Raw genomic sequence first — 55,381 nt, 5'->3', positions numbered from 1 at the left:
ACTTTCACTGGCGTTTTTGCTCGTTTTCAGTGCAGTGGGAGCTGTATTGCATATGGGCGGTCATCAGGCTATGGCAAAAGAGAAACACAAAAAAACACTCGTGATGGGAACATCTGCCGATTATGCGCCTTATGAGTATATTGATACGACCAAAGGCAACAAAATCATCGGTTTTGATGTGGATGTGGCCAAACATATTGCGGACAAGCTCGGCTATAATCTCGTCATAAAGGATATGGATTTTAACGGTCTGGTTCCCGCACTGGATTCTAAGCGGGTCGATTTCGTCATGGCCGGTATGACGCCTAATGCAGAGCGGAAGAAAAAGGTTGATTTCTCAAGCACCTACTACCAGGCGAAGCAGCTGGTCGTTACAGACGATCCTAAAATTAAGACGATTGAGGATTTAAAAGGGAAAACAATTGGTGTCCAGCTTGGATCCATTCAGGAAAAAGAAGCGAAAAAAATTGCAGATAAAGTAGACAAGGTCCATATCGAAAAAAGAAATAAAGTTCCAGACCTTGTACAGGAAATCATGTCCAAACGATTTGATGGTGCGGTTATTGAAGACGGAGTCGCCATTGAATACCTGAATAAAAATTCTGATTTACGTGCTTTTGAAATACCGGATTCCGCTACTGCGGGTTCGGCGGTTGCCCTTCAAAAAGGAAGCGGCCTGACGGCTGATTTTAATCAGCAGATCGCAATGATGAAAAAGAATGGCGAGCTGGATAAAATCGCCGATAAATGGTTTGAACCGAAATCTAAGAAAAAGGCAGAGAAGAAATCCATTGTGGATTTTTCCACCATCATGCCTTCAGTACCGTATATTTTAAAAGGGATATTAACAACACTTAAATTTGTGGTTGTTTCCATACTGTTAGGCTTTGTGCTTGGTACGGTCCTTTCTTTGTTCAAAATCAGCAAAGTGCGGGTACTTCGATGGGGAGCAGACGCGTATACGTCCATCTTCCGGGGAACACCGCTAATTCTTCAGCTGCTGATCATCTATAATGCGACACCTCAGCTGACAGGATATAAAATCGAACCATTTCTTGCAGGTGTACTGACCTTTGGATTAAACTCGGCGGCTTACGTTTCCGAAATCATCAGGGCCGGAATCAATGGAGTTGATAAAGGACAGAGAGAAGCGTCTATGGCGCTTGGGGTCTCCTATGGGTCAATGATGAGACAGATCATCCTTCCGCAAGCCTTGAAGAACATTCTTCCGGCACTAATGAACGAATTTATCACCTTAACGAAGGAATCAGCCATCATTGCGGTGATTGGTACGACGGATATCATGAGGCGCGCACAGATTGTCGGAGCAGATACGTACCGTTATTTTGAGCCGCTGATCACTGCGGGCATCATCTATTATGTGATGGTGATGGCATTAACTGTTCTGGGACGCATGCTTGAAAGGAGAATGAGCCGCGGTGATTAAAATAGAAAACCTTCATAAAACATTTGGAAAAAACGAAGTCTTAAAAGGAATTTCCACGCAGATCGGCCAAGGCGAGGTTGTTGCGATCATCGGGCCTTCGGGCTCAGGGAAGTCCACGTTCCTCCGTTGTATTAACATGCTTGAAGAACCGACGGATGGAAAAATCTTATTCAAGGATCAGGAGGTAACTGCTCAAGCATCTAAGATCCAGCAGGTCCGAAAGAAGATCGGAATGGTGTTTCAGCATTTCCACCTCTTTCCTCATATGACCGTTATGGACAACTTAACGTATGCCCCGGTTACCGTGAATAAAGTGTCCAAACGCGAGGCAGAAGCAGGAGCCCGTGAGCTTCTGAAGAGAGTCGGCCTTGCTGATAAAGAAGCCGAATATCCAGGCAGGCTGTCCGGAGGCCAGAAGCAGCGCGTAGCGATTGCAAGAGCCCTCGCCATGAGTCCGGAAGTCATGCTGTTTGACGAACCTACTTCAGCTCTGGACCCCGAGATGGTAAAGGAAGTGCTGGACGTCATGAAGTCCCTTGCTCAAAGCGGGATGACGATGGCGATCGTCACCCATGAGATGGGCTTCGCTAAAGAGGTGGCAGACCGTGTTCTGTTTTTGGATGACGGTGTGCTTGTTGAGGATGCTGTGCCGGCTGAATTTTTTGCACAGCCCAAAACAGAAAGAGCAAAATCCTTTCTTGAAAAAGTATTGTAAGAGGCCTTTTCGGGTCTCTTTTTTTGCTAGAAGTAATGTCCAGCATAGGTCCTCGGAGGATGAAAAGTAAGATCTTCTTTTCATCCCAGGTCGCTTCCGCTTTTCTATTTGCATGTCAAAATTCTTTCTGCAGCATGATATTCATGAGATAATCGTCTGGAGTAAAGCAGGAAAGGAAGAAAAGTTATGCCAGCATTGAAAATCGGCTACAGGACGATAAAGACGGCCGTTGGAACGGCATTAGCCATCGGTATCGCTCAGTGGCTCGGACTGGAATTCTACAGCTCAGCAGGAATTTTAACGATTCTTTGCGTAAAAGTTACGCAGCAACGCTCATTGATCAGCTCCTGGGAAAGGTTTGCGGCCTGTCTCATCGGGATCGTGTTTGCTGCTGTTTTCTTTCAGGTTCTGGGATACCATCCCTGGAGCATCGGGCTGCTGATCCTGATGTTTATCCCAGTCGTTGTCGCTTTGAACCTTAAAGAAGGCATCATTACGAGCTCGGTCATTATTCTTCATCTGTATACACTGGAATATCTCAGCTGGAAAGCGGTGGGGAATGAAATCGCTCTGATTTGTATTGGGATCGGCATGGCACTCTTGGTTAACTTATATATGCCGAGCATGGAACATACCTTAAAGAAAATTCAGTTAGGCCTCGAGGGACAGTTTAAATCCATCTTTCTGGAGTTTCGCGCCTATCTCTACGACCATAACCACTTGTGGGACGGTAAAGAGATAACCGAGGCCGCCCGGCTGATCGATGAGGGGAAGGATCTGGCTTTCCGTGATGTAGAAAACCATACTGTTCGGTATGAGAATGAGTATTACCATTATTTTAAAATGAGGGAAAAGCAGCTTGAACTGATTGAACAGATGATACCGATCCTTTCTTCTATTGACCAGCGGTATCTGCAGGGTTATATCCTCGGAGACTTTTTTGGTGAATTGAGTGAAGCTGTCCATCCTGGCAATACCGCAGTGATCTATTTAAACAGTATTGAAAGAATGAGAGGAAGGTTTCGTGAAATGGATCTTCCGAAAGACAGGGAAGAATTTGAGACAAGATCAAAGCTTCTACACCTGTTAAATGAGATCGAACGGTATCTTCAGATCAAGAAGAGTTTTAGGAAGAGTGACGTCTGATCCATGCATAAAAAATAAGCCGTACAGGCTTATTTTTTTAGCGTTTTACTAGAACAGCGCGCTGATTCCCGTCAGTAACGTTGTCAGCAGCAACGAGCCCAGCATAATGAAAACGACGGTTTTGATTAATTTTTTAGACATCATTACCCTCCTTATCCATTTATTATTGTACAAGGATTTCAACCGTCTCACAACATTTCCTCCTATCTGTCTATAAATTTAGTGATTATAGCAGGAAAAAGCGTTTTCAAAAAGAAAGTAATGTAAAGAAAGAAAATGTCGAATGATAGGTTATAGGAGGCACCTATATGAACGATCATCAGGAGAGAGTGAAGAACTGGAAGCTCGCCACAGAAAAAAGCATGCAGCGGTTTCCGGAACGAAAAGAAAGATTTGAAACAAGTTCAAAGTTTGAAGTCGCCCGGCTCTATGGAATTGAAGCAGAAGATTATGATATAGAGAAGCTTGGATTGCCGGGCGAATATCCTTATACTAGGGGTATACAGCCCACGATGTACAGGGCCCGCTATTGGACGATGCGGCAATATGCCGGATTCGGTTCGGCTGAAGAGACCAACAAGCGGTTCCGTTATTTGCTAAAGCAGGGACAGACCGGCCTTTCGGTTGCCTTTGATCTCCCCACACAGATCGGATACGATTCTGATCATTCCATGTCCAAGGGAGAGGTAGGAAAAGTAGGAGTTGCCATTGATTCATTGGAAGATATGGAAGCGCTTTTACGGGATATCCCGCTCGATAAGGTAAGTACATCGATGACGATTAATGCACCCGCGTCCATCTTGCTGGCGATGTATATCGCCGTGGCCGAAAAACAGGGTGTCTCTTCAGAGAAAATTTCAGGAACGATCCAGAATGATATTTTAAAAGAATATATTGCGAGAGGAACGTATATTTTCCCTCCTAAGCCGTCCATGCGGCTCATTACGGATATATTTGCTTTTTGTAAGGAACACGTTCCGAAATGGAACACCATCAGTATATCAGGGTATCATATCCGGGAGGCAGGGGCGAATGCCGTCCAAGAGCTGGCATTTACGATCGCCAATGGAAAAGCGTATGTTGACGCTGCACTGGCCGCGGGTTTGAACATCGATGACTTTGCACCGAGGCTTGCGTTTTTCTTTAACGCCCATAATCAGTTTTTTGAAGAAGTCGCTAAGTTCAGGGCAGCCAGAAGAATTTGGGCTAAACTCATGAAGGAACATTATAAGGCTAAGAACCCGAAAAGCTGGCAGCTTCGGTTTCATACCCAAACAGGCGGTTCTACGCTGACCGCTCAGCAGCCTGATAATAATATCGTCCGTGTAACAATTCAGGCTCTTTCCGCCGTAATGGGAGGCACTCAGAGTCTGCATACGAATTCGAGGGATGAAGCTCTCGCCCTTCCTACCGAAGATTCTGCGAGAATCGCGTTGAGGACCCAGCAGATCATAGCCCATGAGAGCGGAGTGGCGGATACGGTGGATCCTCTGGCAGGATCTTATTATGTGGAGCATCTGACCGATGTTATGGAGGAAGAAGTTACTCGTTATCTTGAAAAAATTGAGTCTCTCGGCGGTGCCGTTTCAGCAGTTGAACAGGGATACATGCAGCGGGAAATTCATCATACGGCTTATGAGACGCAGAAGTCCATCGAAAAAGGGGATGAAATCATCGTAGGGATGAATTCATTCACGGTGGAGAACGAAGTACAGCCGGAGCTTTTACGAGTTGATCCGGCACTCGGTGAAAAACAAAAAGAAAAGCTCACCCGGCTGAAGTCTTCAAGAGACCAACACCGAGTGAGCGCTCGGTTGGATGCGCTCCGCCAAGGTGCTCAAGGGTCAGAAAACCTGATGCCGCTCATTTTGGACTGTGTGCGCGATTATTGTACCATTGGAGAGATCTGCGGCATCCTCCGTGAAGAGTTTGGAGAATTTACAGGAATATAGACAGACAGGAGTGGGAAGAACGATGAATAAAAAAATACGTGTGCTGGTGGCAAAACCTGGACTCGACGGTCATGACCGCGGAGCTCTTGTCATCTCACAGGCTCTTCGCGATTATGGGATGGAGGTCATTTATACCGGTCTCCGCCAGACCCCCGAACAGATTGTGGCCGCCGCTGTGCAGGAAGATGTGGATGCGATCGGTTTATCTTGCCTGTCGGGAGCGCATAATGAACTGTTTCCCGAAGTGATGTCTCTTTTAAAACAGCGGGGGGCAGAAGACATAATTGTAATTGGAGGCGGTGTCATCCCTTGGGAAGACATTCCTTTTCTTGAATCAGCAGGCGTAAGAAAAATTTTCACCCCAGGCACACCAACGGTTGAAACGGCTAAATATATTGAGGCAGCTGTGCTTGAACGGGATGGTTACCCGGCGCCTGCAGGGATGGAGCCTCCCAAAAAAATTGATCATATCGGCATTGCTGTCGAATCCCTCGACGAGGTTCTTCCGTTTTATGTGAATACCCTCGGGCTTAAGCTTGAAGCGGTGGAAACAGTGGAAACTCAAAAGGTAAAGGTGGCCTTCCTGAAGGTTGGCCAGTCAAGGCTGGAGCTTCTTGAACCAATCGATGAACAGAGCCCGATCCGGCAGTTTATCAACAAACGGGGCCAGGGTGTCCACCATGTGGCTCTTGGTGTGGAAGATATCTCATCCAGAATTGAGGAATTGAAAAAAGCTGGCGTAAAGATGATCCAGGAACATCCGGTGAAAGGTGCCGGCGGGGCATCCATCGCATTCATCCATCCATCTTCTACTCATAAGGTGCTGTTTGAACTGTGCGAAAAACCCGTGGAGGAAGGAGGAGAGTCCTGATGGACATGTACGATAAAATGGAAGAACTTTATGAAAGGAAACGTGAGATCGAGCTTGGAGGCGGAGACGACAGGATTGATAAACAGCATGAGCGTGGAAAATTGACCGCAAGAGAACGAATTGATCTTTTGCTTGACGAGGGAACGTTTGTGGAGTTAAACCCCTTTATTGAACACCGCTGCACCGATTTTGGTCTTCAGAATATGAAGGCTCCTGGAGAGGGTGTCGTTACAGGGTATGGAAAGATTCATGGCCGGCCGGTTTATTTATTTGCTCAGGATTTTACCGTTTTTGGCGGCGCGTTAGGTGAGATGCACGCCCATAAGATCGCCAGTGTGATGGATCTTGCGGCTAAGAATGGAACACCATTTATCGGGCTGAACGATTCTGGTGGCGCGAGAATTCAAGAAGGGGTTGTTTCTCTGGACGGCTATGGCCAGATCTTTTACAGAAACTCGATCTACTCCGGCGTCATTCCGCAAATTTCCGTTATTCTGGGGCCATGTGCAGGTGGAGCTGTCTATTCCCCGGCCATCACCGATTTCGTTTTTATGGTGGAGCAGACAAGTCAAATGTTTATTACCGGGCCGAAAGTCATCGAAACGGTAACGGGTGAAAAAATTTCATCTGAGGATCTTGGCGGCGCGAAGGTGCATAGCACGAAAAGCGGAAACGCCCATTTTATGGGGGAAACAGAGTCTCAAGTGCTCGAGCAGGTTAGGGCGCTGATAGCCTTGCTTCCTCAGAACAATAAAGAAAAACCGGCTAGAATAGAAGTCCAGGAGCAGGAGAACGATGACCGCCCCGATATCGCCGAGGTGGTACCGGTGGATGCGACGAAACCGTATGATGTTCGCAAGGTCATCGAGCAAGTGGTCGATCGGAACACTTTTCTAGAAGTTCAAGCCTTTTTTGCCAGGAACATAGTCATTGGTTTTGCCAGGATTAAGGGTGAAGTGGTAGGATTAGTATGTAATCAGCCAAAAATCATGGCTGGCGGCCTTGATATTGATTCTTCGGATAAGGCATCGCGCTTTATTCGTTTTTGTGACGCTTTTAATATTCCGATTATCACCTTTGAGGACGTCACCGGATTTTTTCCAGGAATTAAACAGGAGCACGGCGGCATTATAAGACACGGAGCTAAAATCCTGTATGCCTATTCCGAGGCAACCGTTCCAAAAATAACGGTCATCACCCGCAAGGCCTACGGCGGGGCTTATGTCGCATTAAACAGCAAATCGATTGGCGCTGACCTTGTTTTTGCGTGGCCGAATGCAGAGATCGCAGTCATGGGGCCGCAGGGTGCGGCGAACATCATTTTTGCGAGAGAGATCGAACAAAGCGATGATCCTGAGGCGACAAGGCAGACTAAGATCGACGAGTACCGGACGAAGTTTGCCAATCCGTATGTTGCAGCTTCCAGAGGTATGGTCGATGATGTCATCGATCCACGGGATACGAGGATCAAATGTATTCAAGCTCTGGAAATGCTCCGGACGAAGCATGAGGAAAGGCCCTGGAAGAAACACGGCAATATCCCGTTATAATGGAGGAAGACACGATGGTTAATGAGCAACGACTGCTAGGAGAATTTTTGGAATTGGTACAGATCGATTCTGAAACAAAATTTGAAAAGGAAATTTCCAAAGTCCTTACAAAAAAGTTCACCGATCTTGGTGTTGAAGTATTTGAGGATGATGCCGAATCTAAAACTGAACATGGCGCCGGAAACCTGATTTGCACGCTGAAAGGCAATAAAGACGGAGTGGATCCGATTTATTTCACATCACATATGGATACGGTCGTACCTGGCAATGGGGTAAAACCTGCGATTAAAGACGGCTATGTGGTAACCGATGGGACGACCATCCTTGGTGCGGACGACAAGGCAGGCCTCGCTGCGATGCTTGAAGCCGTTAAACTTTTAAAAGAACAAAATATTAAGCATGGAGACATTCAGTTCATCATCACCGTTGGTGAAGAGTCAGGGCTTGTAGGAGCAAAAGAGCTTGATCCTGCCCGGTTAACCGCAAAGATCGGTTTCGCGCTCGACAGTGACGGCAAAGTCGGCGACATCATTGTCGCAGCGCCGACACAAGCCAAGCTGATTGTTGATATCTATGGAAAGACTGCACATGCAGGTGTTGCCCCTGAGAAGGGTGTGTCAGCCATTACCATTGCAGCCAAGGCTATCTCTAAAATGCCGCTCGGAAGGATTGATGAAGAAACAACGGCTAACATTGGAAGATTTGAGGGCGGCACACAGACCAATATCGTTTGTGATCACGTGGCTATTCTGGCAGAAGCCCGTTCTCTTGTCACAGAGAAAATGGAAGCTCAGGTGGCTAAGATGAAAGAAGCGTTTGAAGCAACGGCCTCTCAGTTTGGCGGCCGCGCTGAAGTAAACATAAAAGTGATGTACCCTGGATTTAAGTTTGGCGACGGGGATCATGTCGTTGAAGTGGCGAAGAAAGCTGCTGAACGCATCGGACGTCCTCACCGCTTGCTGCAAAGCGGCGGAGGAAGTGATGCGAACGTAATCGCCGGCCACGGGATCCCAACCGTAAACCTTGCAGTAGGATACGAGGAAATTCACACAAAAAATGAAAAAATGCCGATCGAGGAACTGGTGAAAACAGCCGAGATCGTGGTTGCGGTCATTCAGGAAGTCGCCGGAGAGTAAAGATTAGGAGCCATCCATGAAAAGGTTTGGCTCCTGTTTTTATGGCCCTTCAGGTCAAGGTTGACATATATAGCTCAAATTAGTATATTTGGTGATAGTTTGACCATGGAAAAATATGTCTAAATAGGATGGAAAGCCGGAGGGATTGGATGAGTGAACTTGCGAACATGCATATGATGATGAACTATTTGCGGGGAGTGTACAAGGTACTTGAAGATGAGTGGCAAAAATCAGCGAAGTCATTGGGATTGACTCAAGCTGAGCAGCACATTCTATGGATTGTATCCTTAGAACAGGAAGCCACAATTTCCCGCATTGCACAGCTCGGATTATGGGATGTTTCGACAGTCATGCAGGTTATTAAACGCCTGAAGGAAAAAGGGTTGATACATTTATTGAAAAAAGATCATGACCGGCGAATTTCTTACGTTACCCTTACAGAAGAGGGAGAGAAAAAACAGAAGCTGTCCGGTGAAGGCTCATATTCAGTTTACCGTTATCTTCAAAACTGGAGTAAAGATCACGGCAAACAGGAATTACTGCTGGAGCTTGTAAACTTGCATAGGGACATGAACGAGCATTTCCACGGGAAAGAGTATGTGGAATGGATTGAGAAAACAGGCAGGCAGCTGCGTGAAACAGTGGAGACAAGGTGATTTGGCCTTGTCTTTTCTTATGGTGCGGCAGTCAAACGGCTTTCGCTTTTCTTATGTTCTCTCATTTCTTATAATGGGGAAGGAAAGGATTGAAGGAGATGGAACAACATGGATAGGTCCGCCAACTTAAAACGAAGATTTATCCTGCATGTGGACATGAACAGCTTTTATGCCTCGGTGGAAAGTATGATGGACCCTGCTTTAAAGGGAAAGCCTTTAGCCATCGCCGGCAATCCGGAAGAACGGCGCGGCATCATCGTTACCTGCAGCTATGAAGCACGGGAGTTCGGGATAAAAACGACGATGCCACTGTGGCAGGCAAAAAAACTTTGTCCATCTCTCATCGTCTTACGGCCGGATTTTCAAAAGTACCGTACGATGTCTCAGAAGATGTTTCAGCTGCTCCGGGAATATACGGAGCTCGTGGAGCCTGTTTCAATCGATGAAGGCTATCTTGATATTACAGGATCCGCGATGAGCCCGATTGAAGCGGCCGAGGAGATACAAGACAGGCTGCTCCATGAATTGGGCCTACCTTCAAGCATAGGGATTGCACCGAATAAATTTCTTGCCAAGATGGCATCGGATATGAAAAAACCGATGGGCATTACGGTCTTGCGAAAGCGGGAGATCCAGCAGATCCTCTGGCCCATGACCGTCGGAGAAATGCACGGAATCGGAAAAGCCACAGAGGAGAAACTAAAAAAATATAACATTTATACCATCGGTGACCTCGCAAAAGAAGATGCGTACAGCCTTAAACACCGTTTTGGAAAAAACGGAGTGAGGATATGGGAGCGTGCGAACGGTATCGATGACAGCCCGGTTGATCCGGAGCGCGCCTCTGAATTTCAATCGGTGGGCAACTCTACCACTCTGGCTGAAGACGTAAGTGATCAAGAGGAGCTTAAACGCGTCTTTTCCGTATTGGCAGATTCAGTGGAACGGCGGATGAAAGCCAAGAACGCCGTTGGACAGAACCTTCAGATCGTGATCCGCTATGCAGACCGGAAGACGGTCACCAGAAGCAAGACGATGGAAAATCCCTTTCATGCTAAGGCAGATATTCTTGAGAATGCATGGTCTTTGTTTACGAAACATTGGAACGGTGAGCCAGTCCGTCTCCTCGGCATTACGGCCGCAGATGTCTTACCGAAAGAAAAAGCCTACAAACAGATGGACTTGTTTACGTTTGAACAGGAAAAAAAGCGGAATGACGTCAATCGATTGATCAGCGATATTCAAAAAAAGTTTGGTGATCAGTCCATTATTCGAGGCAAACTAACAGATGATCCATCAGACTTTTATTAGCCAAAGGCCAGGTGAACATGATTTGAAAAAAAGTATCCAACTTTCGTCTGTGCTTGGATTAGTGTTTCTTTTAGGGTTCTTTTTTCTTATTGGAGGGATCTATCAGGAGACGTTCGTAAGAAGATTCGATGAGACCGTCGTCCATGCCATAACGGCTTATCAGCCCCGGGAGCTGACGCGAGCTTTTATCGTCATCACTGAAAGTGCATCAAGGCCTAATCAATTTATCGCGTTTGCTGTGTTCTCTGTTTTTTTCATTTTATGGAGAAGAAGATGGCTAGAACCAGTGTTACTGGGGATCTGCTTGTTTGCGGCCCGCAACGGAAATGAGCTTCTTAAAGGAATTTATGAAAGAAGGCGGCCATCCCTTCATCGTCTTGTTGAAATCGGAGGATATAGTTTTCCAAGCGGACACGCCATGATCTCCATCGGTTTCTTTGGATTGTTGTTCTACTTGCTTGTAAGACAGATTGGACATCGATGGGTGCGGTGGCTGATCACTGCAGCAGGATGTGCTTATATCGTGCTGGTCGGCCTGAGCAGAATCTATCTTGGTGTGCATTATCCAAGTGATGTGCTCGCAGGATTTCTTGCCGGAGGAAGCTTGCTTCTTTTTTTCGTTGTCCTTTATCGCCTCGTATTTTTTATGTTAAAGCATGAAAGGAATAGCTGAGATGGAACTTCATTTTTTGGGAACGGGAGCCGGTATGCCATCCAAGGAACGGAATGTATCTTCAGTGGCCCTTAAATTCCTCCAAAGGGGCGGAGAAGTCTGGCTCTTTGACTGCGGAGAAGCCACACAGCATCAAATATTGCGCACTTCTCTCAAACCTCGTAAGATCAATAAAATTTTTATTACCCATCTGCACGGAGACCACATCTTTGGTCTGCCGGGCCTTCTTGGAAGCCGTTCTTTTCAAAATGGCGAAGCGAGTCCAGTGGCGATTTACGGTCCCAAGGGGATAAAAGCATTTATCGAAACTGCATTGAACATAAGCGAAACGTATCTCACCTATCCGATCCAAGTCATTGAGATCGGTGAAGGGCTGATCTGTGAAGACGATGGCAGGCACGTATATGCCAAGAAACTGGACCATGTGATCCCTTGTTTCGGTTTTCGGTTGGAAGAGCAGGCGCAGCCAGGGAAGCTGAAAGCCGGCATGTTAAAAAAGATGGGGCTGGCGCCCGGTCCATTGTATCAGCAATTGAAAGAAGGAAGGGATGTCCGACGGGAGGACGGAACAGTGCTCAAGAGCAGTGATTTTGTATCACCTCCTGTACCTGGACGGATTGTCGCTATCCTCGGTGATACGAAATACTGTGATAATGCGGTAGAGCTGGGAAGAAATGCCTCGGTGATTGTCCATGAAGCGACTGTCCTGCATGAATTGGCAGAAAAGGCCGCGGAATTCGGACATTCTTCAGCCCGGTCTGCTGCTGTTACCGCCAGGCTGGCGAATGCAGCCGCATTGATCTTGAACCATATCAGTTCCAGGTATCATAAAGAGGAGAAAATGCTGCTTTTAAAAGAGGCAGAGGAAGTTTTTTCGAACACGATGATCGCTGATGACTTTAGTATTTTTCCGATTGAAAAGATCAAAAAATGAGCGGGCTGCCGCTCATTTTTTTTTCATCTTATTGTACACTTCAAGGATAAAACCCTTCGGTTCAGGGATCTCGCCATTTCTGATGGCCACCGCCACATCGGGTGTATCTGTGATGATGGCATCCACCTGCCAATCCAAAAAATAATGCAGCCACTTTTCCTGATTCACCGTGTACGGTCTGACCCGTATCCCATGCTCCTGAAGGCTCTCCAGAATGATAGGGTGAAGACTTTTAAATTGCGGATGCACACTCAGCGCCCCCATACTTTTTGCATAGTTCCATGGCTCGTAGATGGCCGAGGAGTACAGGGGTGCAATATCAATGTATGGATCCATGCTTCTTAATTGAACAAGACTGTAATGGTTAAAGGAAGAATAGATCGTTCTTTCTTTCATGCCGTAAGCATTTACGAGACTGTAGACTTTTTTCTCTAAATCTTCATAATGCACTTTGTTATTCTTCAATTCAATATTGAGAAGAAGAGGTGTTCTACAGATCCACTGCAGAAATTCTTCGAGTGTAAGAATCCGTTCATGTTGAAAGGCCAAAGAAAACCAGCTCCCCGCGTCCAGCTGTTTAATCTCAGCGAGCGTAAAATGTTTAACATACCCTTTTCCGTTCGTTGTCCGTTTGACCGTATCATCATGAATGATAACAGGAATGCCGTCGCTCGTTAAATGGACATCGATTTCAAGTCCGTCTGCTCCCATTTCATATGCGCGAGTGTAAGCGGCCATCGTGTTCTCTGGGCATACCTTGCTGGCACCCCGGTGTCCAAATATTTTTGTCATAGCGGGAACACTCCTTTCTTCTTATACTCTTACCTTAACATAAGCCGGCCAAACGTTCTAAAACCAAAAAAACAAGCCCGTTACTTTCAGGGGCTTGTTTAGGTGGCTCGCGCAGAAGTAGTGCGCTCAATGCTCATATCATTTTTTACGATCCATTTTATAAAATCTTTTTCCTTTTTTGTCAGTGGCCGTGTAAGAAATTGTTCGAACTCTTTAAACAACAGATTGTACCGCTTGAATTCTTCTTGATCAAGCATCTTATACCTCCCGTTGTTGCGCTATAGTTGTTTTATTATAAAATAAGATAACAGAATTGTCAAACAATTCCTTCGGCAGACGGCGGTGTATACAGGCTGCCGAGCTCTTCTGAGCGCTGGGCAGCGCGTTTGACGCATGATTCAATGGCTTCTTTTACTTGAAACTGGTCCAGCATCTGTATGCCCGCCTCTGTTGTACCCCCGGGACTGGTTACCTTCTGACGGAGCAGCCGGGGATGGTCGCCGCTCATTTTCAGCATATGGGCAGCGCCCAAAAGTGTCTGAGCGATCAGATCTCTTGCCTCAGATTCACTAAGATCAAGAGAGGACGCTGCCTGGTGCATCGCTTCGACTAAATAATAAACATAGGCCGGACCACTTCCGGCCAATCCGGTTACGGCGTGCAGACTTTCTTCTTTCAAGCAGGTGGTCGTTCCTATGCAGTTAAAAAGCTCTTCCGCCTGTTTGAGATCATGGTCTTCCGCATATTTTCCAGCAGCAAGGCCGGTAGCAGAATATCCGATCGCTGCCGATGTGTTCGGCATCGCACGAATGACTGGTGCATCCGACTGAAGAAGGCAGGAGATATGGTCGGTTGATATTCCCGCCAGCACTGAAATGATAAGGTGCTGTTCACCGATGGAATCCCTGATCGCGTACAGGGCGTCCTCTGCATCTTTCGGTTTCATGGCAAGGATGAGAATCTCTGCTTTCCGGACCGCATCGGATGCAGAAGCCGCAATATCGATTCCATACCTTTCCTTCAGTTCCAAGAGCCTATTCGTGTTCATTCTGTTGGCTGCGATGATTTGTCCGGGCACGGCGAGTTTATTGGTGATCAATCCTGAAATCATAGCTTCTGCCATGGAGCCTGCTCCAATAAATGCGATTTTCTTATTCACGGCAATCCCTCCAACTTAGGTTAAACGTAAAAACGCACTCCTCGATCCTTGGAAAAGGACGGAGGAGTGCGATCCGCGGTACCACCTTAATTGGCTTTTTAAAAGCCCAGCTTATTGCCTGTATCGAAGGCATACGATCAGGTTCAATCCCTGATGGCTCGGGGGATAGGTTCATTCATCTCGTACTGCTGGAATCTTTCAGCCGGTGGATTCCATTCTCTTTCAGCCGTTTAATGAATTACTGGTCCCTTTCAGCGCCGTGTTCAGCGTTCAGTTATTACAAAACATTATGCAATGGGTCAGTACAGTATGTCAAGTTCATATTTTTTGCAATATTAACTTTTCTTAAGAAGCTCATTTTTTGCTATACTGATTGGTATATATATGCCAACAGATGAGGTCAGGTGAACAATGTTGAATCAGAATATTATAACCATCTCGCTTCCGACACCGTTTCCGGTAGGAGATGTCAATGTATATCTCATACGAGGGGAGAAGCTTACCCTTGTTGACTGCGGGCCAAAAACACCGGAAGCATGGAAAATCTTCCGGGAGAAACTGGCTGAAAACGGGCTGGCTGAAAAGGATATTGAACAAGTGATCTTTACTCATTATCATCCGGACCATGTCGGGCTTTATGCATACTTTAAGAGTCCGGTGCCGGCTGTCCTTGCCAGTTTAGAAGAAATACCATATCTGAGCCAGCAGAAGGAATTTTTCGTACATAGAAATCGGTTTTATGAAGGGTTTTACAAAAAAATGGGTATGCCGGAAGAAGCGGTCCGGTTTGAGTATATGAAGTTAAAAAAATATCTTGAGTTCTCTGCTGTTGTCCACGCTACTCCCGCTTTGTATGAAGGAGAAGAGGTTCCGGGGCTTCCGGGGTGGACGATGATGAAAACACCGGGCCATTCGCCTGATCATCTTTCTCTGTTTCATGAGGAGAGCGGAATCATGATCGGAGGAGATTTTTTGCTGCAGCGCATATCTTCCAACGCGCTCATCGAGCCGCCCCTGATCACTGAAACAGAGCGGCCTAAACCCCTGCTGCAATACCGGAATTCATTGAAGACAGCAGCCGGACTCCCTATTGACGTCATCCTTCCGGGGCATGGCCTTCCCATCTCCAATAGTTCAGAGCTGATCAAGGAAAGGCTTGCACAGCAGAACAGCCGGGCCCACGCTTTATGGGAGATGCTATCCGGTGAGAAGACAGCCTATGAATTAAGCAAGTTATTATTCCCGGGCATCTATCAAAAGGAGCCGGGCCTTACTCTTTCGGAAACCGTCGGGCATCTGGACCTTCTTGAAGAAGAGGGACGGATTCTCGCAAAAGACCTTCACGGAATTATCTACTACAAGCGGGCAGAAGGAGCATAAGAATATGAAGGAATTGAAAGGAAAAACAGTTGTAATCACAGGTGCATCAGGGGGGCTGGGAGCCCAGCTTGCCCATGATGCGGCAAGTCTTGGAGCTCAGTTGGTGCTTGTTTCCAGAAATATGGAAAAACTGGCAGCTGTAAAAAACAATCTTAAAGAGACATTCAACGTGGACGCCCTGATTTATACGCTGGATGTAGGCAATATCGAAGAGGTAAAAGCTGTGTTTGAGGAAATCATCCGCACCGTTTCTGTTGATGTTCTGATCAATAATGCTGGATATGGGATATTCGATTATTTCGTTGACGCAGACCTTAACGACCTTTCTGGTATGCTGCAGACCAATGTGGTCGGACTGATGGCTTGCACCCAGTCCGTCTTGCCGCAAATGATCGAGCGGCGTTCCGGGCATATCATTAATATTGCCTCTCAGGCAGGAAAGATCTCCACACCAAAATCGAGCGGTTATGCCGCTTCCAAACACGCGGTTCTTGGCTTCTCAAACGGGCTGCGGATGGAACTGGCAGACAGCGGAATTCAGGTGACAACCGTTAATCCGGGTCCGATCGAAACCAACTTTTTTTCCATTGCGGATAAATCCGGAACCTATGAGAAAAATGTTAAGAGGTGGATGCTGTCCCCTGAATATGTGTCTAACAGAATCATCTCGGCAATCGGCCGTCCGGTCCGTGAGATCAATCTTCCTCGCTGGATGAACGCCGGAAGCACACTCTATCAGCTTTTTCCCCGCCTCGTAGAAAAGCTTGGCGGAAATGCATTCAAACAAAAATAGACAATAATTATATTATGTAAACAAAAGCGCATCCATGCGCTTTTGTTGCTGGATAAGAGGAAGAAAGTCTTATATTAATAGGGCTAAAGCACTTATTGTGGTTTGCCGGTGGTGAAAACGGGTATATACAGTACAGGCTATAGACCGCAACCATAGAAAGAGGGGTAGCACTTATGAATAAAAAAGTTTTATTTATATCCGACCATGGAGATCCGCTGGCAAAGCTTGGCGGCAAACAAGCCGGAGGACAGAACAATTATGTCTACCATCTGGCGCTTGCCATGGAAAGCAGGGGATGGGATGTCGATGTCATCACCCACTGGTGTGATAAAGATGCCCCGCAGACGGAGGCGTTCGGGAAACGCTCAAGAGTCATACGCATCAAAGCCGGTGTCAAAGGCTTTGTCTCCAAAAATGAAATGTTTCAGATACTGCCCGCTTTTTTCAAAGAAATCGAGCAACTCGTTCCTGTAGAACAATATGATATTATTCATACCCACTACTGGCTGTCCGGCATTCTGGGCCGCCAGCTTCGCAGAAAGTATAATGTACCGTTCGTCCACACATCGCATTCCCTTGGCGCAGCAAAAGAACGTGCGACAGGTGAAAGGGATGAGCGCAGATTCCAATATGAACGAACCATTCTCCGGTCCGCCAACCGCGTGATTGCCACGACCAACAGTGAGAAAAGCTTGATCTACGATTTTGCCAAGCAGCCTGCACCTGTTGATGTCATTCCGATCGGTGTATCTCCTAAATTCTATCCTTTTAACCAAAAAACCGTGATTAAACAAAAACTGGACGTTCAAGGCCCCCTTGTGTTTTATGCTGGACGGCTGGAAGAGACAAAAGGTGTTGAAACCCTTCTTCAAGCATTCCGATATTTGATTCAATGGGGAGATGTTCCAGCAAATACAAGGCTGATTCTTGCCGGAGGACAGAAAGAAGAGATCGGTGATGACCGGCTTCCGATTCAGGAAGAACAGCGTTCTTGGGTGAAAGGAATTGAACGTTATGTTCAGTTTGTCGGGCCGAAAAGCCAGGAGCAGCTCGCAGAATACTTTAATGCTGCCAACGTCGCTGTCGTTCCTTCCTACTATGAATCGTTCGGAATGGTAGCTGCAGAGGCACAGGCGTGCGGCTGTCCAGTCATTGCCTCTCGTGTAGGCGGGCTTCAAAATGTCGTGGTTGAAGGAGAAACAGGACTGCTCGTTGCGCCAAAGGACGCCCAGGATTTAGCGCTCACACTGGAGATTATTTTAAACAACGACATCATTGCACAAAGGCTGGGTAAACAGGCATCTTCCCTTGCGGAACGCGATTATCGCTGGCCGAATGTGGCCGCGAGGGTGGAGCATGTGTATGAGGAGGTTCTGTCAGGTGAAACGAGAAAACGTTACACATCTTTTAGCTACTGATCTTGACGGCACCCTGGTTGGAGAACAGGAAATGACTGCTTTTCTGCTTGACTATTATAAAGATCGCCCCTATCAGGTGGAGCTCGTTTATGTTACCGGAAGGCACTATGCTTCCACTATGGATTTGATCAACGATGAAAAGCTTCCTATGCCTTCGGTCCTTATATCGGACGTGGGTACAGAGATGTATGATTTTAATGATCCGGCACTTCATGAGCGATGGAAAAAAACATTGGAAGAACAATGGAACCCTGATGCAATTTCCCGGATCGTTGAATTATGCAGCGGCTTAATGCCTCAATCCATTCCATCCACCCATCGGCTCTCCTATTATGCGGAAAGCGATGAAGCAGTGGAAGACGTAAAGCGAAAGCTGATTGACAGCTCTGTGCCGCATAAGCTCATTTACAGTTCCGGAAGAGATGTAGATATTCTTCCTCCCAATGCAGGAAAAGGGGAAGCCCTGTCTTTTCTGATCCGTGAAAAAGGATGGGAGGAGGCCAATATATTAGTCGCGGGTGATTCCGGCAATGACCGTGACATGCTTACCCTCGGCTATCCGTCCGTCATCGTTGGGAACTGCCAGGAGGAATTAAAAGAGCTGCCGGATCATCCCATGATCTTTCGGGCGCAAAGGCTTTGCGCCGGAGGAATTCATGAAGCATGGGAGCATTTCTTTGAAAAAGCAGCCGCTGTAAAATAGGGATAACGCAAGCACCCCCCGTAAGCCCGGCTTATTGGGGGGGTGCTTATTCTTTTGTAACAAAGGTGTATACGACATCTTGAACGGTTAGATAGGGATCTTCTGCCTCTTCGGTTTGAAGCTCTTTTTTTATTTGTTCCTCAAGGAGAGTATATTCTTTCTCAGTATAAGGAATACACTCCTTGTGATAAAAATAGTCCAGCAATGCTTTTTCCAGCCATTTGCGCAGCAGCCGATTCTCCATTCTGCACTTCCTTTCTTCTCCAAACAATGTAGCCTGCACATACCGGACGGTCAATAGCCCTGAAAAAATTTCCATTGAGAACAGAACATATATTCGGTTAAAATGGGTATACATAATGAATGAGAACGAACGTTTGCTTTGGAGGGGTGAAGGAAGTTGATCGATTATTCCAAGATTCAAAATCGTTCAATTCTGTGCATGGATATGAAAAGTTTTTATGCAAGCTGTGCGGCTATGCGCCTGGGGCTCGACCCGCTGACCTGTTATCTTGCTGTTGTAGGGAACACAGAGAGGCAGGGAAGTGTTGTCCTGGCAGCTTCTCCCTGTCTGAAAAGAGATTTTGGAATAAGGACAGGAAACCGGTTGTTTGAGATTCCAAAAGACAGCCGCATTCACATCGTAGACGCCCAAATGTCCTTTTTTCTCAAGCGTTCCATGGAGATCACGCGTCTGCTCAACCGTTTTGTTCCAAAAGAAGCGATTCATACTTACAGTGTAGATGAAAGTTTTATTCAGGCAGACGGGACAGAGCGGTTGTGGGGAGGGCCGGTGAAGCTGGCTCAAGCCATTCGTACAGCGATTAAAGAGGAGTTCGGTCTCCCCAGTGCGATCGGGATCGGGCCGAACATGCTGATGTCTAAGCTATGTCTCGACTTGGAGGCGAAAAAAAGGGGGGTGGCGGAATGGACGTATGAGGACGTGCCGAAGAAGTTGTGGGCGCTGTCGCCTTTAAGCAAGATGTGGGGCATCGGTTCCCGTGTGGAGCGCTCGCTGAATCTGATGGGCATCACAACGGTAGGAGACCTTGCGCATTATCCCTTGGAGCTTTTGGAAAAGAAATTCGGTGTCATGGGAAATCAGCTTTATTACCATGCGTGGGGAGTTGATCTCTCAGAGGTGGGGGCTCCGATCATGCAAGGCCAGATCAGCTATGGAAAAAGCCAGATCCTCCTTCGGGACTACGACGATCCGAAAGAGGTCCAGCATGTCATTTTAGAAATGTGCGAGGAAGTGGCGCGACGGGCGAGAACAGCGAGAAAAGCGGGAAGGACGGTCAGTCTGGGAATCGGCTACAGCAAAGAAGAATGGGGCGGGGGCTTTTACCGATCAAAGACCGTATCTGAACCGACTAACATTACGATGGAGATCTATCAGGTGTGCCTGGAACTCTTTCATACATTTTATGAAGGAAAGACGGTCCGTAAAATCACTATTGCTTTGTCCAATGTATGTGAAGATAGTGAAACGCAGCTCAGCATCTTTACACTTGAGCATCCTAAAAAGCGAAAGCTTGGCTATGTGATGGACGATATCCGCAGGAAATACGGATCCAACGCTCTCCTCCGGGCGGTTTCTTATACGAGTGGAGGGACGGCTCTGCACCGCAGCACCCTTTTAGGCGGTCATAAAGCGTAAAACAGAATGGAGGGGTCTCTCTAGATGATCAAAGACCGGGGAAGTATCAAATGGACGGCTATGATGCTGCCTGAACATGTAAAGCAATTAAGGGACTGGGAGCGGGAAGAGGCCTCCTTTGAGAACGCTGAACTTGATGAACAGCAGTTGGAGGAGATGAACCAGCAGATCTTTTTTGCGATGGAAGAGGCAAGGGAGGTCGCCGTATTTTGCCGTGATTCTCTTCGCGAAAAAGCGATACAGGGGCTCATCCACTATTATGACCCGCATCGCCGCCTGCTCAGAATGATCAATGATCAAGGAAAAAGACAGGACGTCCCTCTCGACACCATCATAGGGATAGAGACGGACGTTTAAAACACAGAAAATAAGCCAGCCTTATAAATAAGGCTGGCTTATTTGACTGCATCAAACAGATCGGAGGCCAATAATTTTTTCTGGAGGGAGTCAACATTCCCTTCGCTTGAAATTTCAATTTCCTGCCCCGGCTGTATGGACAATGCGATAAGGCCGAGCAAGCTTTTTCCGTCTGCTGTCTTATCTCCTTTTTTAACGTACACAGCTTCTTCATAGCTGCTCGTGAACTGCACAAATTGGCTTGCGTTTCCGGCGTAGATGGGTTTTTTTGCAATCAATCTCAAGTTAATCTCTCTCCCTGCATATCCTTTTTTATAAAGCTTATGAAGGGTGGAAAAAGAAATGTCATAAAATTGATTTAAAATTAAAGTGACTTCCATCGGAAAGTACAGGAAAATATAGAAAGAGATGTGTGGAGAGGAGCAGTAATCATTGATCCGCAATAAAAAACGAATGATTCATTATTTACTGATTTTAAGTTTGGCAGGCTGCCTTTTATATATCAACCATCGGTATCTAAATTTAACGCCGGAGCGCTTCCGAGGATGGATACTGTCATGGGGAGTCTGGGCTCCTATCGTTTATATCGCTCTATATGCAGTCCGTCCTTTTGTACTGTTTCCGTCCTCCGTGTTCGCAGTCACGAGCGGCTTGGCCTTCGGGTTATATTGGGGGTGCCTGTATACATACCTTGGGTCATTGTCAGGCGGGCTCATGACGTTCTGGGCAGTGAAATGGATCGGCAAGAAAGCGCTGAAAAAAGAGTGGAAGGGAAAGTATCAGAAGGTCCAGGAGGGCATCAAGCAGCGCGGGTTTGTTTATGTACTCATTCTTCGTCTGCTCCCCATATTAAACTATGATCTTGTGAGCTACTTGACGGCTGCGGCGAACGTCAAATTTAAAGATTATGCGGCAGCTACGGCCATCGGCATCATACCGGGTACATTGGCATACACCTACTTAGGGGCTTCAGTGGCCAATACAGGGATGAAGGAGATTTTAATTTCCTCCATCATCATCATCACATTGATTATCCTCCCGGTCGTAACAAGGAAAAGATGGCAAAAAAAACTGGGCCTGTGACCTTTCTCATGGAAAAAGAAGCGCTGAATGGCAATCAGCGCTTCTTTTTATGTAGTCGCTTGGGAAGGGAGGAGCTGCTTAAGAAGCTGCTGGATAGCGGAATCCGCATCAGAGCCCTCAGTGATCAGGAGAAATGACTCCCCTTTACGCAGCATCATGAAAAAGGTAACAAGGCATGTTAATTTTTTTGCGTGCAGGGTGACTCCATTTTTACATAGGAACACGTTGGACTGAAATGATCGGGAGATTTTTACGAAATCTGCAATCTTTTGAATGGTAAATTTAGAAGCGTCACTGGTGATGGAAATGGTTTTTGAACAAATCTTTTTCATATATGTGATCCTCCTGAAATGGATTTAATAGTGATCTACAGGCAATCTACCCTGTAATGAATCGTTTCAAACCAGGCGCGGTTGAAAATATCAGGAGAGGGAATAGAGAGGAGGAGACAGAAGGAGGAGGATGCACGGATGTTTGAAATGATTTTTCATTTTTTAAAAGAGATGGGGGCGGCCGGGCTGTTTATGGGGACCGCCCTGGAGGCTTCCTCAGTTCCTTTTCCCGGTGCGCTGGTCATTCTGATCTATGGATTTCTGCTGAAGCCAAACCTGCTTGAGACCCTGCTTCTGGCATTAGCAGTGAGTGCCGTATATACCATATTCAGCTATGTACCTTATGTAATAGGCTATAAGCTTGAAAGCAAGATGAAAGAAAAGTTCAGCGAGAAGAAAGTGGAGAAAACGAAGAGAGGGTTTAAGAAATACGGAGAGTGGAGCATTGCTCTGTCACGGCCGTTGGGAATCGGAAATTATGTTTCCTACGCAGCAGGGATGAGCAAAGTCAATCGGTGGAAATTCGGCGGGCTGACCTTTATCGGCATCTTTCCCTTGGCGGTTGCCATGCTGTTTTTAGGCAGGCTGGGAGAAGTGAAGACCGTTAACCATGTGCTTCAGGCATCACAGAACTATATCCTGGCAGGGGCGGGAGTGCTGCTGGTTTGTTGTTTGCTGTATAAATTCGTGTATAAGAAAAGGACGGCCAGCTGAACTCTGGCACATAAAAGCGCAAACTGCCAGAGAACAGGAACAATGATCAAACCGTACAAGAATATGTTAAAATGACAATCAGATACGGAAAGAAGGAATTTTAAAGAAACGATGATTCATTTCTGGACAGCCCATCATACACAGGTTTATCGCGAACTTGTCAAAATGGAGGCCATACATGTAATACAAACCATGAACAGCGAGGAGAAATGACATGAAACTGGAATGGACAGAAAGAGCGATCGAAAAGATAAAGGGCAAAATACAGCATGGCGGCCGCATTCTGCTGAAATATGATACGGAAGGCTGCGGCTGTGTGGTCAGCGGGGTATCGGCACTCTGGATTGTGGAGCATGAACCGGAGGGAACGGTACAGCTTGAAACAAACTTCCTGCCTGTTTATATAGAGAAGGATAACGCGGTGTTCTTTGATGAACAGATGACGATCGATTTTAAAAAGGAACAGCATACGTTTCAGCTGAAAAGCCCAAATCAGATGCTTAATCCGCATCTTAGGCTCGAAACTAAAATAAAAACAGGAAAGGACGCCTAAAAGGGCGTCTTTCCTGTTTTTATTTCGTTCATCAGTGATGAAGAACGAAGCCTATGGCGTCTTTTCCTGTTTTGAGAGCAGGTACTGCCTGCTTTGAAGGGCGCGGGAAACAAAAGGAGTGATGTACTCTACTGCGTCAAGGAGCGGCTCAAGCTGGATGCCTGTAGAAATGCCCATACGGTGAAGCATATAGACGGTGTCTTCGGTAGATACATTCCCGGTAGCCCCCGGTGCAAAGGGGCATCCTCCAAGCCCGCCTGCGGATGTGTCGAAGCGGTCCACCCCTGCCTGAAGAGCGGAAAAGATATTTGCAAGGGCCATTCCACGTGTGTCATGAAAATGGGCAGCGATGAGCAGGGCTGAAGGAAGATGATGTTTTAACAGGCAGAATAGATCATACACTTCCTGCGGATTGGCCATCCCGATCGTGTCAGCTACAGAGAGCTCATCCACCCCAAGCTCTGCAAATTCTTCGCAAATTTTCAGCACGTCCTGTTCGTCCATCTTTCCTTCATACGGACAATAAAATGCAGTGGAGATACAGGCCCGTACAAAAAATCCTTTTCGTTTCAGATCCAGGATAAGCGGAGCAAGCTCCTCCATGCTTTCTCGCGTACTTTTATTAATGTTTTTCCTGTTGAACGTATCGCTGACTCCTACAAAAAAAGCAGCGCTCTTACAGCCGGAAGCAAGCAGGCGCTCTACGCCCCTGCTGTTGGGCACAAGCACGATATTACGTATGCTGTCACCTGTGCAATGCTCAATGACCTGTTCGGCATCTCCCATCTGCGGCACCCACTTAGGCGAAACGAACGAGGTCAGCTCCATTTCTTGAATGCCAGAGGATTTCAGTTTATGAATGAATCGAATCTTGTCTTCAGCCGGAACGAGCTGTTTTTCATTCTGCAGTCCGTCGCGCGGCCCAACTTCAATGATGGTGACTCTTTGAGGTAGTTCCATGGCTCCTCCTATCATTGCGTTATGTATGTAATCTTCCCTTTATTTTACGTTTTAGCTCTTTAAGTTGCAATATGAGCCAGGGAATTATGATATGATAATAAGGAATATTCAGAAAAAAATAGGGAGTGAGAAGAAATTTATGACCATTCAGGATGCAGTGATTGTAAGCGCTGTCAGAACGCCGATCGGCAGCTTTCAGGGAAGTTTGAAGGATATTCCTGCTACAGAGCTGGGAGCCATTGTCATCAAAGAGGCACTATCAAAGGCAGGTGTCTCACCGGATGAGGTCAGTGAAGTCATCATGGGGAACGTTCTTCAGGCGGGATTAGGGCAGAACCCGGCACGCCAGGCGGCCATGAAAGCGGGATTGCCGCAAGGGGTTTCCGCGATGACGATCAACAAGGTCTGCGGGTCAGGCCTGAAGGCTCTTCACTTAGCCAGTCAGGCAGTCATGCTCGGAGAAGCGGAGATTGTCGTCTGCGGCGGAATGGAAAATATGAGTGCTGCGCCATATCTTTTGAACGATGCAAGAAGCGGATTGCGCATGGGGGACGGCAAGCTGGTTGATTCCATGGTTCATGACGGATTATGGTGCGCCTTTAATGATTATCATATGGGAATTACGGCTGAAAACCTCTGTGATGCCTATGGGCTGAGCCGCAAAGAGATGGATCGGTTCGCCGCAGACAGCCAGCAAAAATGTGAAAAAGCCATGGAGGAAGGCAAATTTGCGGATGAGATCGTGACAGTAGAGATTCCGCAAAGAAAGAGAGATCCTCTTCTGTTTTCGGAGGATGAATATCCGAAAAAAGGAACAACAGCTGAAAAGCTTAGCAAGCTGAGGCCAGCCTTTAAAAAAGACGGAACGGTAACAGCAGGAAATGCTTCAGGCATAAATGACGGCGCAGCTGCCCTGGTGGTTGTATCCAGAAAAAAAGCGGAAGAGCTGGGATTGACACCGCTTGCCAGGATTGTGGCAAACGCCAGCGCGGGTGTGGATCCGAGCATCATGGGAATCGGCCCGGTTGATGCCACGAAAAAAGTGCTCGAAAAATCAGCGCTAACGCTTGATGATATCGGTTTGATCGAAGCGAATGAAGCTTTTGCCGCCCAATCGCTGGCCGTAGGAAAAGAGCTTAAGTTTTCCAATGATAAATTGAATGTCAACGGAGGTGCAATCGCCCTTGGCCATCCGATTGGAGCAAGCGGTGCGAGAATCCTCGTGACTCTTCTTCATGAGATGAGAAGAAGAGAGGAACGCTACGGGCTGGCGACCCTTTGTATTGGCGGTGGCCAGGGAGTAGCGACAATCGTTGAAAATGAAAAGTGGCAATAAGGAGGGAGCAGCATGAAGTCTATCGAGAGCAGTGCACTGAAAGCAATTGAAGAAATTAATGACGGGTCGACTCTGATGGTCGGCGGATTCGGTCTCGTTGGGATTCCGGAAAAATTAATTTTGGCACTCGTTGAAAAGGGCACAAAGGATTTAACCGTCATCTCCAATAACTGCGGCGTAGATGATTGGGGGCTCGGCTTGCTCCTGAAGAACAAACAGATTAGAAAAATGGTGGGTTCCTATGTAGGGGAAAACAAGGAGTTTGAGAGACAGGTGCTATCCGGCGAGATTGAAGTCGAATTGATTCCCCAAGGGACGCTCGCTGAACGGATTCGCGCGGGCGGTGCAGGCATTCCCGCCTTTTACACACCAGCAGGAGTCGGTACACCGATCGCGGAAGGAAAAGAAGTACGTACTTTTAATGATAAGGAGTACCTTTTAGAAAAAGGAATGACTGCAGATTACAGCTTAATCCGCGCGGCCCATGGAGACAAGGCAGGAAACTTGATCTATAACAAGACGGCGCGAAACTTTAACCCTATGATTGCAGCCGCAGGGAAAATAACCATCGCAGAAGTAGAGGTGCTTCATGAAATAGGAGAATTGGAAGCGGACCGTATTCATACACCGGGAATTTATGTACAGAAGATGATTGTCGCACAGCAGGAAAAGCGCATCGAGCGACTGACCGTTCAATCATAAGCAGAGAAAGCGGGGAATGGCGATGAATTCAAGAGAAAAAATCGCAAGGAGAGCAGAAAAAGAGATTGAGGCCGGATTCTATGTCAACCTTGGCATCGGGATGCCTACCATGGTAGCGAATTACATAAGTGAGCACAAGAGCGTCGTCCTGCAATCCGAAAACGGATTGCTCGGGATCGGTCCGTACCCGAAGGAATCCGATGTCGATCCGGACTTGATCAATGCAGGAAAAGAAACGGTGACCGCCATCAAGGGAGCTTCTTATTTTGACAGCGCCGAATCGTTTGCGATGATCAGAGGAGGCCATGTTGATATCGCCATTCTTGGCGGTATGGAAGTTTCAGAGAAAGGTGATCTGGCCAACTGGATGATTCCAGGAAAAATGATCAAAGGTATGGGAGGTGCGATGGACCTTGTTCACGGCGCAAAAAAGATCATTGTCATCATGGAGCATGTGAATAAAAGAGGAGAAAGCAAAATTTTAAAAGCCTGCAGCCTGCCGTTAACAGGAAAAGGCGTCGTGCACCGCATCATTACGGACAGAGCGGTTCTTGATGTGACAGAACAGGGGCTGAAGCTGCAAGAGGTCGCAGCCGGTTATACCATAAAAGACATTCAAGCGTGCACGGAACCTGATTTGATCATTGCTGAAAATGTAAGAACAGAAGCTTATTAAGAATAAAGCGAAAGGGGAGGAAGATGATGGGATCAGTTTATGTGGTGGAAGGGGCCAGGACACCTTTCGGAAGCTTTGGGAAATCATTGAAAAATATCTCTTCCTTGCAGCTTGGAACGCTGACCGCCCGTGAAGCGCTTCAGCGTGCAGAAGTTACACCTGAGGAGATCGGGGATGTGGTCTATGGGAATGTTATTCATTCAAGCATCGATGCGGCTTATGCTGCAAGGCATATAGCCCTAAGTTCTGATATTCCCGAAACGGTCCCGGCGATGCTCGTTAACAGGCTATGCGGCTCGGGTCTCCAGGCTGTCGTGAGCAGTGCGCTTTCCATCCAGACCGGAGATGCACAGCTGGCGTTATGCGGAGGGATTGAGAACATGTCCATGAGCCCGCATGTAACCTTTAACCAGCGCTTTCAAGGGCAGAAATTTGGAAATCTCCAGCTGGAGGATATGCTTCTTCATACCTTAACCGATCAGTACATCGGTTGCGGGATGGGAATCACCGCAGAAAACCTGGCTGAAAAATACAGTATCACGAGAGAAGAGCAGGATCAGTATTCACTGCTGAGCCACCAAAGAGCGGCAAAAGCGATTCGCAGCGGCCGTTTTGCTGAGGAGATCGTTCCGGTGGTCACGGATGGAAAGAAAAAGCTTGAGCTTGAAAATGACGAACTCGTGAAACCGGATTCGACACTGGAGCAGCTGATGAAATTGAGGCCGTCGTTTAAAAAAGATGGAACAGTAACCGCTGGAAATTCGAGCGGTATAAACGATGGAGCTGTATCTCTCATACTGGCAGGAGAGGATAGCGTTCAGAGCAAGCGAGTCAGACCCCTGGCAAGGATCGTGTCCTGGGCAGTCTGCGGAGTGGATCCAAAGCTGATGGGAATCGGGCCGGTTCCAGCTGCACAAAAGGCACTGGACAAAGCTGGGCTGGCCGTTGAGGACATGGATCTAGTTGAAGTGAACGAAGCGTTTGCTTCACAGTATCTTGCTGTTGAAAAAGAATTGGGGCTTGACCGGGAAAAAACAAACATAAATGGCGGGGCGATCGCGCTCGGCCATCCAGTAGGGGCCAGCGGGGCAAGGCTCTTGCTTTCGTTATCCTATGAACTCCGAAACCGGGGCGCAAAGTATGGTTTAGCGAGTCTCTGCATCGGCGGAGGACAGGGGATTGCCATGATCATAGAAAATGTTTCATAAAAAAAGCGCCACGGTCTGCCGCGGCGCTTTTTTATTTTATCTCCTGTGCTGCTCGTAGACGTTTGGTTTAGACAATGAACGGACAGCGGCAACCTGTTCGGAAGACAGTTTCTCACTGGCGCTGGCTCCGATATTGGAGAGCAGCTGCTTCACGGAGCTGGCACCTGGTATAGCAGATGCAACTGCAGGATGATGGAGAGCATACCGTATGGCAGTCTGGCTCAGACTCCTTTCACTTCCAAGTTCACTGTGTAGGTTTTGAACCAGTACCTGGATCTCTTTGCCTTGATAGTCCAGGTACTGGTCACTTTCGTTGCGCTGCAGCGCTCGTTCAGAGAGCCAGCCCTTCGCAACAGGGCCGCGGGCGATTACACTGATGTTTTTATCATAAAGGAAATCAAGCATTTCTTCTTCCGGCCGGCGGTCAAGGATGCTGTATTGCATCATGACGCTCACGATATTCGAATGCTCTGCGTAATAAGATATCACGTTTGGTCTGATGGAAGAGATGCCATATTCCCGGATGAGGCCTTCCTTTTTTAATTCATCAAAGGCAGAGATGGTTTCATCCATATTGTCTTCGATGGTCCCTCCATGCAGCTGATACAGGTCGATGTAATCTGTTTGGAGGCGTTGAAGGCTGTCTTTAACCGCAGATTTTATGTATGTCTTCGATGGATCCCAATCCCAGCTTTTTTTATCCTCTGTCCAGCGGTTACCGACTTTAGTTGAAAGAACGATCTTGTCCCGGAAAGGTTTGACGCTTTTACCAACGAATTCTTCATTCCAGCCGAATTGGTAAAGATCGGCCGTGTCGAATAACGTAACGCCTTCTTCATATGCTCTCTGGATCATTTCTTTTCCTTCGGTTTCGTTTCCAGGCTCAATGGACATGCAGCCAAGACCGATTTCGCTTACAAGCAAATCGGAAGTTCCTAGTTTGTTCTGCTTCATGGGAAATCATCTCCTTGTATGAGTGAATTACAAAAAGAGTAGCATGAAAACAGGCGAAAAAAAACCTTCCAGTCTGGAAGGGTCAGCGTTTTTGTCCCGGAACAGAAGTGATCCACTCCTTTACGGTGGAATGCTGTTTCATATATTGCTTCAGCATATATTTAATCTGCCACGCTTTTCCTACCATCGTTACACCATTCTGCTGAATATACACTTTCATAGGTTCCCTCCTCCATACGGCGTAATCGTGTTCATCACGTCCCGCTTATGATAGACTTTATGTAGCCAAATAAGATATAGAACCAGGAGTGAGACAAGCTATGGACCATTTAAAAGAAAAGACACTCTCGACAACCCCTGTTTATTCTGGAAAGATCATAGATTTAGAACTGCAGGAAGTTCTCCTGCCCAACGGCAGCAAAAGCAAACGCGAGATTGTAAAACATCCCGGGGCAGTAGCTATTATTGCCCTTACACCGGAAAATAAACTGCTGTTCGTAAGGCAGTACCGTAAAGCCTTGGAAAAGACCATTGTTGAAATACCGGCAGGAAAGCTGGAGAAGGATGAAGATCCGCTGGAGTGTGCGAAGCGTGAACTGCTTGAAGAAACAGGATACGAATGTGAAACACTGGAATATTTATCATCGTTCTACACCTCACCTGGATTTGCGGATGAATTGATACATCTGTACTACACGGATTCACTAAAGGAGTGCAAAGAACAACAGCCGGATGAGGATGAGTTTCTGGATGTGCTTGAAGTATCGCTGGAAGAGGCGCTGGATTTCATGAGAGACCAGCAGATCCATGATGCGAAAACAGCCTATGCTGTACAATATGTGCAATTGAAGAGAAAGCTTTAAAAAGATGCTTAACACATATTACGCTGACCTGCACGTACATATCGGAAGGTCGCGATCAGGAAAACCAGTAAAGATTACGGGAGCTAAGACTCTGACGTTACCGAATATATTAGACATGGCTTCTGATGTGAAAGGCATCAATCTGCTTGGAATCATTGACTGCCATGTTCCAGAGGTCATTCAGGAGCTGGAAGAGATGCTGGAATCAGGGGTCATGGCCGAACACGAAGAAGGCGGTTTATGGTATGAGAAGGTATGCCTCCTGCCAGGTTCCGAAATTGAAATCTATGATGAGAGGTGCCAAGGCCCCATTCATGTACTTGTAATTTTTCCATCGATTGAAAAGATGAAAGCATTCAGTTTTTACATGGCCGACCGAATGAAAAACATAACGCTAAGCTCGCAGCGAATCTACGAGTCCGCACATAACCTCCAACGAAAAACGAGAGAGCTCGGGGGGCTGTTCATCCCTGCTCACGTGTTTACTCCGCACAAGAGCTTGTATGGAAAAGGAGTGAAGACATCACTGTCAGAAGTTTTCCTTCCTGATATGATAGACGCTGTCGAGCTTGGGTTAAGTTCAGATACAACAATGGCTCTTTCTGTGGAAGAATTGAGAGCCTATCCATTCCTATCTAATTCAGACGCGCATTCTTTGGAAAAAATCGGGCGGGAATATCAGACGATTGTAATGGAGAAGCCAACCTTTCTGGAATTCAAAATGGCACTTCGACAGGAACAGGGAAGAAGGGTTACGGCAAACTACGGCTTAAATCCGAGGCTTGGCAAGTACTATGAAACGACCTGTGCCAACTGCTCTGCGATGATCGTGGAGGAGGAAGGGACGTCATGCCCGCAATGCGGGAGCTCCAAAACGATACGAGGAGTAAAAAACCGGATCAACGAACTAGGAGCTGCCGCCCGGCCACTGTCATATGCGAAGGAAAGACCGCCCTACATCCATCAAGTTCCGCTGGAGTTCATCCCGGCACTTGGACCAAAAACGCTGCAAAAATTACGAAATCATTTTGGCACGGACATGGCGATCCTGCATGAAGTGGAAGAAAAAGATTTAATGGAAGCCGCACCGGAACCGATCGTTCATCACATTCTGCGTGCCAGGGAGGGCAAGCTGTCTTTTCATTCAGGCGGTGGCGGCAAGTACGGTAAAGTCGCTTCAGACAAATCTACCAACTAAAAAATAGACATACCTCCCTCTGACATTCATAGAATGAATTAAGAGATTAAGGGAGGAAATAGAGATGCGGTCTATGAAAAGGTTTGTACTGTTTCATCTTCAGGAGCATTATTCACTGTATGTGTTTGTATCCGTCCTCTTACTGATGGGCGTTATTTTTGGAGCTGTGATTGTTAACAGCCTCACCCTCGTCCAAAAACAGGACCTCCTGAATTATTTGTCCCGTTTTTTTGGAGAGGTATCCAATGGAAGCTTCGCCGATCCAAAGGATATGTTTTCACAAAGCTACAGCCACTATATTAAATATATACTGGTCATGTGGATTTTAGGGCTGTCTGTTATCGGTCTGCCGGTTATTCTGGTCATGCTGTTCATAAAAGGGGTAGTCATCGGGTTTACCGTCGGGTTTCTCGTCAACCAGATGGGCTGGCACGGATTCCTGCTCGCATTTGTTTCCGTTCTGCCGCAAAACCTGATTCTGGTTCCAGGGTTGATCGTCGCTGCTGCTGCCTCAATTCTATTTTCTATAAAAATGATCAGGCAGCAGTTTTGGAAAAAATCAAGTGAGCCCTTTTTTCCAAAGTTCTTTAAATATTCGGCGCTTATTATAACAGTCGGACTGTTTTTGGCTGTTGCATCTGCCTTTGAAGCGTATCTCTCACCGTGGCTGATGGAAGGAGTCATGAGTTTAAAGTCCTCTAAATAAAAGCTTTTCATTATTATCTAATAATAATTATAAACAGCAAATTATAATTATTTTAAATTGACACCTTTTCTTCTGTTGATTTATAATAATCATGTGAGACATAAGGGAGGATTAGGTATGGAAAGCCGTCTAGACCGGATCAAAAAACAGCTGCATTCCCAGAGCTATAAGCTTACTCCCCAGCGAGAAGCGACAGTTAGGGTCCTCCTGGAAAATGAGGAAGATCACTTAAGTGCAGAAGACGTCTATCTGCTCGTGAAAGAGAAATCACCGGAGATAGGCCTTGCCACTGTATACCGTACATTGGAACTATTAACTGAACTGAAAGTAGTCGATAAAATAAATTTTGGAGATGGCGTATCAAGGTATGACCTCCGTACAGAAGGAGCGGCTCATTTTCATCATCACCTCGTTTGCCTGGAATGCGGTGCGGTTGATGAAATACAAGAGGATCTCCTGGGAGATGTTGAAAAAGTCGTTGAAGAGGGTTGGAATTTTAAAATAAAGGACCACCGCCTTACTTTTCACGGCATCTGCCACCGCTGTAACGGAAAGGACCAAAATGATGAGAATTCCTGACGAAAGGTTCTCATCATTTTTTATTTATTTACAAAACCGAAAGAATCAGTTAACGTAAAGTTGTAGTAAATTTAGAAAATGTGTATAGAACGGTAATTCTTTGGCATAACCTGTACTAATATGAGTGTACGGGAGGCCTCTGAACTATGAGATCTTGGCTGAGATTATGCTGGAACGCATCAAAAATCTTTTTATCTTTCACGGCCTGCACATTGCTATTCTACTTTGGCTTGCTTTGGATCAATCAGGAGTACCAGGATTATCACCGGTATGACGTGCCCAAGGGCAAAGCAGTGAAGGTTTTCCAAAGTGATGCTTCCATTACAGGTAAAGAGGAGAGCAATTGGCTCATCCGATTGCTGTTTTTCTACGAATCCAGTGAATAAGGAGCGCAGATATGACAGATCATGTCCAGGATTTTATTCATTATTTAATAGTCGAACGTGGTCTTTCAAAAAACACGGTGGATTCATACCGCCGCGATCTGGGACAGTATGTGCTTTTCATTGAAAAAGTGGAAAACATTTCAGATATCAATCAAATACAGCGTGCTAATATAATAGGTTATCTGCTTCATCTGAAGGAAAACGGCAAAGCTTCGACCACCATTGCCAGGAACATCGCTTCCATACGTTCATTTCATCAGTTTCTGCTTCGTGAAAAAGTATGCGATTCAGATCCTTCTGTACATATCGAAACACCAAAAGCTGAACGCAAGCTTCCGAAGGTGCTTGCCATGAACGAAGTGGAAGCGCTTTTAGATACTCCTGATACTCAAGAAGCGTTTGGGATCAGGGATAAAGCCATGCTGGAATTGCTTTATGCGACCGGGATCAGGGTATCGGAGCTGGTAAGTCTTGATCTTGCTGATGTCCATTTATCGATGGGATTTTTGCGCTGCCTTGGAAAAGGAAACAAAGAACGGATTATCCCGCTCGGCAAGATGGCGACAGAAGCCATTCAGACGTACTTGGATACTGGCCGGCCAGCACTTTCAAAAGGAAAGAGCGGCAATGCCCTGTTTTTGAATCACCATGGCAATCGGTTATCAAGACAAGGTTTTTGGAAAATTTTAAAGCAGCTTGCCAAAAAAGCAAGGATTGAAAAAGAATTGACTCCCCATACGCTTAGGCATTCATTCGCGACACATCTATTGGAAAATGGAGCCGATCTTAGGGCGGTACAGGAGATGCTGGGACATGCAGACATCTCGACTACCCAGATCTACACGCATGTGTCAAAAACGAGGCTGAAAGATATTTATGCGGCCTATCATCCAAGGGCATAGGTCTTTTTTTTCACATAGATGTCTGACTTCTGACATCATAGCTGCTGAGTTTGTTCAGACGATTGTGCGGATATAGTATCTAAGTATGTATTAAATAGTTTTTGGAGGTTTTTCATAATGGAATATAAACGATTTAAACGGACGTTTTTGATTGTAATGGATTCAGTTGGAATCGGAGAGGCTCCGGATGCTGAGAAGTTTGATGATAAAGGATCGGATACACTCGGTCATATCGCTGAAAAAATGAACGGGCTGCACATGCCGAACATGGAAGCGTTAGGACTGAGTAACATCCGTGAAATTAAGGGTATCAAACCGGCAGAAAAGCCGAAGGCGCATTATGCGAAGCTACAGGAAGCATCGAACGGCAAGGATACGATGACAGGGCACTGGGAAATCATGGGCCTTCATATCGAACAGCCGTTTCAAACGTTTCCGGAAGGCTTTCCAGATGATTTGATTCAGGTGCTTGAAGAAAGGTCAGGGCGCAAGATCATCGGGAACAAGCCAGCTTCCGGAACTGAAATTCTGGATGAACTGGGCGAAGAGCACGTGAAGACTGGGGCGCTCATCGTCTATACCTCTGCGGACTCTGTTCTGCAAATCGCGGCCCATGAAGAGGTAGTGCCGCTTGAGGAATTGTACAAAATCTGTGAAACGGCAAGAGAACTTACGAAAAATGATAAATACATGGTCGGACGCATTATTGCGCGCCCTTTTGTCGGCAAACCCGGTGACTTCAAGCGGACAGCCAACCGTCATGATTATGCACTGAAGCCATTTGACAGAACGGTCATGAACGAACTCAAGGACAGCGGATATGATGTAATCGCGCTCGGTAAGATCTCCGACATCTATGATGGCGAGGGGGTTACGGAAGCGATCCGCACAAAATCCAATATGGACGGCATGGATCAGCTCGTTAAATCGATGGATCAGTCATTTACTGGACTGAACTTCTTAAACCTGGTTGATTTTGACGCGTTATTCGGCCACAGAAGAGACCCGAAAGGCTATGGGCAAGCCCTTGAAGATTTTGACGCCCGCCTTCCTGAGGTTTTCGAGAAGCTGAACGAAGATGACGTCCTGATCATCACGGCTGATCACGGAAATGACCCGGTGCATCATGGAACAGACCATACGAGAGAATATGTTCCGCTCCTCGTGTACTACAAAGGAATTGAGTCAGGCAAACCATTAAAGGTAAGCCAAACCTTTGCCGATATAGGGGCAACGGTAGCCGATAACTACAATGTGAAGCTGCCAGCATATGGCAAAAGCTTTCTTGATCAACTGAACTAGGAGGAAAAACAATGGGAGATTTGAAACAAATACAGACTGCTGCAGGTTATATCCAGGGAAAATTGTCAACTAAACCGCATATCGGACTCATCCTGGGATCTGGTTTGGGGATACTGGCTGATGAAATTGAGAATGCGGTGACTCTTCCTTATGGCGAAATACCTGAATTTCCGGTTTCGACGGTTGAAGGCCATGCCGGCCAGCTCGTCATCGGCGAGCTGGAGGGAAAACAAGTCATTGCGATGCAAGGCCGTTTTCATTACTATGAAGGCTACTCTCTTGAAAAGGTTACTTTCCCTGTCAGGGTGATGAAGGAGCTTGGTGTAGAGAGTGTCATCGTGACTAATGCGGCAGGCGGGATCAACACTTCGTTTGAAGCAGGAGATCTGATGCTGATCACCGACCATATCAATAACCTGAACGACAATCCCCTGATCGGGCCAAACGACAGCTCTTTCGGGGTGAGATTTCCCGACATGTCTGAAGCATACACACTCAGCTTGCAGGAGATCGCCAGAAGTACTGCTTCATCCCTCGGCATCACATTAAAAGAGGGAGTTTATGTTGCCAACTCTGGTCCGAGTTATGAAACGCCGGCCGAGATTCGCATGCTTAGAACATTGGGCGGCGACGCCGTAGGAATGTCCACCGTACCGGAAGTCATAGTAGCCCGGCATTCCGGAATGAAGGTCCTTGGCCTTTCATGCATCTCAAACATGGCAGCCGGAATTCTGGATCAGCCGCTTACCCACGATGAAGTGATGGAAACAACGGAACGAGTAAAAGCAAACTTCTTGGGTCTTGTAAAAGGCATTGTTAAATCAGTTTAAGGGAGGAAGAAAAATGGCTACTCTTTTATCAAAAATAAATGAAGCAGTGAGCACGATTCAGTCTAAGGCTGAAAAGGCTGCACCTGAAATTGGATTAATTCTTGGTTCCGGCCTTGGAGAACTGGCAGACGAAATCGAAAATCCGGTTCATATTGATTACAGTGATATCCCGCATTTTCCTGTTTCGACGGTAGAAGGGCATGCAGGAAGGCTTGTTGTAGGTAGACTCAACGGCAAAACCGTTGTAGCGATGCAAGGAAGGTTCCATTTCTATGAAGGATACAGCATGCAGGATGTTACGTTCCCTGTTCGGGTGATGAAGGGGCTTGGCGTAAAGCTATTAATCGTGACGAATGCGTGCGGAGGCATGAACCCTGAGTTTTCAGCCGGCGATCTCATGATCATTGACGATCATTTGAACATGACAGGAGCGAACCCGCTGATCGGCCCAAACGACGCAGAGCTCGGGCCTCGTTTCCCGGACATGAGTACAGCTTATACACCTGAGCTTGTACAATTTACAAAAGAGACTGCAGCCAGCCTCGGCATTAACGTGCAGCAGGGAGTTTACGCCGGTATCACAGGCCCGACCTACATGACCAAGGCCGAGCTCCGCATGCTGCGTACAGTAGGAGGGGATGCAATTGGAATGTCTACTGTACCTGAAGTGATCGTAGCAAGCCATATGGGCATGAAAGTGATCGGCATTTCCTGTATCACGGACATGGCCATCGCTGATGAGCTCGAACCTCTGACACACGAGCAAGTAGTGGCAGTTGCCAACCGTACGAAACCGAAATTTATCAACTTAGTTAAAGAATTAGTCAAAAATGTTACTTTGTAGGGAAAGCGGTGTTTGAATATGAGAATGGTCGATTTGATTGAAAAGAAAAGAGACGGAAAAGAATTAACAAAGGAAGAAATTAATTTTATCATTACAAACTATACAAACGGAACCGTGCCTGATTACCAGATGGCAGCCTTTGCGATGGCCGTCTATTTCCAGGACATGACGACTGAAGAGCGTGCAAACTTTACCCTTGCGATGGTAGAGTCTGGAGACCAGATTGATTTGTCTGCGATTGAAGGAATTAAAGTGGATAAACACTCTACAGGCGGTGTGGGGGATACCACAACTTTAGTACTGGCTCCGCTAGTAGCCGCTTTGAATGTGCCTGTCGCTAAAATGTCCGGCCGAGGCCTAGGCCATACTGGAGGAACGATCGACAAGCTTGAAGCGGTGCCAGGGTTCCACGTAGAGATCGACAACGAAGAATTCATCTCCCTTGTCAATAAAAATAAAGTAGCGGTTATCGGACAAAGCGGCAACTTGACTCCTGCGGACAAAAAACTTTATGGCTTGCGGGATGTTACGGCAACGGTTAACTCGATCCCGTTGATCGCAAGCTCGATCATGAGCAAAAAGATCGCGGCGGGTGCGGATGCAATCGTCCTTGATGTGAAAACGGGCGCTGGCGCTTTTATGAAGACGGTTGAAGAAGCAGAAAAACTGGCAAAAGCGATGGTTCAGATCGGTAATGCTGTAGGACGAAACACAATGGCTGTCATCTCTGACATGAGCCAGCCATTAGGGTTTGCCATCGGAAATGCGCTGGAAGTAAAAGAAGCGATCGATACGTTAAAAGGGGAAGGCCCTAAAGATCTTGAAGAGCTTTGCCTTACGCTAGGAAGCCATATGGTGTATCTGGCAAAGCAGGCGGATTCCCTTGAAGAAGCACGAACAAAATTAAAAGAAGTCATGACGAACGGCAAAGCGTTAGATCAGCTAAAAACTTTCTTAAGTGCACAAGGCGGAGATGCATCCGTTGTAGATGATCCTTCTAAGCTTCCGCAGGCAAAATATACGTTTGAAGTGGAAGCGAAACAGGATGGAAATGTATCCGAGATTGTTGCGAACGAAATCGGAACAGCTGCCATGCTTCTGGGTGCAGGCCGTGCGACTAAAGAATCTCAAATTGATTTAGCAGTTGGATTGATGCTGAAAAAGAAAGTTGGAGAGCAGGTTGCTGCCGGTGAACCGCTTGTGACAATCTACAGCAACACTGAAGACGTGAAAGCGGTTGAAGATAAAATCCATGCCGCATATACCATATCTGCGGGAAAAGCTGCTGCACCAACACTTATTTACAAAGAGATCAAAGAATAATGAACGGTTTGGGATCATCCTTTTTTGGATGATCCTTTTTTGTTTTCTTCCGTCCTTTGTATAAACCCAAAATTAATGGAAAAAATAGGGGTATCATGAATTGGAGGGAAAATGCAATGAAACGATACATAATGGTTGCAGTTGCCATGGCGCTACTGCTGTCTGCAGGCGGAGGGCGAACGTTCGCTGCTGAAAAAACATTATCGCTGGCTCCAAATGCATCATCTGCCATTTTAATAGAGCGTGATACAGGGACGGTATTATTTGATAAAAACAGCCACAAAAAATTGCCGCCTGCAAGCATGACGAAAATTATGACGATGATTCTAATCATGGAAGCGCTGGATTCCGGTAAAATCAAACTGACCGATCCTGTCCGGGTCAGCGAGTATGCCGCTTCCATGGGTGGATCCCAAATTTTCCTTGAACCGGGCGAAGAGATGACCGTGCATGATCTGATGAAAGGAATTGCGATCGGCAGCGCCAATGATGCATCCGTTGCGATGGCTGAGAAAGTCGGCGGATCCGAATCTTCCTTTGTCGATATGATGAACAAAAAAGCGAAACAGCTTGGGCTTAATGATACCTTCTTTAAAAATGTGACCGGGCTGCCTGCAGCGGGCCATTATTCATCCGCTCATGATATGGCGATCATGGGCAAAGAACTTCTGAAGCATGAAGAAATCACTAAATATACAGGCCAGTATGAGCAATACCTTCGCCAAAACACTCCGAACAAATTCTGGCTTGTGAACACGAACAGACTCGTCAAATTTTATCCGGGAACAGATGGTTTAAAGACCGGATTCACTCAAGAGGCCAAATACTGCCTGACCGCGACAGCTAAAAAGCATGACATGCGTGTCATCGCGGTCGTAATGGGAGCACCCAATCCAAAAGAACGAAACAAGCAGATCACATCCATGTTCGACTATGCATTTTCTCAGTACGCAACAAAAAAATTATTTGACCGCCATCAAATCGTGAAACAGGTCAAAATTCAGAAGGCAAACAAGCAGAACCTAGCCGTTGTTACTTCTGAAAGCATTTCTATCCTGTCAAAGCGCGGTGAAAAAGAAAACAAAGTCATTCCAAAGGTTACTGTCATGCCAGATTTAAAAATGCCGATTAAAAAAGGCGAGCAAGTCGGAATGCTGAGCATTGTTAAGGATGGGAAGACAATCACCAAGAGCCCGCTGCTTGCATCGGAAAATGTAAAGAGCGCTTCATGGTGGAGCTTATTCAAACGGACGATCGGCCACATGGCAAAAACGAAATAATGCATGAATTGACTAATATGGACGAAATCGCACTAGTTTTGTAACAGTGGAGGATTTCGTCCTTTTGCTATCGAAACATTTTTACATCAAGAAAAAGGAGGAGAGAAAGTTGAGTCTTAACATCGGGCTGGAAATTAAGCATACTGTATTATGTATTCGCCTCGAAGGTGAACTTGACCATCATACTGCTGATGAACTGAGGACGAAGGTTGATGATATTTTAAAGAATAAAAATATTGAACATATTATGCTGAACCTTGAAGGGCTGGCTTTTATGGACAGCTCAGGACTTGGCGTAATCCTTGGAAGGTATAAGCAGATCAAGAGCAATCACGGCGAGATGGTGGTCTGTGCAATCTCACCGGCGGTCAAGCGTTTATTCGATATGTCAGGCCTTTTTAAGATCATCAGGCTGGAAGAAAACGAAGAGTATGCCCTACAAACATTGGGGGTGGCTTAACATGAGAAACGAAATGAAAATTCAGTTTTCGGCACTGAGCCAGAATGAATCGTTCGCCAGGGTAACTGTTGCTGCGTTCATAGCCCAGCTTGATCCGACGGTGGATGAACTGACCGAGATTAAGACCGTCGTCTCTGAAGCGGTGACCAACGCGATCATTCATGGATACGAAAACCGAGCGGACGGAATTGTATGCATTGAAGCGGTTCTTGACGAGGATAGGGTGAAACTTACGATTAGGGATAAAGGGATTGGAATTCAAGACCTGGATGAGGCGAGACAGCCATTGTTCACCTCTAAGCCGGAGCTTGAACGTTCTGGTATGGGCTTTACAATCATGGAGAATTTTATGGACGAGGTGGAAGTGATTTCCGAACCTTCCTATGGCACCACGATTCACTTGACTAAATTCCTGGCAAAAAATAAAGCGGTTATCAATTAAGGGGTATGCCTTATGGATGTCGAGGTTAAAGGCGGTAAGAATGAATCGTACTTTAAGGATGAGGAAATCAAGTTACTGATCAAACGAAGCCAGGGAGGCGACCAGTCTGCCCGAGACCTGATCGTGGAGAAAAACATGCGCCTTGTCTGGTCTGTTGTACAGCGTTTTATCAACAGGGGATACGAACCTGACGACCTTTTTCAAATCGGAAGCATCGGCCTTCTGAAATCAGTGGATAAGTTTGACTTGAGTTATGATGTCCGTTTTTCCACGTATGCCGTTCCTATGATCATCGGGGAGATCCAGCGGTTCATCCGGGACGATGGAACAGTTAAGGTCAGCAGGTCCTTGAAGGAAATGGGGAACAAAGTAAGAAAAGCGAAGGATGAGCTTGCAAAAGTGCTCGGCAGGACACCGACTGTTAACGAGGTTGCTGAAAAACTGGACATCACGGTTGAGGAAGTTGTGCTTGCACAGGAAGCAGTGCGTGCACCTACGTCGATCCACGAAACCGTTTATGAAAACGACGGAGATCCCATCACTCTCCTCGACCAGATCGCTGATACGGCCGAGAACAAGTGGTTTGATAAGATCACGCTGCAGGAAGCCATTGAATCCCTGGACGAAAGGGAGCGGGTCATCGTGTACCTCCGTTACTACAAAGACCAGACACAGTCGGAAGTAGCTGAACGCCTTGGAATATCACAAGTGCAAGTCTCCCGCCTTGAAAAGAAAATATTAGCTCAGATGAAGAGCCAGATGGATTAACAGTCCATCTGGCTTTTTTTTTGAATGAATTATCTTAGCTGTCCTCAAGGTGGCTTCACTCATACCCCTCAACACAAAAAAGCGTATTGCTGGAGCTTGTCGGACATTAGCAAGGCGCCAGCGCTTTTCTTGTTGGGAATTGATGGATAATCATCGGATGAAGAATGAGACAACTTTACCAAATACATACTAAAAACGTATGTCGAAGATAATCAGGAGGTACAACCATGCAGGAATCTACTGTTTACATACGCATGAGACAAAAGGTTCAGGTTGTTCTTCAGCAGCCCGTTACACTTGAAACGGTCGCACAAATCGTCGCATCTCCTTCAGCTTTCAAAAAGCTGAAGGACCTGGTCATTTATCAGGTGAAACCGGCGGATAAGCACTTGGTTGTTATTGATGTGATGAAGGTAGTTAAACAGATAGGGGAGGTGCTGCCGAATTGCGAGGTCCAAACGGTCGGTCCCGCCCAGACGATACTGGAGATCCAGTTTAAGAAGAAAAAGATGGCGGCAGTCTATTTTGTACTCGTTTGGCTGCTCCTATTTATCGGTTCAGCTCTCGCAATCATGAACTTCCATGAAGATGTGAGTATGCAGATCGTCCATCAAAAGATCTATCACATGATTACCGGCAGTTATAATAGTCAGCCGCTCCTTCTGCAGATCCCTTATTCCTTTGGTCTTGGGCTCGGGATGGTCTTATTTTTTAACCATGTGTTCAAAAAGAGACTGAACGAAGAACCAAGCCCGCTGGAAGTAGAGATGTTTAAGTACCAGCAGGACCTTGACCAGTATGTCATTATTCATGAGAACAAAGAAACCGAGAAGAAGATTCATGGGGATTAAGAGTCTGTTCCTGGCGTTCATCGGATTTGGCGGAGGCATTGCGGTTGGTTCTGGGGTGGTTGCTTTTCTAACCGTTCTCGGAATTATTCCCCGCCTCATGCAGCTGAGCAAAACGTACTGTTTTATACGCGCGTATGAATGGAGTGTTGTGTTGGGGGCAGTGATCGGCGGTTGGCTGAACTTGCGGAATGCTTCTTTTCATGGCTCGCCGATGCTGCTTATCGCGATCGGGCTCTTCAGCGGTGTGTTTATAGGAATGCTCGCAGCCGCACTGACGGAAGTATTGAATGTCCTTCCGATCCTGGCAAAAAGGATTGGATTTGGAGAAAAGCTTCTGGTGATCATCATGGCGATTGTTTTAGGAAAAGTGCTGGGCTCTTTGTTTCATTGGATGGTATACGTAAATCAATAAGATAGGAGAAAAGATGATGTCGAATAAAGAACAGCAGCAGGCTTACGCAGAAAAGATCAAGCCTTTGCAGCCAAAACCACCGTATTTTATGAACTGTCTGAAGGCCTTTTTAGTGGGAGGGTTCATCTGCATTATAGGAGAAGCCCTCCAGAAGTTTTATATGACCTATTTTAATTTTAATGAACAAACAGCAGGCAATCCAACTGCAGCCACGCTGATCCTCATCTCAGCTTTGCTGACAGGCATTGGCGTGTATGACAAGATCGGACAATTCGGAGGAGCAGGATCGGCAGTTCCGGTAACTGGATTCGCCAACGCAGTGACGAGTGCTGCTCTGGAACATAAGAGTGAAGGCATTGTCCTTGGTATCGCTACGAATCTGTTCAAACTGGCGGGGGCTGTTATTGTATTCGGAGCTGTATCCGCTTATATCTTCGGGATGATCCGGTACGCATTTAAAATTTTAATGTAAAGGAACGATGGATATGAAACTGCTCGGCAGGCAAACATGGAAATTTGGAGATGAGGTTTATTTAAATTCAACAGGAACGGCTGCAGGGCCGATGGAAAGTGAGGGGCCGCTCGGAGCGATGTTTGACGTGAAATACAACGATCTTCATTGCAACGAGAAGAACTGGGAACTGGCAGAACGGCGATTGATGGAAGATTCCATCGAAAGCTGTTTGAAAAAGGCGAAATTGAAGAACGAGGATATTAACTTTTTCCTTGCCGGCGATCTCCTTAATCAAGTCGTAACCGCGAACTACGCAGCTAGAACCAATGAGATCCCGTTTCTAGGTGTCTTCGGTGCATGTTCCACTTCGATGGAATCTCTTGCAGTTGGTGCAGCTTTAGTGGACGGCGGATATGCCAAACGTGTAGTGGCAGCGGTCAGTTCACATAACGCAACAGCAGAGCGCCAATTCCGGTACCCGACTGAATATGGCGGACAGAAACCGGATACCGCAACATTCACAGTGACAGGAGCAGGGGCCGCTCTCGTCAGCAGTGAACCGTCATCTATAAAAATAACCGCTGCGACGATCGGAAAAGTAAAAGACTTCGGGATCAAGGATCCTTTTGATATGGGCTCAGCGATGGCGCCAGCAGCAGCAGATACCATCGCGGCTCATCTTAAAGAGACAGGAAATGACCCCGATTACTACGATTTAATCGTAACCGGGGACCTTTCTGCAGTCGGGGCCCCGATCGTGAAGATGCTCTTAAGTGAGCGAGGAGTTGATATCTCAAAGAACCACAGAGATTGCGGACTGATGGTGTATCGGCCGGATCAGGAAGTGTTCGCCGGGGGAAGCGGATGCGCCTGTTCTGCAGTCGTAACATACGGCCATCTTGTAAAAGAACTCCAATCAGGTCATTTGAAACGGATTCTGGTCGTTGCCACTGGGGCACTCCTGAATCCGACCATGATCCAGCAAAAGGAATCCATACCTACGATCGCTCATGGAGTGGTCCTTGAAAGTACAAAGGGGGGGCATAACTAATGGAGTATCTTTGGGCATTTTTAGTGGGAGGCGCCATGTGTGTGGTCGGCCAGATCCTGATGGATGTGTTTAAATTAACCCCTGCACACGTCACCACCTCCTTTGTTGTCGCGGGAGCTGCACTGGATGCATTCGGCATTTATGATAATCTTATAAAATTTGCAGGCGGAGGAGCTACAGTTCCGATCACGAGTTTTGGACATAATCTGCTGCACGGTGCGATGGCATCTTCAGAAGATCATGGCTTTATCGGGATCGCCATGGGAATCTTTGAACTGACGTCTGCCGGGATCTCTTCTGCTATTCTATTCGGTTTTTTGGTCGCTTTAATCTTTAAGCCTAAGGGGTGAAAACAGTGGGAAAAAAGCGTGTCATCCTCATTACAGACGGAGATTTATATGCTCTGCGGGCAGTAGAGCATGTAGCCAGAAAAATAGGTGGACGCTGTATTTCCCAGTCCTGGGGGAACCCTTCAAAAATTAGCGGGCACCAGCTTGTCCAAATGATCCTGCAGACACCGTACGATCCCGTCCTCGTCATGTTCGATGATTGCGGGTTTCGCGGGGAGGGCCCGGGAGAGCTCGCAATGAGAATCGTGTGCGGCCATCCGGACATCGAAGTGCTTGGTGCGATAGCCGTCGCATCCAAAACCCGTTATTCGGAATGGACCAAAGTCCATTTTTCCATCGACCGTTATGGGGCCTTTACTGAATACGGAATCGACAAGAGCGGGCTTCCTGATATTGAGACAGGAAGAATCAACGGAGACACGGTGTATATTCTTGATGAATTAAACCTCCCGATGGTCATCGGGATCGGTGATATCGGAAAGATGGCCGGCCATGACGCGGTCGAAAAAGGAGCCCCGATCACAAGTCTGGCGGTGGCGACCATTTTAGAAAGGAGCGGTTATCATGCAGGGATCGAAAGAACAGCAGAAGACACCAATCAGTAAAAAGATCCAAGAAAACGAACATCAGCTGAAAAAACGGCTGGGAATCGGAATCAGCTTTGATGTGGGTGTCAGAAAACTGCACGTAATGAAGAAAGAAGTTCAGATCTATTACTGTACAGGTTTATGCGACAGCTTATTTATTATTGAGATCATGAGAGAGCTCATGGATATGGACCATGGGCATCGTGCGCCCTCCAATGTAAAAGAGATACTTCATAACCATCTGTCTCACCAGCAGGTGGAACTGACCGATAATTTGGAGATCGCTATTGACCGCATGCTTTCTGGATTGATTTCGGTCTTTCTTGAAGGGGAGGACCAAGCGTTCATCGTGGACGTACGTAGCTATCCTGGCAGACAGCCTGAAGAACCGGACGTTGAAAAGGTCGTCCGCGGCTCCCGTGATGGATACACGGAAAATATCATCATCAATACAGCCCTAACCCGAAGGCGGATCAGGGATGAACGGCTGCGGCATGAAATCATGCAGGTCGGCAAGCGGTCCAAGACCGACATCTGCATCTGCTATATTGAAGACATCGCCGATCCGGGGCTCGTCGACCTCGTAAAACAAGAATTGCAGAGCATTAACATCGATGGCATCCCAATGGCGGATAAGACGATCGAAGAGTTTCTTCTCAAGCAGGGCTGGGATCCCTTTCCCCTCGTCCGTTATACGGAGAGGCCGGATGTAGCTGCTCAGCATCTCATGGAAGGGCATGTTCTGATTATTACAGATACAAGCCCATCGGTCATTATTACGCCGACCACTTACTTCCATCATATTCAGCATGCAGAGGAGTTCAGGCAGACCCCTATGGTAGGGGCCTTTCTCCGGTGGGTACGATTCACGGGGATCGTCGCTTCGCTGCTGCTTCTGCCGCTATGGTATCTCTACGCCACTCAGGATGGACTTCTGCCCCCCAACATAGACTTTATCGGCCCGAACAAGACGACGCACATCCCCTTATTCCTTCAGATCCTCTTCGCTGAGATTGGGATAGAAATACTGAGGGTAGCGGCCATCCATACACCCAGTCCGCTGTCGACGGCGATGGGATTGATCGCAGCCGTATTGATCGGGCAGATCGCGATCGATGTCGGGCTCTTCGTTCCAGAAGTAATTCTCTATGTTGCTGTGGCTGCGATTGGAGGATTCTCGACTCCAAGCTACGAGCTGAGTATAGCCAACAAGATGCTGCGTCTGCTGCTGCTCATCTTGACGGCCATCTTCCAAGTTCCAGGCCTTGTAGGGGGATCTACCGTTTTAATCCTTTATCTCTGTTCGATGAAAAACCTGAACACTCCTTACTTATGGCCATTCATTCCGTTTAACGCCAAAGCGTTCCTGCAGATCGTCATCAGGATCGCCGTGCCGCTCTCAAATATCAGGCCGAGCATCGTTCATCCACAGAACAGCAAAAAACAGCCGACTTCCTGAGAAGTATTGCCGAAATAATAAATTTGTGATAAATTTGTTCATAACAATTGGATATGCCTCATTTATTGATAATGGGGTAGAGGCGCAAAGCGGATGAGTAGGATGATGGAGTGAATGGACATGAAGAAATCATTTTAAAGGCCAATTTGCCGAAGTGTGAAGATGGTCCATACATCCTCATGCTGGGTCGCTGCCGAACAGACAGCGGACTGTCACTGCAATGCACGCAGTGGAGAACTATTCCGGCAAATGGGGGTACGGTGTAAGACAGTTAATGTACCTTATTACATTAGCTGTCTTTATTTTTATGTCGGAACAGAATCTCTAATGGAAAAGCAGAGGGGAGAATCTTTCATGTATTTACACGGTACAAGTTCAATCAATGATGATAATCACTTAACAATCGGCGGGGTTGACACGGTTCAGCTGGCGCATGAATATGGTACACCGCTTTACATTTATGATGTGGAGCTGATCAGACAGCGGGCGAGGTCTTTCAAGAAGGCGTTTGAGGATCAAGGGATCAAGGCACAGGTCGCATATGCAAGCAAAGCGTTTTCCTGTCTCGCGCAAGTCCAGCTGATGGATGAGGAAGGGATGAGCCTGGATGTCGTTTCAGGTGGAGAACTTTACACTGCGCTTTCGGCCGGTTTCCCTGCGGACCGGATCCATTTTCATGGAAACAACAAAAGCTATGAAGAACTGCAATACGCGCTTCAGTCGGACATCGGTTGCTTTGTCGTCGATAACTTTCATGAACTCCGCATGCTTGAAAGCTTGTGCAATCAGCACAACAAGGATACATCCATCCTGCTGAGGATCACTCCGGGAATTGAAGCACACACCCATGAGTACATTCTCACAGGACAGGAGGATTCCAAATTTGGTTTTGACCTTCAGAACGGGCAGGCGGAAGAGGCTGTTCTCGAATCGCTTGAATCGCGCCATCTGAACCTTTTGGGCGTTCATTTCCATATCGGTTCACAAATCTTTGAGACAGCGGGATTCGTGTTGGCCATTCAAAAACTCTATGGGTTTCTTCAGAACTGGGATAAAAAATATTCGTTCGTTCCTGAAGTTTTAAATCTGGGAGGCGGTTTTGGGATCCGCTACACAGAAGAAGATGAACCGCTCGAACCGAAAGAATACATCGATGCGATGATAGGGGAGATTACAAGGCTATCCGCAGCGTCTTCTCTTCCGATACCGGAGATCTGGATTGAACCCGGCCGTTCACTTGTAGGGGATGCAGGAACGACGGTCTACTCGGTCGGCTCACAAAAAGAAATTCCTTCTGTTCGCCACTATGTGGCGGTTGATGGAGGCATGAGCGATAATATCCGTCCTGCACTTTATCAGGCGCAGTACGAAGCAGCGCTGGCGAACAGGGCCGGTGAAAAAGGGACGAAAAAAGTATCAATCGCTGGGAAATGCTGTGAATCAGGAGATATGCTGATCTGGGATATCGTACTGCCCGAAGCGAGGACCGGAGACTTGCTGGCCGTGTTCTGTACGGGTGCCTATGGCTATTCCATGTCCAACAATTACAATCGCATTCCGAGACCTGCAGTCGTGTTCGCGGAAAAAGGAGAAGGCCGACTCGTCGTTAGAAGAGAATCGTATGAAGACCTTTTACGCCTGGATCTTCCTTTAAAGAATGGCGTGTTTGCCGGCAATTAAGAAGTGCTAGCTGACCTCGCTGGACTCTGAGGCAAAAAAAGCATAAAATAATGGAGTATGTTGAATTCAGGAGGTTATTTCTAATGAAAAAAGGTTCAATTGAATTTGAAAACGGCGAAAAAATCATGCTCGAATTTTATCCAGAAGAAGCACCTGGTACGGTCGCTAACTTTGAAAAATTAGCGAACGAAGGATTCTACAATGGTGTAACGTTCCACCGTGTCATCCCAGGCTTCGTAGCACAAGGGGGAGACCCAACAGGAACAGGTGCAGGCGGTCCTGGCTATACGATCAAATGCGAAACTGCCGGCAACCCGCACAAACACGTAGCTGGTTCACTTTCTATGGCACATGCTGGAAAAGACACAGGCGGAAGCCAATTCTTTATCGTTCATGAGCCGCAGCCTCACCTAAACGGCGTGCATACTGTTTTCGGACAAGTTACTGAAGGCATGGATACTGTTTTAAGAATCAAGCAAGGCGACGTTATGAAAGAAGTAAAAGTTTGGGAAGAATAAAACAAGAGAAAACCCCCGGTTAGCCGGGGGTTTTTTTGTGGAAATTCATTCCTTGGCAAGATCAGCTGTTCTTTTTCAGCCGCAGTTTTTTTTGAGCCTCCCGTTCGCGGATCACCTCGCTCCGGTCACGAAGCTTATGTTTATGAACGATTAGCTCATCATCCATATTGCTTTCTCTGCCCCAGACCGAGCCTTCTTTTTCGATGCGTTCAGAGCAAAGATTGATCAGTAATGGATCCGCAAGAGGGAGGTCAACATCTCTAAAAGGAACGAACCGTTCTATTTCATCCAATCGCTTGCCAAGCACTTCCAATAATGCCTCATACTTAAGACCCAGACGCTCAATCTCCTCTTTATGTACAGTCAGTTTATCGATCGCGCTCTTCATCATCCGGAGTGCGCCATTATAATTGCCTCTCCGCTGATGGTACAGGGAGACCGCTATCTGGATCAGACCGACCCACACGCCGTTATGCTGCCCTTCGTCTTTCCAATGCTCTTCAAGTACTTCATGGCATTCGAAAAAGTCCCTCGATCCATGGAAGTAGGCTAGATATTCGATGTATGCTTCCGGGTACATGAAATGTCCTCCTTGTTTCTCTTCTACATATATTTTACTAAAATTTTTGAAATGCTAAAAAGGAACTGCGTTTAAAATATGGTATAATTCCGGTACGATAAAGAATTTGACTACAGGGGTTACTACTATGAAGTATAGCGTGAAAGTCGATGCATTTGAAGGGCCGCTCGATCTCCTTCTGCATCTGATCACTTCGTACGAGGTTGATATATACGATATACCTGTTGCTGCGATTACAGAACAATATATGAACTATATACATACGATGCAGGAATTAAAACTGGACGTGGCCAGCGAATACCTCGTCATGGCGGCAACGCTTCTCGCCATCAAGAGCAAGATGCTCCTTCCCAAACAGGAGGTACAGGATTTTGATCAGCAGATGGAGATCGAGATGGATGAGGATCCAAGGGAAGACCTCGTCCGCAGGCTTATTGAATACCGGAAATTCAAGCAGGCTGCCGTCGGCCTGAAAGAAAAAGAAACGGCCAGAAGCATGATCTTTACAAGAGAGGCTATGGATCTGACATATTATGAGAGTCAGGAAGAAGATGTTAATCCCGTAGCTAACGTTACGATCTATGACATGCTCGCGGCAATGCAGAAGATTTTTACGAAAAAGCTGGAGAAGGCGCCAAGAAGAACAACGATTGAACGGCAGGAGATACCGATCGAGACAAGGATGAAGCAGATAATAAATGATATCCGTTCTTCGGGCAGGAGAAAATTCTCGGAACTGTTTGCGTCATCAAACAGGGAACACCTCGTCGTAACGTTTCTGGCCGTTCTTGAGCTCATGAAGACAAAAGATGTGACGTGTGAACAGGAAAACAATTTTAGTGAAATTTTTATTTATGCAACAAAGGAGAATGAAGTTTGAGTCGATCAGCAGAACATAAAGCAGTCATTGAGGGACTAATATTTGTATCAGGAGAGGAGGGCATTGACAAAAAGCAGATCGCCGACGTTCTGCAGATCACCGTGGCTTCGGTCGAAGAACTGCTTGTTGAGCTGATCCAGAGCTACAAATCTGAAGAGAGAGGCATGGAAATCATAGAGATCGCCGGATCCTTCCAGTTTGTCACAAAGCGAGAGCATGCAGCTTATTATGAACGGCTTGTGTCTGCTCCCTCCCACGCCAGTCTATCTCAGGCTGCTTTGGAAACTCTTGCCATCATCGCCTATAAACAGCCGATTACACGGGCTGAGATTGAGGAGGTCAGAGGAGTGAAGACCGAAAAGCCGCTGCAGACGCTCTCCACAAAAGGCCTTATCACTGAAACAGGCCGTGCAGAAGGAACCGGGCGGGCCATTCTTTATGGAACAACTAAAAACTTTTTGGAGCATTTCGGCCTAAAATCATTACAGGAACTTCCTCCGCTGCCTGAACAGGTGAACGATCAGTCCATCGAAGAGGAAGCGGATCTGTTTTTTTCAAAGTTTCAAGAGACGATGGAATAAAGAGGACAGGAGCTGAATGCTTTGAAAATTAAAGCATGTACCGGCTATGAGCTGGTGAAGGAAAAGCCAAACTCGCCAGAAGAATTCTTTAACCGTTCAGAGGTAGTCTATGAACAGGATGGAAACGAAAGGAATCTTAAGCTGCTGTATGTGAAATATTTTGAAGAACGGCTTCAGCCTCTCATCTCCGAACAATTGGCCACAGAGAACGGAGAACAGCTGATGATCAAAGACATCGCAGCACTTGCAGCCTTGCTTCAGTTAAAGGAAGCCCAAAAACGAAGAAGGATTTACATGAACAATGAAGAAAACTTTCGGTCTCTTTTTCAGAACATGGACTGGATGGAATTAAAAGAAATCTGGAAAAAAGCGAAGCACCGTTGAAAAAGCGTCTCCTTTCGGGAGACTTTTTTTGTGGCTGCAAATACTGGCGTAAAACGGGTGTAAAGAGGGAAAACTTATATAACAACCTATACGGAGGTTCAAACATGCCCAAAATAGTATCCGTCCAAACCACTAATCTTCCACATAAGCTGAAACAGGAGCAGGCTCTCGAATTTGCACGAGGGTTATTTTCTTCGTCGTTTAAAGATATTGAGAGACTTTTAAAAGTATTTCACAACGGAGAAATTGAGACAAGGCATTTCACAAAACCGCTGGAATGGTTCAAGGAAACACATACTCTTCAGGAGAAAAACGATATTTACATTGAGACTTCAACGAAGTATGGGAGCAGGGCAATTAGTAAATGCCTGCAGGATTCCCCATTTTTGAAGCGTAAAGTCGATTTCCAGGAAATTGATGCGATTTTCTTTATTTCCAGTTCAGGGTTTTCTACACCGAGCATTGAGGCGAGAATCATGAACGAGCTCCCATTCTCGCCGCATACAAAACGGGTGCCGATCTGGGGGCTTGGCTGTGCAGGAGGGGCTGCCGGTTTTTCAAGGGCATATGACTATTGCCGTGCGTATCCAAAAGCAAGCGTTCTCGTTCTTAGTGTGGAGCTTTGCAGTTTAACGTTTCAGCACGATGATCACAGTAAGAGCAACCTTGTCGGGACATCACTCTTTTCAGATGGCGTGGGATGTGCGCTTCTTTGCGGAGATGAATCTGATGTGGCAGAAGCTTCAGCCCTTCTGTCGATTCCCGAGGTGAAGGATACAATGTCAACCCTTATGCCAAACTCCGAAGATGTGATGGGATGGGATGTGAAAGACAACGGGCTATACGTTGTGTTTTCACGGGACATTCCAAATATCATACGGGAATGGCTTAAACCGAATGTAGATGAGTTTCTCGAAAATAACAATTTATCCGGACGAGACATACAGCACTTTATCGCTCATCCCGGAGGTAAAAAAGTATTGGACGCCTATTTGGATGCACTGGAGATGCGGCCGGAGAAGACGGCGATATCCAAAGCGGTGCTCAGGGAATTTGGCAATATGTCGTCCGCTACGGTGTTTTATGTCATGGAACGGTTTATGGCAAGAATGCCGGATAAGGGTGAAACCGGACTGATGGCTGCACTGGGACCTGGTTTTTCTTCTGAACTGCTGTATATTCAATGGTCGTAAGGGGGAGATGCTATGTTTTTTCTTTTTCTCGGTATGCTCATTCTTCAAAGGCTGGGAGAGCTCTTCATAGCCAGGAGGAATGAAAAGCTGATGCTTTCCAAAGGAGCAGTTGAGGCAGGGCAGCGACATTACAAATGGATGGTCATGATCCATGCTTCTTTTTTTGTTTCATTGTTTATGGAAGTCACTCTTTTCCATAAAGAGCCCGCTGCATGGTGGTGGATTCCCTTCTCCGTCTTTTTACTGGCACAGCTTGCCCGTGTTTGGTGCCTGACAACGCTGGGAATGTATTGGAACACAAAGATTATTATACTACCCGGGGCACAAGTGGTGGCAAGAGGGCCATACAAATATATCAGACATCCAAACTATTGTATTGTAACCCTTGAGATCATTACGATACCGCTTGTTTTCCAGGCCTATTTCACAGCCTTTCTTTTTCTTGTTTTGAATGCATTGATCCTTTCTGTCCGCATTCCGGCAGAAGAAAGAGCTCTTAAGGAAGCAACCGATTACAGTCAGCGGTTTGGCCGGAAACAAAGGTTCATTCCAAGTGATAAAACATAATTGGATATAATTTACCATCATAACCGTCCTGTTTTTGCATAAACTTGTACAAAACAACTAAGGACGGGATACATATGCTCTATACAACGAAAAAATGGATATTGCCGATACTAATAGCCATCTTGGCCTTTGTTTGTACACCATTTGCCGCTCATGCGGACGGGCCTGGTGTTTCAGCGAGGGCTGCCATCCTTATGGATCAGGATTCAGGCAGGATTCTATATGCAAGAAACGAACACCGGCAAATGAGGATCGCAAGCATTACGAAGATCATGACTGCTATCCTTGCCATCGAGTCCGGAAAACTTCAGGACCGGGTGAAGGTTAGTGATAGAGCGACGAAAACGGAAGGCTCATCGCTTTATTTAAAGCCTGGTGAGCGCATTCCCCTGAAAGATCTCATATACGGTCTCATGCTTCGTTCGGGAAATGATTCAGCAGTGGCCATCGCTGAATATGTCGGAGGCAGCCTCGACGGCTTCGTATATATGATGAATCAAAAAGCACAGGAGATCGGGATGAAGAACACGCTGTTCCGCAACCCTCATGGGCTGGATGATCATGATGACCATTATTCCACCGCTTACGACATGGCGGTGCTCACACGTTATGCGATGGAGAATCCGCAGTTTACAGAGATTTCAGCCTCGGAAATCTACCGTTCGCCGCAAGAAGGTGAAAAATGGGACCGCGTCTGGCGCAATAAGAATAAAATGCTAAAACGGTATCCTTATTCTACGGGAGGAAAAACGGGCTATACGAAGCTTGCAAAACGGACGCTCGTATCAACGGCCAAGAAAGATGGAATGGGGCTGATCGCTGTAACACTGAACGATCCAAACGACTGGGATGATCATGCGGCAATGTTCAATTGGGGATTTCAATCGTTCGATCTGGTCAGAGTGGTAAAAAAAGGGGTAGTGGGCGGAATCAAGCTGAAAGCCTATAAAAATAAGATTGAAGCCTCAAGAGATCTTCGTTATCCACTGATGAAAACCGAGAAAAAACAAATTCAGAAATCTGTCACCCTGTATCAGCCTCCAAAAGGCGGAAAATGGAAGGATGGGGCGGTTCCTAAACCGATTGGCAAAATGAAAGTGATGCTGGGGGACACGATGATTGCAGACATGCCTCTGTATTATGAGGGAAAAGGTTTGGTGAAGGAAGACAGCAAGAGCTTCTGGAGTGTGTTAAAAGATATGGTGGCTTTCCTATTCTCCATCACCTCAGGTGCAAGACATGGTTAATTATATTTGGGTAGGAATGATGGTGATTGGATTTATTGTCGCCATGCTGACTGGAAACGTGGATAAAGTGAATGCTGCTGTGTTTAAAAGCGCTCAGGAAGCGGTAACCATCAGCCTCGGAATGGTCAGTATCCTTGTTTTTTGGCTAGGGCTTATGAAAATTGCGGAAAAGGGCGGTCTCCTTGAAATGCTCGCCCTTCTCTTCCGCCCTCTCGTCAAACGGCTTTTCCCTGATGTTCCAGAGGGCCATCCGGCACTTGGATATATATTATCCAACATGGTAGCAAATCTCTTTGGTCTGGGGAACGCAGCGACACCTATGGGAATTAAAGCGATGGAACAGCTTAAGAAATTGAACGGGGGAAAGAATGAAGCGAGCCGGTCGATGATTACTCTTCTCGCCATCAACACGTCGAGCATCACGTTAATTCCTACAACTATTATTGCGATCAGAATGAATTATGGATCCTCCAATCCAACAGACATTGTAGGTACAACACTGCTGGCTACTGCCGTCTCAACGGTGTTTGCACTTTGTATTGACCGTTTTTTCTATTATCGGTCGATCAGGAAGGGGAAAAAGTAGATTATGAGTTTCATAAATTCATTTTCCATCTGGTTTATCCCTTTTTTAATCGGTTTAATCCTGCTGTATGGAACAGTGAAAAAAGTACCGACCTATGAAGCGTTTGTGGAAGGAGGCAAAGAAGGTTTCTCTCTTGCGGTCTCCATGATTCCTTACCTGGTGGGGATGCTTGTTTCCATCTCTGTGTTTCGAGCCTCAGGTGCTCTTGATCTGCTGTTGGACTTCGGCAAACCGATATTTGACTTGATACACGTGCCCGGTGAAGTAGTGCCGCTTGGGCTGATGCGCACAATCTCTGGAAGCGGAGCGCTAGGCATGACCTCTGACCTTATTGCTTCGCATGGGCCTGATTCATTCATTGGCAGGCTGGCTTCTACCATTCAAGGAAGCACGGATACGACGTTCTACGTATTGACGGTCTACTTTGGTGCTGTTGGCATCCGCAAGATGGGATACGCGCTGAAGGTTGGACTCCTTGCCGACTTGGTGGGATTTATTGCATCCATTGTCGTCGTTACCATCGTATTTTCATAGAACACACCGAATCTTCATGGTTCGGTGTGTTTTTGTGTCAAGAAGATGTCAAAGCTCAACTTGAGAAATAAAGATGTACAGAGTATGATGTTAAATGAGGTGAAATCATGGAACGTTTACAAAAGGTAATTGCCCAGAGCGGAATTACATCAAGGCGTAAAGCTGAAGAGTTGATATTGGAAGGAAAAGTTAAAGTCAACGGATCCGTTGTGCAGGAGCTTGGCACGAAGGTTACCGCAAAGGACCGCATTGAAGTGAATGGAGTGCAGATAGAAAGGGAGGCACCGGTGTATTTTCTGCTGTACAAGCCATCTGGTGTCATTACCGCTGTTTCAGATGATAAAGGAAGAAAAGTCGTAACCGATTATTTTCAGGATATCGTAGAGGAGCGCATTTTTCCTGTCGGCCGTTTG

At 46.6% G+C, this 55,381-nt stretch carries 67 protein-coding genes, 1 riboswitch and 1 other annotated feature (2 of these 69 only partly in view); of the genes, 56 read left to right on the top strand and 11 right to left on the bottom strand.

The annotated features are described in order from the left end of the window. The 3 genes from QYF49_RS16985 to QYF49_RS16975 form a co-directional block, all read left to right on the top strand. Positions 1-1,447, top strand: partial view of an ABC transporter substrate-binding protein/permease gene (locus QYF49_RS16985; RefSeq protein WP_290400791.1) — the 3' portion only. Its footprint begins 23 nt before the window's first position; 1,447 of the gene's 1,470 nt are visible here — the last part of the coding sequence; its start codon lies off the left edge, out of view; its stop codon occupies positions 1,445-1,447. Further along, positions 1,440-2,162 (top strand): amino acid ABC transporter ATP-binding protein, encoded by a 723-nt coding sequence (locus QYF49_RS16980; RefSeq protein WP_290400790.1) that lies wholly within the window; start codon positions 1,440-1,442, stop codon positions 2,160-2,162. The genes QYF49_RS16985 and QYF49_RS16980 overlap by 8 nt, the downstream gene beginning before the upstream one ends. Positions 2,163-2,348: 186 nt before the next feature. Beyond that, positions 2,349-3,308: an aromatic acid exporter family protein gene (locus tag QYF49_RS16975; protein ID WP_290400789.1), complete on the top strand. Its 960-nt coding sequence runs from the start codon at positions 2,349-2,351 to the stop codon at positions 3,306-3,308. A 48-nt stretch (positions 3,309-3,356) separates the two neighbouring features. Here QYF49_RS16975 and prli42 read toward each other — a convergent pair whose 3' ends face one another. Further along, a complete protein-coding gene (gene prli42 / locus QYF49_RS16970) occupies positions 3,357-3,500 on the bottom strand; it encodes a stressosome-associated protein Prli42 (protein ID WP_290400788.1) in 144 nt (47 codons plus the stop codon). Between the two features lie 116 nt (positions 3,501-3,616). Here prli42 and QYF49_RS16965 point away from each other — a divergent pair, with 116 nt between their 5' ends. The 8 genes from QYF49_RS16965 to rnz all read left to right on the top strand — a co-directional run bounded on the left by QYF49_RS16965 (position 3,617) and on the right by rnz (position 12,391). Further along, positions 3,617-5,260 (top strand): acyl-CoA mutase large subunit family protein, encoded by a 1,644-nt coding sequence (locus QYF49_RS16965; protein ID WP_290400787.1) that lies wholly within the window; start codon positions 3,617-3,619, stop codon positions 5,258-5,260. Positions 5,261-5,282: 22 nt separating this feature from the next. After that, complete coding sequence (gene mce / locus QYF49_RS16960) at positions 5,283-6,131, top strand: methylmalonyl-CoA epimerase (protein ID WP_290400786.1); 849 nt, start codon at positions 5,283-5,285, stop codon at positions 6,129-6,131. After that, the gene (locus tag QYF49_RS16955) at positions 6,131-7,681 is read left to right on the top strand and encodes an acyl-CoA carboxylase subunit beta (protein WP_290400785.1); all 1,551 of its coding nucleotides are present in this window, start codon (positions 6,131-6,133) and stop codon (positions 7,679-7,681) included. The genes mce and QYF49_RS16955 overlap by 1 nt, the downstream gene beginning before the upstream one ends. Before the next feature lie 14 nt (positions 7,682-7,695). Beyond that, positions 7,696-8,817: a tripeptidase T gene (locus QYF49_RS16950; RefSeq protein WP_290400784.1), complete on the top strand. Its 1,122-nt coding sequence runs from the start codon at positions 7,696-7,698 to the stop codon at positions 8,815-8,817. Between the two features lie 149 nt (positions 8,818-8,966). Next, positions 8,967-9,473, top strand: a complete 507-nt coding sequence (locus QYF49_RS16945) for a MarR family transcriptional regulator (RefSeq protein ID WP_290400783.1) — start codon at positions 8,967-8,969, stop codon at positions 9,471-9,473. 108 nt (positions 9,474-9,581) lie between these two features. Continuing rightward, on the top strand, positions 9,582-10,784 hold the full coding sequence (locus tag QYF49_RS16940; protein ID WP_290400782.1) for a DNA polymerase IV: 1,203 nt from the start codon (positions 9,582-9,584) through the stop codon (positions 10,782-10,784). A gap of 22 nt (positions 10,785-10,806) precedes the next feature. After that, a complete protein-coding gene (locus QYF49_RS16935) occupies positions 10,807-11,457 on the top strand; it encodes a phosphatase PAP2 family protein (RefSeq protein WP_290400781.1) in 651 nt (216 codons plus the stop codon). A 1-nt stretch (position 11,458) separates the two neighbouring features. Then, a complete protein-coding gene (rnz, locus tag QYF49_RS16930) occupies positions 11,459-12,391 on the top strand; it encodes a ribonuclease Z (protein ID WP_290400780.1) in 933 nt (310 codons plus the stop codon). A 12-nt stretch (positions 12,392-12,403) separates the two neighbouring features. Here the strand turns inward: rnz and QYF49_RS16925 are convergent, their stop codons facing one another. From QYF49_RS16925 to proC, 3 genes are all read right to left on the bottom strand, one after another. After that, entirely contained in the window at positions 12,404-13,183 is a 780-nt protein-coding gene (locus QYF49_RS16925) for a glycerophosphodiester phosphodiesterase (RefSeq protein WP_290400779.1), read from the bottom strand. Positions 13,184-13,281: 98 nt separating this feature from the next. Continuing rightward, positions 13,282-13,440, bottom strand: coding sequence for a hypothetical protein (locus tag QYF49_RS16920; RefSeq protein WP_290400778.1), 159 nt, complete (start codon positions 13,438-13,440; stop codon positions 13,282-13,284). A gap of 59 nt (positions 13,441-13,499) precedes the next feature. Further along, complete coding sequence (gene proC / locus QYF49_RS16915; protein ID WP_290400966.1) at positions 13,500-14,348, bottom strand: pyrroline-5-carboxylate reductase; 849 nt, start codon at positions 14,346-14,348, stop codon at positions 13,500-13,502. A 45-nt stretch (positions 14,349-14,393) separates the two neighbouring features. Continuing rightward, positions 14,394-14,606: a binding site (T-box leader), on the bottom strand. A 147-nt stretch (positions 14,607-14,753) separates the two neighbouring features. On the opposite strand from proC, the gene QYF49_RS16910 reads away from it, so the two are divergent. From QYF49_RS16910 to QYF49_RS16895, 4 genes are all read left to right on the top strand, one after another. Then, the gene (locus QYF49_RS16910; protein ID WP_290400777.1) at positions 14,754-15,722 is read left to right on the top strand and encodes an MBL fold metallo-hydrolase; all 969 of its coding nucleotides are present in this window, start codon (positions 14,754-14,756) and stop codon (positions 15,720-15,722) included. A gap of 4 nt (positions 15,723-15,726) precedes the next feature. Further along, on the top strand, positions 15,727-16,515 hold the full coding sequence (locus tag QYF49_RS16905; RefSeq protein ID WP_290400776.1) for an SDR family NAD(P)-dependent oxidoreductase: 789 nt from the start codon (positions 15,727-15,729) through the stop codon (positions 16,513-16,515). A gap of 173 nt (positions 16,516-16,688) precedes the next feature. Next, positions 16,689-17,933, top strand: a complete 1,245-nt coding sequence (locus QYF49_RS16900; protein WP_290400775.1) for a glycosyltransferase — start codon at positions 16,689-16,691, stop codon at positions 17,931-17,933. After that, positions 17,896-18,636 (top strand): HAD-IIB family hydrolase, encoded by a 741-nt coding sequence (locus QYF49_RS16895; protein ID WP_290400774.1) that lies wholly within the window; start codon positions 17,896-17,898, stop codon positions 18,634-18,636. The genes QYF49_RS16900 and QYF49_RS16895 overlap by 38 nt, the downstream gene beginning before the upstream one ends. Positions 18,637-18,682: 46 nt before the next feature. Here QYF49_RS16895 and QYF49_RS16890 read toward each other — a convergent pair whose 3' ends face one another. After that, the gene (locus QYF49_RS16890; RefSeq protein WP_290400773.1) at positions 18,683-18,880 is read right to left on the bottom strand and encodes a YqzH family protein; all 198 of its coding nucleotides are present in this window, start codon (positions 18,878-18,880) and stop codon (positions 18,683-18,685) included. A 156-nt stretch (positions 18,881-19,036) separates the two neighbouring features. On the opposite strand from QYF49_RS16890, the gene QYF49_RS16885 reads away from it, so the two are divergent. Further along, a complete protein-coding gene (locus QYF49_RS16885; RefSeq protein WP_290400772.1) occupies positions 19,037-20,296 on the top strand; it encodes a Y-family DNA polymerase in 1,260 nt (419 codons plus the stop codon). Positions 20,297-20,320: 24 nt separating this feature from the next. Continuing rightward, positions 20,321-20,653 (top strand): YolD-like family protein, encoded by a 333-nt coding sequence (locus QYF49_RS16880; protein ID WP_290400771.1) that lies wholly within the window; start codon positions 20,321-20,323, stop codon positions 20,651-20,653. 38 nt (positions 20,654-20,691) lie between these two features. Here the strand turns inward: QYF49_RS16880 and QYF49_RS16875 are convergent, their stop codons facing one another. Continuing rightward, positions 20,692-20,937, bottom strand: coding sequence for an HPr family phosphocarrier protein (locus QYF49_RS16875; RefSeq protein ID WP_290400770.1), 246 nt, complete (start codon positions 20,935-20,937; stop codon positions 20,692-20,694). A gap of 148 nt (positions 20,938-21,085) precedes the next feature. Between QYF49_RS16875 and QYF49_RS16870 the strand changes: the two genes are divergently transcribed. After that, positions 21,086-21,736 carry a TVP38/TMEM64 family protein gene (locus QYF49_RS16870; protein ID WP_290400769.1) on the top strand — a complete coding sequence of 217 codons (651 nt, stop codon included), beginning with the start codon at positions 21,086-21,088 and terminating at the stop codon, positions 21,734-21,736. Positions 21,737-21,783: 47 nt separating this feature from the next. Here QYF49_RS16870 and QYF49_RS16865 read toward each other — a convergent pair whose 3' ends face one another. Then, complete coding sequence (locus QYF49_RS16865; protein WP_290400768.1) at positions 21,784-22,068, bottom strand: HPr family phosphocarrier protein; 285 nt, start codon at positions 22,066-22,068, stop codon at positions 21,784-21,786. Positions 22,069-22,206: 138 nt separating this feature from the next. Here QYF49_RS16865 and QYF49_RS16860 point away from each other — a divergent pair, with 138 nt between their 5' ends. Then, positions 22,207-22,782 carry a DedA family protein gene (locus QYF49_RS16860; RefSeq protein WP_290400767.1) on the top strand — a complete coding sequence of 192 codons (576 nt, stop codon included), beginning with the start codon at positions 22,207-22,209 and terminating at the stop codon, positions 22,780-22,782. Positions 22,783-22,996: 214 nt separating this feature from the next. Beyond that, positions 22,997-23,335: an iron-sulfur cluster biosynthesis family protein gene (locus QYF49_RS16855; protein ID WP_290400766.1), complete on the top strand. Its 339-nt coding sequence runs from the start codon at positions 22,997-22,999 to the stop codon at positions 23,333-23,335. A 51-nt stretch (positions 23,336-23,386) separates the two neighbouring features. Here QYF49_RS16855 and QYF49_RS16850 read toward each other — a convergent pair whose 3' ends face one another. Beyond that, on the bottom strand, positions 23,387-24,295 hold the full coding sequence (locus QYF49_RS16850) for a hydroxymethylglutaryl-CoA lyase (RefSeq protein WP_290400765.1): 909 nt from the start codon (positions 24,293-24,295) through the stop codon (positions 23,387-23,389). Positions 24,296-24,434: 139 nt separating this feature from the next. Here QYF49_RS16850 and QYF49_RS16845 point away from each other — a divergent pair, with 139 nt between their 5' ends. Genes QYF49_RS16845 through QYF49_RS16830 form a run of 4 tightly spaced genes read left to right on the top strand, consistent with a single transcriptional unit; the run spans position 24,435 to position 28,217 of the window. After that, positions 24,435-25,631, top strand: coding sequence for an acetyl-CoA C-acetyltransferase (locus QYF49_RS16845; RefSeq protein WP_290400764.1), 1,197 nt, complete (start codon positions 24,435-24,437; stop codon positions 25,629-25,631). Between the two features lie 12 nt (positions 25,632-25,643). Next, positions 25,644-26,333, top strand: a complete 690-nt coding sequence (locus QYF49_RS16840) for a CoA transferase subunit A (protein ID WP_290400763.1) — start codon at positions 25,644-25,646, stop codon at positions 26,331-26,333. Positions 26,334-26,355: 22 nt separating this feature from the next. After that, complete coding sequence (locus QYF49_RS16835; RefSeq protein ID WP_290400762.1) at positions 26,356-27,009, top strand: CoA transferase subunit B; 654 nt, start codon at positions 26,356-26,358, stop codon at positions 27,007-27,009. Positions 27,010-27,035: 26 nt separating this feature from the next. Further along, positions 27,036-28,217 carry a thiolase family protein gene (locus tag QYF49_RS16830; RefSeq protein WP_290400965.1) on the top strand — a complete coding sequence of 394 codons (1,182 nt, stop codon included), beginning with the start codon at positions 27,036-27,038 and terminating at the stop codon, positions 28,215-28,217. A 36-nt stretch (positions 28,218-28,253) separates the two neighbouring features. Here QYF49_RS16830 and QYF49_RS16825 read toward each other — a convergent pair whose 3' ends face one another. Continuing rightward, positions 28,254-29,171, bottom strand: a complete 918-nt coding sequence (locus tag QYF49_RS16825) for an aldo/keto reductase (RefSeq protein WP_290400761.1) — start codon at positions 29,169-29,171, stop codon at positions 28,254-28,256. A gap of 82 nt (positions 29,172-29,253) precedes the next feature. Next, on the bottom strand, positions 29,254-29,391 hold the full coding sequence (gene mciZ, locus QYF49_RS16820; protein WP_290400760.1) for a Z-ring formation inhibitor MciZ: 138 nt from the start codon (positions 29,389-29,391) through the stop codon (positions 29,254-29,256). A 100-nt stretch (positions 29,392-29,491) separates the two neighbouring features. On the opposite strand from mciZ, the gene QYF49_RS16815 reads away from it, so the two are divergent. The 23 genes from QYF49_RS16815 (at position 29,492) to QYF49_RS16705 (ending at position 48,416) form a co-directional block, all read left to right on the top strand. Continuing rightward, positions 29,492-30,034, top strand: a complete 543-nt coding sequence (locus QYF49_RS16815; protein WP_290400759.1) for an NUDIX hydrolase — start codon at positions 29,492-29,494, stop codon at positions 30,032-30,034. A gap of 4 nt (positions 30,035-30,038) precedes the next feature. Continuing rightward, positions 30,039-31,232 carry an endonuclease Q family protein gene (locus QYF49_RS16810; RefSeq protein WP_290400758.1) on the top strand — a complete coding sequence of 398 codons (1,194 nt, stop codon included), beginning with the start codon at positions 30,039-30,041 and terminating at the stop codon, positions 31,230-31,232. 64 nt (positions 31,233-31,296) lie between these two features. After that, positions 31,297-31,938, top strand: a complete 642-nt coding sequence (gene spoIIM / locus QYF49_RS16805; RefSeq protein ID WP_290400757.1) for a stage II sporulation protein M — start codon at positions 31,297-31,299, stop codon at positions 31,936-31,938. Between the two features lie 117 nt (positions 31,939-32,055). Next, complete coding sequence (gene fur / locus QYF49_RS16800; RefSeq protein WP_290400756.1) at positions 32,056-32,517, top strand: ferric iron uptake transcriptional regulator; 462 nt, start codon at positions 32,056-32,058, stop codon at positions 32,515-32,517. 146 nt (positions 32,518-32,663) lie between these two features. After that, positions 32,664-32,903 (top strand): YqzK family protein, encoded by a 240-nt coding sequence (locus tag QYF49_RS16795; protein ID WP_290400755.1) that lies wholly within the window; start codon positions 32,664-32,666, stop codon positions 32,901-32,903. Between the two features lie 11 nt (positions 32,904-32,914). Then, on the top strand, positions 32,915-33,805 hold the full coding sequence (xerD, locus tag QYF49_RS16790; protein WP_290400754.1) for a site-specific tyrosine recombinase XerD: 891 nt from the start codon (positions 32,915-32,917) through the stop codon (positions 33,803-33,805). Between the two features lie 117 nt (positions 33,806-33,922). Beyond that, the gene (gene deoB, locus QYF49_RS16785; protein WP_290400753.1) at positions 33,923-35,107 is read left to right on the top strand and encodes a phosphopentomutase; all 1,185 of its coding nucleotides are present in this window, start codon (positions 33,923-33,925) and stop codon (positions 35,105-35,107) included. A gap of 11 nt (positions 35,108-35,118) precedes the next feature. Continuing rightward, entirely contained in the window at positions 35,119-35,937 is an 819-nt protein-coding gene (locus tag QYF49_RS16780; protein ID WP_290400752.1) for a purine-nucleoside phosphorylase, read from the top strand. 13 nt (positions 35,938-35,950) lie between these two features. Further along, the gene (locus QYF49_RS16775; RefSeq protein WP_290400751.1) at positions 35,951-36,781 is read left to right on the top strand and encodes a purine-nucleoside phosphorylase; all 831 of its coding nucleotides are present in this window, start codon (positions 35,951-35,953) and stop codon (positions 36,779-36,781) included. A gap of 18 nt (positions 36,782-36,799) precedes the next feature. Then, positions 36,800-38,104 carry a pyrimidine-nucleoside phosphorylase gene (locus QYF49_RS16770; protein ID WP_290400750.1) on the top strand — a complete coding sequence of 435 codons (1,305 nt, stop codon included), beginning with the start codon at positions 36,800-36,802 and terminating at the stop codon, positions 38,102-38,104. A gap of 116 nt (positions 38,105-38,220) precedes the next feature. After that, positions 38,221-39,384: a D-alanyl-D-alanine carboxypeptidase family protein gene (locus QYF49_RS16765; RefSeq protein ID WP_290400749.1), complete on the top strand. Its 1,164-nt coding sequence runs from the start codon at positions 38,221-38,223 to the stop codon at positions 39,382-39,384. 109 nt (positions 39,385-39,493) lie between these two features. Next, positions 39,494-39,844 carry an anti-sigma F factor antagonist gene (gene spoIIAA, locus QYF49_RS16760; RefSeq protein ID WP_290400748.1) on the top strand — a complete coding sequence of 117 codons (351 nt, stop codon included), beginning with the start codon at positions 39,494-39,496 and terminating at the stop codon, positions 39,842-39,844. Between the two features lies 1 nt (position 39,845). Then, positions 39,846-40,286 carry an anti-sigma F factor gene (spoIIAB, locus tag QYF49_RS16755; RefSeq protein WP_290400747.1) on the top strand — a complete coding sequence of 147 codons (441 nt, stop codon included), beginning with the start codon at positions 39,846-39,848 and terminating at the stop codon, positions 40,284-40,286. A 12-nt stretch (positions 40,287-40,298) separates the two neighbouring features. Next, entirely contained in the window at positions 40,299-41,054 is a 756-nt protein-coding gene (gene sigF, locus QYF49_RS16750) for an RNA polymerase sporulation sigma factor SigF (protein ID WP_290400746.1), read from the top strand. 227 nt (positions 41,055-41,281) lie between these two features. Next, a complete protein-coding gene (locus tag QYF49_RS16745; protein ID WP_290400745.1) occupies positions 41,282-41,905 on the top strand; it encodes a stage V sporulation protein AA in 624 nt (207 codons plus the stop codon). Next, positions 41,895-42,317: a stage V sporulation protein AB gene (locus QYF49_RS16740; RefSeq protein ID WP_290400744.1), complete on the top strand. Its 423-nt coding sequence runs from the start codon at positions 41,895-41,897 to the stop codon at positions 42,315-42,317. Before QYF49_RS16745 ends, QYF49_RS16740 begins: the two co-directional genes overlap by 11 nt. Before the next feature lie 13 nt (positions 42,318-42,330). After that, on the top strand, positions 42,331-42,789 hold the full coding sequence (gene spoVAC, locus QYF49_RS16735; RefSeq protein WP_425589599.1) for a stage V sporulation protein AC: 459 nt from the start codon (positions 42,331-42,333) through the stop codon (positions 42,787-42,789). A 13-nt stretch (positions 42,790-42,802) separates the two neighbouring features. Next, the gene (gene spoVAD, locus QYF49_RS16730; RefSeq protein ID WP_290400963.1) at positions 42,803-43,822 is read left to right on the top strand and encodes a stage V sporulation protein AD; all 1,020 of its coding nucleotides are present in this window, start codon (positions 42,803-42,805) and stop codon (positions 43,820-43,822) included. After that, positions 43,822-44,172 (top strand): stage V sporulation protein AE, encoded by a 351-nt coding sequence (spoVAE, locus tag QYF49_RS16725; RefSeq protein WP_290400743.1) that lies wholly within the window; start codon positions 43,822-43,824, stop codon positions 44,170-44,172. Before spoVAD ends, spoVAE begins: the two co-directional genes overlap by 1 nt. A 5-nt stretch (positions 44,173-44,177) precedes the next feature. After that, positions 44,178-44,777, top strand: a complete 600-nt coding sequence (gene spoVAEA, locus QYF49_RS16720; RefSeq protein WP_290400742.1) for a stage V sporulation protein SpoVABEA — start codon at positions 44,178-44,180, stop codon at positions 44,775-44,777. Then, a complete protein-coding gene (locus tag QYF49_RS16715) occupies positions 44,737-46,218 on the top strand; it encodes a spore germination protein (protein WP_290400741.1) in 1,482 nt (493 codons plus the stop codon). The genes spoVAEA and QYF49_RS16715 overlap by 41 nt, the downstream gene beginning before the upstream one ends. A 69-nt stretch (positions 46,219-46,287) precedes the next feature. Beyond that, positions 46,288-46,466: riboswitch (Lysine riboswitch) on the top strand. A gap of 106 nt (positions 46,467-46,572) precedes the next feature. Then, positions 46,573-47,898 carry a diaminopimelate decarboxylase gene (lysA, locus tag QYF49_RS16710; protein ID WP_290400740.1) on the top strand — a complete coding sequence of 442 codons (1,326 nt, stop codon included), beginning with the start codon at positions 46,573-46,575 and terminating at the stop codon, positions 47,896-47,898. An 83-nt stretch (positions 47,899-47,981) separates the two neighbouring features. After that, on the top strand, positions 47,982-48,416 hold the full coding sequence (locus QYF49_RS16705) for a peptidylprolyl isomerase (RefSeq protein WP_290400739.1): 435 nt from the start codon (positions 47,982-47,984) through the stop codon (positions 48,414-48,416). 61 nt (positions 48,417-48,477) lie between these two features. On the opposite strand, the gene QYF49_RS16700 is transcribed toward QYF49_RS16705, so the two are convergent. Beyond that, positions 48,478-48,996, bottom strand: coding sequence for a DUF309 domain-containing protein (locus QYF49_RS16700; RefSeq protein WP_290400738.1), 519 nt, complete (start codon positions 48,994-48,996; stop codon positions 48,478-48,480). Positions 48,997-49,123: 127 nt separating this feature from the next. On the opposite strand from QYF49_RS16700, the gene QYF49_RS16695 reads away from it, so the two are divergent. From QYF49_RS16695 to QYF49_RS16655, 9 genes are all read left to right on the top strand, one after another. Continuing rightward, complete coding sequence (locus QYF49_RS16695) at positions 49,124-49,876, top strand: segregation/condensation protein A (RefSeq protein WP_290400737.1); 753 nt, start codon at positions 49,124-49,126, stop codon at positions 49,874-49,876. Beyond that, on the top strand, positions 49,873-50,457 hold the full coding sequence (gene scpB, locus QYF49_RS16690) for an SMC-Scp complex subunit ScpB (protein ID WP_290400736.1): 585 nt from the start codon (positions 49,873-49,875) through the stop codon (positions 50,455-50,457). The genes QYF49_RS16695 and scpB overlap by 4 nt, the downstream gene beginning before the upstream one ends. A gap of 21 nt (positions 50,458-50,478) precedes the next feature. Continuing rightward, complete coding sequence (locus QYF49_RS16685; protein WP_290400735.1) at positions 50,479-50,841, top strand: hypothetical protein; 363 nt, start codon at positions 50,479-50,481, stop codon at positions 50,839-50,841. Positions 50,842-50,945: 104 nt separating this feature from the next. After that, positions 50,946-52,034: a type III polyketide synthase gene (locus QYF49_RS16680; protein WP_290400734.1), complete on the top strand. Its 1,089-nt coding sequence runs from the start codon at positions 50,946-50,948 to the stop codon at positions 52,032-52,034. Between the two features lie 12 nt (positions 52,035-52,046). Next, positions 52,047-52,601, top strand: a complete 555-nt coding sequence (locus QYF49_RS16675) for an isoprenylcysteine carboxyl methyltransferase family protein (protein ID WP_290400733.1) — start codon at positions 52,047-52,049, stop codon at positions 52,599-52,601. Positions 52,602-52,675: 74 nt separating this feature from the next. Further along, positions 52,676-53,848, top strand: coding sequence for a D-alanyl-D-alanine carboxypeptidase family protein (locus QYF49_RS16670; RefSeq protein WP_290400732.1), 1,173 nt, complete (start codon positions 52,676-52,678; stop codon positions 53,846-53,848). Continuing rightward, the gene (locus QYF49_RS16665; protein WP_290400731.1) at positions 53,841-54,434 is read left to right on the top strand and encodes a nucleoside recognition domain-containing protein; all 594 of its coding nucleotides are present in this window, start codon (positions 53,841-53,843) and stop codon (positions 54,432-54,434) included. The genes QYF49_RS16670 and QYF49_RS16665 overlap by 8 nt, the downstream gene beginning before the upstream one ends. Positions 54,435-54,437: 3 nt before the next feature. Next, complete coding sequence (locus QYF49_RS16660; protein ID WP_290400730.1) at positions 54,438-54,968, top strand: spore maturation protein; 531 nt, start codon at positions 54,438-54,440, stop codon at positions 54,966-54,968. Positions 54,969-55,075: 107 nt separating this feature from the next. Beyond that, positions 55,076-55,381 carry the 5' end (the start) of a pseudouridine synthase gene (locus QYF49_RS16655; RefSeq protein WP_290400729.1) on the top strand. The gene runs 444 nt beyond the window's last position, so the window shows 306 of its 750 coding nt (coding positions 1-306); its start codon is at positions 55,076-55,078; its stop codon lies off the right edge, out of view.

Origin of the sequence: Fictibacillus terranigra (genome assembly GCF_030412265.1) — a bacterium.
In the GTDB taxonomy this organism is placed as follows: domain Bacteria; phylum Bacillota; class Bacilli; order Bacillales; family Fictibacillaceae; genus Fictibacillus_C; species Fictibacillus_C terrinigri.
The sequence above is the reverse complement of the archived record's forward strand: the minus strand, read 5'-3'. Positions and strand labels throughout refer to the sequence as shown.

Excerpts from the sequence above, each read along its gene's own strand:
- QYF49_RS16890 (WP_290400773.1), bottom strand. The coding sequence starts at position 18,880 with ATGGAGAATCGGCTGCTGCGCAAATGGCTGGAAAAAGCATTGCTGGAC.
- deoB (WP_290400753.1), top strand. The coding sequence starts at position 33,923 with ATGGAATATAAACGATTTAAACGGACGTTTTTGATTGTAATGGATTCA.
- QYF49_RS16925 (WP_290400779.1), bottom strand. The coding sequence starts at position 13,183 with ATGACAAAAATATTTGGACACCGGGGTGCCAGCAAGGTATGCCCAGAG.
- QYF49_RS16700 (WP_290400738.1), bottom strand. The coding sequence starts at position 48,996 with ATGTACCCGGAAGCATACATCGAATATCTAGCCTACTTCCATGGATCG.
- QYF49_RS16965 (WP_290400787.1), top strand. The coding sequence starts at position 3,617 with ATGAACGATCATCAGGAGAGAGTGAAGAACTGGAAGCTCGCCACAGAA.
- QYF49_RS16675 (WP_290400733.1), top strand. The coding sequence starts at position 52,047 with ATGTTTTTTCTTTTTCTCGGTATGCTCATTCTTCAAAGGCTGGGAGAG.
- QYF49_RS16860 (WP_290400767.1), top strand. The coding sequence starts at position 22,207 with ATGTTTGAAATGATTTTTCATTTTTTAAAAGAGATGGGGGCGGCCGGG.
- QYF49_RS16780 (WP_290400752.1), top strand. The coding sequence starts at position 35,119 with ATGGGAGATTTGAAACAAATACAGACTGCTGCAGGTTATATCCAGGGA.
- QYF49_RS16795 (WP_290400755.1), top strand. The coding sequence starts at position 32,664 with ATGAGATCTTGGCTGAGATTATGCTGGAACGCATCAAAAATCTTTTTA.
- QYF49_RS16850 (WP_290400765.1), bottom strand. The coding sequence starts at position 24,295 with ATGGAACTACCTCAAAGAGTCACCATCATTGAAGTTGGGCCGCGCGAC.
- QYF49_RS16880 (WP_290400771.1), top strand. The coding sequence starts at position 20,321 with ATGATCAAAGACCGGGGAAGTATCAAATGGACGGCTATGATGCTGCCT.
- QYF49_RS16810 (WP_290400758.1), top strand. The coding sequence starts at position 30,039 with ATGCTTAACACATATTACGCTGACCTGCACGTACATATCGGAAGGTCG.
- spoIIAB (WP_290400747.1), top strand. The coding sequence starts at position 39,846 with ATGAGAAACGAAATGAAAATTCAGTTTTCGGCACTGAGCCAGAATGAA.
- QYF49_RS16845 (WP_290400764.1), top strand. The coding sequence starts at position 24,435 with ATGACCATTCAGGATGCAGTGATTGTAAGCGCTGTCAGAACGCCGATC.
- QYF49_RS16670 (WP_290400732.1), top strand. The coding sequence starts at position 52,676 with ATGCTCTATACAACGAAAAAATGGATATTGCCGATACTAATAGCCATC.
- QYF49_RS16815 (WP_290400759.1), top strand. The coding sequence starts at position 29,492 with ATGGACCATTTAAAAGAAAAGACACTCTCGACAACCCCTGTTTATTCT.
- fur (WP_290400756.1), top strand. The coding sequence starts at position 32,056 with ATGGAAAGCCGTCTAGACCGGATCAAAAAACAGCTGCATTCCCAGAGC.
- xerD (WP_290400754.1), top strand. The coding sequence starts at position 32,915 with ATGACAGATCATGTCCAGGATTTTATTCATTATTTAATAGTCGAACGT.
- QYF49_RS16665 (WP_290400731.1), top strand. The coding sequence starts at position 53,841 with ATGGTTAATTATATTTGGGTAGGAATGATGGTGATTGGATTTATTGTC.
- spoVAC (WP_425589599.1), top strand. The coding sequence starts at position 42,331 with ATGATGTCGAATAAAGAACAGCAGCAGGCTTACGCAGAAAAGATCAAG.
- QYF49_RS16770 (WP_290400750.1), top strand. The coding sequence starts at position 36,800 with ATGAGAATGGTCGATTTGATTGAAAAGAAAAGAGACGGAAAAGAATTA.
- QYF49_RS16715 (WP_290400741.1), top strand. The coding sequence starts at position 44,737 with ATGCAGGGATCGAAAGAACAGCAGAAGACACCAATCAGTAAAAAGATC.
- QYF49_RS16950 (WP_290400784.1), top strand. The coding sequence starts at position 7,696 with ATGGTTAATGAGCAACGACTGCTAGGAGAATTTTTGGAATTGGTACAG.
- QYF49_RS16830 (WP_290400965.1), top strand. The coding sequence starts at position 27,036 with ATGGGATCAGTTTATGTGGTGGAAGGGGCCAGGACACCTTTCGGAAGC.
- mciZ (WP_290400760.1), bottom strand. The coding sequence starts at position 29,391 with ATGAAAGTGTATATTCAGCAGAATGGTGTAACGATGGTAGGAAAAGCG.
- QYF49_RS16660 (WP_290400730.1), top strand. The coding sequence starts at position 54,438 with ATGAGTTTCATAAATTCATTTTCCATCTGGTTTATCCCTTTTTTAATC.
- spoVAD (WP_290400963.1), top strand. The coding sequence starts at position 42,803 with ATGAAACTGCTCGGCAGGCAAACATGGAAATTTGGAGATGAGGTTTAT.
- QYF49_RS16940 (WP_290400782.1), top strand. The coding sequence starts at position 9,582 with ATGGATAGGTCCGCCAACTTAAAACGAAGATTTATCCTGCATGTGGAC.
- QYF49_RS16775 (WP_290400751.1), top strand. The coding sequence starts at position 35,951 with ATGGCTACTCTTTTATCAAAAATAAATGAAGCAGTGAGCACGATTCAG.
- QYF49_RS16765 (WP_290400749.1), top strand. The coding sequence starts at position 38,221 with ATGAAACGATACATAATGGTTGCAGTTGCCATGGCGCTACTGCTGTCT.
- QYF49_RS16840 (WP_290400763.1), top strand. The coding sequence starts at position 25,644 with ATGAAGTCTATCGAGAGCAGTGCACTGAAAGCAATTGAAGAAATTAAT.
- QYF49_RS16835 (WP_290400762.1), top strand. The coding sequence starts at position 26,356 with ATGAATTCAAGAGAAAAAATCGCAAGGAGAGCAGAAAAAGAGATTGAG.
- spoIIM (WP_290400757.1), top strand. The coding sequence starts at position 31,297 with ATGCGGTCTATGAAAAGGTTTGTACTGTTTCATCTTCAGGAGCATTAT.
- QYF49_RS16975 (WP_290400789.1), top strand. The coding sequence starts at position 2,349 with ATGCCAGCATTGAAAATCGGCTACAGGACGATAAAGACGGCCGTTGGA.
- QYF49_RS16910 (WP_290400777.1), top strand. The coding sequence starts at position 14,754 with ATGTTGAATCAGAATATTATAACCATCTCGCTTCCGACACCGTTTCCG.
- QYF49_RS16680 (WP_290400734.1), top strand. The coding sequence starts at position 50,946 with ATGCCCAAAATAGTATCCGTCCAAACCACTAATCTTCCACATAAGCTG.
- spoVAE (WP_290400743.1), top strand. The coding sequence starts at position 43,822 with ATGGAGTATCTTTGGGCATTTTTAGTGGGAGGCGCCATGTGTGTGGTC.
- QYF49_RS16865 (WP_290400768.1), bottom strand. The coding sequence starts at position 22,068 with ATGAAAAAGATTTGTTCAAAAACCATTTCCATCACCAGTGACGCTTCT.
- QYF49_RS16855 (WP_290400766.1), top strand. The coding sequence starts at position 22,997 with ATGAAACTGGAATGGACAGAAAGAGCGATCGAAAAGATAAAGGGCAAA.
- QYF49_RS16955 (WP_290400785.1), top strand. The coding sequence starts at position 6,131 with ATGGACATGTACGATAAAATGGAAGAACTTTATGAAAGGAAACGTGAG.
- QYF49_RS16945 (WP_290400783.1), top strand. The coding sequence starts at position 8,967 with ATGAGTGAACTTGCGAACATGCATATGATGATGAACTATTTGCGGGGA.
- QYF49_RS16825 (WP_290400761.1), bottom strand. The coding sequence starts at position 29,171 with ATGAAGCAGAACAAACTAGGAACTTCCGATTTGCTTGTAAGCGAAATC.
- QYF49_RS16905 (WP_290400776.1), top strand. The coding sequence starts at position 15,727 with ATGAAGGAATTGAAAGGAAAAACAGTTGTAATCACAGGTGCATCAGGG.
- rnz (WP_290400780.1), top strand. The coding sequence starts at position 11,459 with ATGGAACTTCATTTTTTGGGAACGGGAGCCGGTATGCCATCCAAGGAA.
- QYF49_RS16705 (WP_290400739.1), top strand. The coding sequence starts at position 47,982 with ATGAAAAAAGGTTCAATTGAATTTGAAAACGGCGAAAAAATCATGCTC.
- QYF49_RS16920 (WP_290400778.1), bottom strand. The coding sequence starts at position 13,440 with ATGCTTGATCAAGAAGAATTCAAGCGGTACAATCTGTTGTTTAAAGAG.
- QYF49_RS16740 (WP_290400744.1), top strand. The coding sequence starts at position 41,895 with ATGGGGATTAAGAGTCTGTTCCTGGCGTTCATCGGATTTGGCGGAGGC.
- QYF49_RS16745 (WP_290400745.1), top strand. The coding sequence starts at position 41,282 with ATGCAGGAATCTACTGTTTACATACGCATGAGACAAAAGGTTCAGGTT.
- QYF49_RS16695 (WP_290400737.1), top strand. The coding sequence starts at position 49,124 with ATGAAGTATAGCGTGAAAGTCGATGCATTTGAAGGGCCGCTCGATCTC.
- QYF49_RS16900 (WP_290400775.1), top strand. The coding sequence starts at position 16,689 with ATGAATAAAAAAGTTTTATTTATATCCGACCATGGAGATCCGCTGGCA.
- lysA (WP_290400740.1), top strand. The coding sequence starts at position 46,573 with ATGTATTTACACGGTACAAGTTCAATCAATGATGATAATCACTTAACA.
- sigF (WP_290400746.1), top strand. The coding sequence starts at position 40,299 with ATGGATGTCGAGGTTAAAGGCGGTAAGAATGAATCGTACTTTAAGGAT.
- mce (WP_290400786.1), top strand. The coding sequence starts at position 5,283 with ATGAATAAAAAAATACGTGTGCTGGTGGCAAAACCTGGACTCGACGGT.